Here is a 57,671-nt window from a genome sequence, read left to right on the forward strand (position 1 = left end):
TGTTTGTCCTGTTTGTCTTGTTTGTCTTGCTTTTCTTGTTTATCTTGCTTGTCCTGCTTATCTTCAGTTTCTTGCTGGTCTAGCTCCAATTTGTCAGAGTCTAATTCAGAAGGCTTGTCTTTTTTAAAGCTCGTTATTCTATAAATCTTTATTTTGTTCTGTTTTCTATGTCTTGGCATAGGAATCCCCTTTCGAATTGTGTTATTTTATTTTATTCTATTCTATGTAATTTAGTAGAGTGTGCTTGGACGATAGTTAGACGAGTATCTTGAATAGGTATTTGTTTTTGATTTGAGTCGAAATATTATATTTTTCGTTATTATATTTTCACGCTTTAAAAAAAATTAGTGTTTTTTGTTTTAAACAGAACTAGACAACTAAACACTAACCTATTTTCATACAGTTATGTGTTAAAAGCGTGTTGTTTTATAACACACTGTGTGTTTTTTGAGGGACACACTAATTGAAAGCGTTAACACACAAGATAAATACCCGAAAAAGCGTTGATTTTAGTGGTTTTAAAAAGTTGGCACGCTAATTGCATTAATAAATAGCGTAAAGAAAAATAAATAAACATAAATTTTTATACTACACAAGGGGGATTTATAAATGAATATTTTATTATGTTGTTCAGCAGGGATGTCTACAAGTTTATTAGTTACAAAGATGGAAGCGGCTGCAAAAGCTCGTGGTCTAGAAGGAAAGATTTGGGCTGTATCTGGGGATGCAGTAAAAACGAATATCGATCAAGCGGATGTATTATTACTAGGGCCACAAGTTCGTTACATGCTCTCTTCAATGAAAACGCTTGCTGATGAGAGAAATGTTGGAATTGATGTTATCAATCCAATGCACTACGGCATGATGAATGGAGAAGCAGTTTTAGATCACGCACTAACACTTAAAAAATAATTAGGGGGGAAGCGAAATGCAAAAGTTTATTGCATTTATGGAGAAATATATTGTTCCTGTCGCTGGTAAAATCGGATCGCAACGTCACCTAGCTGCGATCCGTGATGGATTTATTGCAGTTATGCCACTTATTTTAGTTGGTGCACTTGCATCGCTAATTAATGGTTTTCCATCTGAAGCTTTCCAAGATTTCATGAAAGGTTTGTTTGGTGAAACGTGGAAACAAGTTGGCGGTGGAATGTGGACTGGTTCATTTGCAATTCTAGCACTAATCATAGCATTTACAACAAGTTATAACTTAGCAAAATCTTACGGCGTTGATGGTTTGTCAGCAGGTATTATTTCATTTGGTGCGTTAATTATTCTTACGCCAACAACACCGAAAGAAGGCGGATTGAATTTAGCTTGGACAGGTGCACAAGGGTTATTCGTAGCAATTATTGTGGCACTCCTTGTTACTGAGGTATTCCGTTTCTTTGTACAAAGAAATATTACTTTTAAAATGCCTGATGGAGTACCACCAGCAGTTTTAAGATCTTTCGCAGCTATAGTTCCAGCATTTGTTATCTTAACAGTAGTTGCAGGTATTCAATTAGCAGTGAAATTAGCTGGTACAAGTGTCCATGAATTTATCTTTAATACGATTCAATCACCACTGCAAAGTTTAGCGGGGACATTACCAAGTGCAATTGTCATTGTACTCCTTGTTCATCTTCTTTGGTTCTTCGGTTTACATGGTCCAAATATCGTTGGTGGTATTATTGAGCCATTATACTTACCGGCATTAGAGAAAAACATGAAGTTATTCCAAGGTGGTACATCTGCATTTGATGTTCCAAACATTGTTACAAAACCATTCTTCGATACTTTCGTATATCTTGGTGGTTCTGGTGCAACATTAGCGTTCTTAGTAGTGGTATTACTTGTAGCGAAGAGCGCACAATTACGCGGTGTATCTCGTTTATCAATTGGACCTGGTGCATTCAATATTAACGAACCAGTAATATTTGGTACACCAATTATTTTAAATCCAATTTTATTCTTACCGTTTATCCTAACACCAATTGTATTAGTAATTACTTCTTATACAGCTATATCTATTGGTTGGGTACCAAAAACAGTTGTGATGATTCCATGGGCAACACCACCAATTATTAGTGGTTATCTTGTAACAGGTGGACATATTTCTGGTGCAATTCTACAGTTATTCAACTTTGTAATTGCGATGGTAATCTATTATCCATTCGTTGTATTATGCGATCGTTCTGTTGTTCGTACTGAAAAAGCAGCAGCACAAGGCAATAATAATTCTTTACCTATGTAACATAGAAATTGTTCTCACAGACAACATCGTCTGTGAGAACAATACCTTTATATCATGTTCAAAAAGATGAAAATCTATAAGAACACCAAACTATCATCAATAAAATAATAATTTAATAGACATGTTCAAACTGAAGGGTTATTTAAATCGGTTGAACCTTATAGAGAGGGCGGTAATTATGATGACTACAGCAGAACAAATTCCATTCCAATTAATTTTAAATAGTGGTAATGCACGAAGCTTTGCAATGGAGGCACTTCAATTTGCCAAACAGGGGAAATTGGCGGAAGCGGATGAAGCGATGGTAAAGGCGAAGGAAGCGATTAATGAAGCGCATCATTTCCAAACAGAGCTCATACAATCAGAAGCAAGAGGAGAAAAAACAGAGATTAGTGTTCTTTTAATTCATGCACAAGATCATTTAATGAATGCAATTACAGTGAAAGAACTAGCAGCAGAATTTATCAATCTTTATAAAAAGCTTGAAGCGAAAGGGGAATAAAGCATGACTGGAATTAAAATTGCTACAATCGGCGGTGGATCTAGTTATACACCAGAGTTAATTGAAGGATTTATTAAACGTTATGATGAGCTTCCTGTTCGTGAAATTTGGTTAGTAGATATTGAGGCAGGAAAAGAAAAGTTAGAAATCGTTGGTAACTTAGCGAAACGTATGGTGAAAAAATCAGGTTTACCAATCAAGGTGCACTTAACACTTGATCGCCGCGAGGCATTAAAGGGTGCTGATTTCGTAACAACGCAGCTTCGCGTTGGTTTATTAGAAGCGCGTGCAAAAGATGAAGCAATTCCGTTAAAATATGATGTAATCGGTCAGGAAACGAATGGCCCTGGTGGTTTATTTAAAGCACTGAGAACGATTCCTGTTATTTTAGATATTTGTAAGGACATGGAGGAACTTTGTCCAAATGCATGGCTTATTAACTTTGCAAATCCAGCAGGTATGGTAACGGAAGCTGTACTTCGCTATACAAATATTCAAAGAGTAGTTGGTCTATGTAACGTTCCAATCGGAATCCGTATGGGTCTTGCGAGATTACTTGAAGTAGATGCAAGTCGCGTACACGTTGATTTCGCAGGTCTAAACCACATGGTATACGGACTAGATGTATACTTAGATGGCGTAAGTGTAATGGATCGTGTGTTAGAGCTTGTAACAGATCCAGAAAAGCAAATTACGATGGAAAACATTGCTGCGCTTAACTGGGAGCCAGACTTTATTCGCGGACTTCGTGCAATTCCATGTCCATATCATCGCTACTACTACAAAACACGTGAGATGCTAGAAGAAGAGAAAGAAGCTTCGATTGAAAAAGGTACACGTGCAGAAGTAGTAAAACAATTAGAAGATGATTTATTCGAGTTATATAAAAACCCGAATTTAGATATTAAGCCACCACAATTAGAAAAACGTGGCGGAGCTTATTATAGTGACGCGGCATGTAGTTTAATTACTTCTATTTACAATAATAAAGGTGATATCCAGCCTGTTAATACACGAAACAACGGAACAATTGCAAGCTTACCACATGATTCTGCTGTTGAAGTGAACTGTATTATTACGAAAGAAGGTCCAAAACCAATTGCGGTCGGAGATCTTCCAGTACCAGTTCGCGGTTTAGTACAGCAAATTAAATCATTTGAGCGTACAACAATTGAAGCTGCTGTTACAGGGGATTATCATAAGGCGCTGCTTGCTATGACAATTAATCCACTTGTACCATCAGATAAAGTTGCAAAACAAATTTTAGATGAAATGTTAGAGGCTCATAAAGAGTATCTTCCACAATTCTTTAAAAAGATAGAGAAGTAAAAAGCGGCGCTATTTAGCCCGCTTTTTTTATTTCGATAGGAGGTATTAGGATGATTAAGTTAATTGTAAATGCAGATGATTTCGGTCTTACAGAAGGTACAAATTACGGCATTATTGATGGACATAAAAACGGGCTCGTAAATTCAACGACGATGATGATGAATATGCCAGGGACAGAGCATGCGGTAAGCTTAGCGAAAGAATATAAAACGCTAGGAGTAGGAGTGCATCTCGTATTAACGGCAGGAGAACCACTTCTTAAAGACGTTCCAACACTGGTGAGTAGCGATGGGGCATTTCATAAACAAAGCGTTGTATGGGAAGGAAAGATCAGTCCAGAAGAGGTAGAAAGGGAATGGACTGCTCAAATTGAGAAGTTTTTATCTTACGGATTAACACCGACTCATTTAGATAGTCATCATCATGTACATGGATTGAAGATTTTACATGATGTTCTTGAGAGATTAGCAAGTAAATATAATGTACCGGTTCGTCGTTGTGAGGAAGAGCGAGCGGTGCGCCCATTTTCAGATGTGTTTTACAGTGATTTTTACGCTGAAGGTGTGACGGAGGACTACTTTATGAAGTTAAAAGAAAGAGTACAAGTTGAACAAACGGTAGAAATCATGGTACATCCAGCTTATATTGATCCAGAGCTTGTGAAACGTTCTTCTTACGTAATGGATCGCGTGAAAGAATTGCGTATTTTAACGGAGAGTGAGCTGCCTGAAGGAATGGAGCTTGTGAAGTTTTAATAGGAAAACGACGGTTAAATAGGGCCGTCGTTTTTTGAATTACAAAATGGAAAGAAAATATCCACCAAAGGCACCGAGTATAACGATCACCCAAGGCGGCGTTTTCCAAAAAGCGAGTAAGCAAAAAAGAAGAGACGCAAATACGAAATCTACAGAATTCATAATTGTACTTGTCCAAATTGGATCATAAAAAGCTGCAAGTAAAATACCGACAACGGCTGCGTTTACTCCAAGTAGTGCGCCTTGTATGTAAGGTGCTTTCCTTACGCTGTCCCAAAATGGTAAAACACCAATAACGAGCAGGAAGGCAGGAAGAAAGATAGCGACTGTTGCGATTACTGCTCCGGCAGTTCCATTTAGCACTGCTCCTATATAAGAGGCAAATGTAAATAGTGGACCTGGCACTGCTTGGGTTAATCCGTATCCAGCTAGAAATTGTTCTTTTGTCATCATTCCGTTTTGTACAAACTCACTTTCAAGGAGAGGGAGTACGACGTGTCCTCCACCAAATACAAGTGCACCAGAGCGATAGAAGCTGTCAAATAAAGAGATGAAATAAGAGAACGGCCTTAACATAGGTAGCAGTAGTAATAGTCCGAAGAATAAGACGAGACAAGAAACTGCTATCGTTTTTGAAATCGGTACTTTTATAGTTTGAGATTGGCTAATTGGTTGGTTGCGATATAAAAACCAGCCGATACAGCCAGATATTATAATGAGAATGACTTGTGTCCAGCTATTTGGCCATAATAGGGCGATTGCAGCAGTGACAATAGCAATCGTTGCACGATTTCGGTCTGGTGTTAACTTTTGAGCCATTCCCCATATTGCATGTGCGACAATTGCGACTGCAACAAGTTTCAGTCCGTGAATCCAGCCGGAACTTCCAAGTTCGAACTGATTAAGGAATGAAGCGAAGAAAACTAAAACGAGCACAGACGGTAGAGTGAATCCAATCCATGAAATAATGGCTCCTAATAATCCGCCGCGTAATAACCCAACCCCCATACCGACCTGACTACTAGCAGGTCCGGGAAGAAATTGACATAGTGCTACTAAATCTCCGTAACTTCGTTCATCCAGCCATTTTCTTTTTTGCACGTATTCGTGATGGAAGTAGCCGAGATGGGCGACAGGGCCTCCAAATGAAGTAAGTCCTAATTTAAATGATACGAGAAAAATCTCTAATAATGTGTGAAAAGTGTATTTGTTGTTTTTCAAAACTACCTCCTAGAATGTTGTTCTAAGTGCATTATACAAGAGGCTGTAAAACAAAAGAAACGATTCTAATGTAAAGATTGTGTGAATCTTTTTGTAGGAATTAAAAATTGAAAAAGTCATAAATGATTATGTCTAAACCATAAAGTAGTAGAAGTAGTGCTGGGAAATTTATATAAGGAGAATGCCTTATGACAACACACTTTTTTGCTAGGCTAATGGGAAAGAGGGAAGTACCTCCTGTAAATACAGAAGCTTTTGGGGTAGCAGAGTTTATTTTCAGTGATGATTTAACGAAGTTGCATTACAGAGTAATACTAAAAAATATAGAAAAGGTCACATCGTGTCAAATTCATTTAGGAAAGTCTGCTCAAATTGGCCCTATTGTTTGCTATTTATACGGTCCGCTAGAACAGGGGATTAGTTTGAACGAGGGGAGTATTACTGGTGTTATGAATGCGGAGGATTTCGAGGGGCCTTTACAAGGGAAATCATTTGTTCATTTTCTCCAAGAAATTATTCAAGCGAATGTATATGTTAATGTTCATACGAAATCACATAAAAGGGGAGAAATAAGAGGGCGGATTAGAAAAATAAAGAAGTAAATGAAAAGGCTGTTCATTTTGGAACAGCCTTTTCTTCTTATATAAGGTGCTATTTTTAGCGATTATTGTCAGTAAATCGATATATTTTGAAAATCGCTCGTATAATTTCACTTACTACGTATTACACTATCGCTTAGTTTAATTTTTAACAGGTTGATTTTTGATGAAGAAGTCCATGACATAAAATACTTCATCATCCGGTATTTGTATTTCAAATGTATTTTCAATCGGTTGTAATGCTTTTTTCACTTTCATATACATCCAGTACTCATCTTGTCTTCTTTTCTCTTTATCTGGATGAGGGAGGAGACTTTCGCCTTTTTGAAGACGGTCAACCATACAGCTCATATGAAGAATTACCCCCATTAAACTATCAGGAGTTAGCTGTAAGGAAATTAATTCTTGAATTGTATTTAGTGCGTAACGAATTGTTTTGATAAGTAATGCGCCATCGTTACGCTGCATTTGTTGTTCAAGAATATCAGCCATTTTTACATATGTTTCCTCATACGTAATTAATTCTTGAATTGGCTGAATCGCTGTGTAGTTCACAATATCTTGGAAATGATATGTTAAGCATGGTACTTGCACATTGAAATTCGTGACGATACAAATGATATTACGCTCTTTTTTTATGTTCTCAATCATTTTTGTTAAATCTTTTTCATGGATGATACTAATCGGAATAATTTCAATTAATTCTTTATCAAATCGCAAATAGTTCTCTAACATTTTTTGAATTGCTAAAGCACTTCCTTCACCAGTTAAACAAGCTGTTAAAATAACAGATTTCATTGGAGAGAGTGGCTTTTTCTTTTCTTCTTGTACGTTTAAGTAAAACGGTGTTAAATTTTTCACTGTCTCATATAGTGCGTCTAATGAATAACCGAGCTGAGCTTTTCGTGCTGCTTCCAGTGCGTGTGGTGTACTTGTCATAGAAAGAACACGTACAGGAATTTTGAACTCGGTTTCTAATATATCACCGATATAAGCGAGCGATCCCATATCAACAAGTAAGAGAAGTCCATTTACATTTTGAAGTGTTTTCATATACATTTTCACGCGCTCTAAGAAATCTTTTGGTGATTCATGTAACGGCATATCAATACCGGTTACTTCTTCAATACCGAGAAGTTCGTTTGCGACGTTTGCCATTTCTGTTGCGATGCCATTACCGTGTGCTAATATTAATACTTTTACTTCTGTTTGTGAGGCAGGGATTGGATCAACAACGAAGAACATTGTTAAAAAGCCCGCTTCATCAATAGGCATTGTTATTTGTAATTCTTCCTCGAGTAGTTGAATGCATTGCATAGCTACGGAAAAAGCTTCTTTATATTTCGTACGAATTTGATTCAATTGCGGGTGGTGAATTTGTTTCCCGCTTTGTAATCGTTGTAGAGTTGTCTGTACATGTAAACTTAAAGCGAGAAATACTTTTTCATCAAACGTCTTAGATAAATGTTTTTCAGCGAGCTCCGCGATTTTTTCACATACAGAAACGATATTGCGATCCACAATTTTAAAAACATTTTCATGACTTGTCTTTTTAGACATTTGGTTAAAATATTGTACGAAAAAGCTTTGAATATCATTTTCTATTAGTAGTTCTAATTCTTCCTCTTCAATACCGCGTGCTTGAAGTTCTTCGTATTTATAATCAATGTAATCGTAAATAGAAGAACGTTTTTCATCTTCTGTTTTATGGTTACTCCAGCCTTCATCAACTGTAAATACAAATGCTTCATTTGGTATTTGGTACAGGTGACGGCTCTTTCTTTCAATAAACAGTCCTTCCTTCATATACCAAGGTAAATCTGTACTTGAAACATAGACAGAATCACGTTTCTTTGTCACAAAATCCGAATAAGCTTTCGCACAGGCGATTTGTACATCCGTTTTTAATTGACCGATGTTATTGGGACAATTATAAAAGACGAAAGCACGCATTGCATTCGGGCTAACATGAATTTCTTTCCTTAGACGAATTGCTTCATTTGTGAAAAATAGTTGCAGTAAAGCAAAGCGTTCTTTATGTGTACGCTCACGAAGTGGTGGAAGCGTGACAGTCATCGGTATACGTCTTGTAAATGTTTTTAATAAAAATGAATTTGGTTCTTCTGTTGTTGCAGTAATGATTAATACTTGTGCCCTTCGCTCGTTTTCTGTTTCTCCAAGGCGGCGGTATACCCCGCGGTCAATAAAGGTGAAAAGCATTTCTTGTCCCTCTGGAGGAAGACGATGTACTTCATCCAAGAAAAGAATCCCTTCATGTGCTTTTTCAATTAACCCTTTTTGATCACTTGCACCTGTGTAAGCTCCTTTTTTAATCCCAAATAACTGTCCAAGTAGTAACTGTGGATTGTTTGCATAATCAGCGCAGTTAAAGACGATAAATGGTGCATTTTTTGGAAGTTGTTCAACTTCAATTGCATATTCGTGCATTAAAGAAGCGAACATAGATTTTCCGACCCCTGTTTCTCCTAGCAGTAAAGTATGCATACCATTTGGAGGATAGAGAATAGAAGCTTTCGCTTTTTCAATTGCGATTTTAAGGCTTGTATTTTCAATTGCAAATGTATCTAATGAAGTGACATCCCTTGAATGCGTTTCCAACGAAGTGTTCGTTTCTATATAAAAACGAACAGGGCGCGTATTTGTTTTTAATAAACGCGTATCTTTTACAAGTTTGTTTAAATCGCTACTTACATTGGCACGATCCAGTTGCAACAGGGTAGCGAGTTCTGATGCGGTTACACCTTCTGTATAATTTCCTTCTTGTATTGCGTTAAAAATGAGATCTATTCGTTTCATTTCTATTCACCTCGAAACTTCATCACTATTTAAAATTTTACACAAAAATGGGAAGGGTGGGAAGAGAAAAATAAAACAGCCTTAGTACATAAGCACCAAAGCTGTTACAATCTTGTGTCTTTCCAAAAGTTCACTTCGAGATGAGAAGATGGATTATAGGGAAGAAGTTTGTATCCTTGTGACTGTAAATAATCAATTACTTTTGGAAGTATTTGTACAGTAACACTTGAATCGTGCATTAAAATAACTTCAACTTGTTCATCGCTCTGATTACGTACTCTTTCTAGTATGGCAGAAGGATTGTCATAGCTTTTCCAGTCATATGTATCAATGGTCCAATCCCACATTTTATACTCTGCTGATACAAGTGCGTCACGGTAATTCTGTTTTAAGTAAGGCATACTACCATATGGGACACGAACGAGATGTGTATTTAACTTTGTAATTTGCTGGACAATGTTTTGCGCTTGCTCCATTTCTGTAATTAAAGTAGAAGGGTCGCCAGTATAAAGGCGTTTTACATCGTGTGACATGCTATGAAGTCCGATATAATGTCCGTCTTTAACTAAGCGCTGCATTGTTTTTTTGTAGTGCGGCACCTTTCCTCCAATAACAAAGAAAGTCGCTTTTCCGTTCTTTTCTTTTAAAATGTTTAAAATTTGCGTAGTATATTTGTTTGGTCCGTCATCAAATGTTAAGTACGCGATTTTTCGTGTAGAAGAGGTAGTTTCAAAATTTGGATGAAGTTCAGCAGGATTAACTGTAGTTGCTTTTGCATTAGATGATGCGTACATAATAATCGTTAGAAATAAAATAAGGTATTGAAATACTCGCTTGATCATAACATTCACCCTCAGTTTGACAATCAAGATGTAAAAAAGAAAATGTGACTCTTTTCTTATTATGTATATCTTTCTCCAATAGAGGAACTCTCAAACAATCTATATTTTGGAAATATAAAATAAGGATAAAAAATAGCATCCTCTTCAAAGAAAGAGGATGCTATTTGAATATTTCATAATTGTAAAGGCTATACTATAATTAGTCTTCACGTTTCTTCACTTTTTTATAGAAGGAAATAATTGGTTTGTAACGTTCGTGTACAAGACCGATTACTTCAGCAATAATTTCTGTAAAGAAGATTAAAACGAAAAGAAGAATAATGGATAACCATAATGTCGCACTACTGAAAATAATAGCATTTACGCTAAAGAAAATACCAAATGCGTAAATAATTAGTACTGTTTTACGATGAGAGAATCCCATTGCAAGTAAGCGGTGATGTAAATGCGATTTATCTGGTGCTGAAATAGGTTTTTTATTGACGATACGGCGAATGATTGCGAATGTCGTATCAAATACAGGTACACCTAAAATGATAACTGGAACGATAAAACTGAATAACGTTACGCTTTTGTATAATCCAAGTAACGATATAACAGAAATACAGTATCCTAAAAATAGTGCCCCTGTATCTCCCATGAAAATCTTCGCTGGATGGAAGTTATAGAATAAAAATCCAAGTGTACTTGCAAGTGCAATTAGTGCTAGAGGTAAAATGATAGCTGTTCCAGTACCCCATGGGCTAGTGAAGGCCATATATGCTAGCGTTGCCAGTACGATAGATGAAATACCAGCAGATAATCCATCTAAGCCGTCAATTAAGTTAATTGCATTTGTAATACCTACAATCCAAAATACTGTAATTGGATAAGCAAGCCATCCGAGTTCAGTTTCCCCAAAGATTGGAATATATAATACTTGCACTAATAATCCACTTTTTACAATCATGAGGGCAACTAATAGTTGTCCACCGAATTTTACCTTCGCAGATAGTTCGTACATATCATCTAAAATCCCGATGATAACAATGATGATAGCACCTAAAGTTATCGATAGCATTCTTTGTTCGTATAATCCACCGACAACAAATCCTACAGCTACACCGATAAAAATTGCTAATCCTCCAAGACGAGGCATAATTTTTTGGTGTACTTTACGTGCGTTTGGTTTATCTGTTGCTCCTATTTTGAAAGCTAATTTAATAACTAAAGGAGTAACGACGAGTACAGTGATGAATGATGCCAAAATGGCATAAATCACTTGTGAGTCCATTAATACCCCACCTTTTATAGTTTAACGTAATTTTTCTAATTGTATTTATCTGAAAATTATGATGTTTGTTTACAGGCTCATAACATATGGTATCACAAAAAGATTAGAATTCAATCTTTTTTTCTTTTTACGGTAAATGGAAGCAGATAGAATATATGACAATTGTATACAGAATGTTGGGTCATTTAAGAGTGTTACTCGTATTAGGCTTTGAAATATGACATTTCATGTTTCTCTTCGATAGTAAATACTTTTATTTCAGTATTATAAGTGTTACACGTAGAAATGAGTAAGTTCCGTGTTAAAATGTGGGAATTTATAATGCCTCATTTAATTTTACAAAAACTTAAAAAAGAATGAGAAAAGTAATTCATATAATAAAGAAGTAAAAGAGTTTTCTCATTTTTAATGTGAGAGGGGGAAGCACAGGGAGAATGCTGTGTATTCGTATATTTTCTACTGTATATTCCTGTGCAAAAGGGAAATGAAAATTACGATAATAGGTACCGGATACGTTGGATTGATTACAGGAGTAGGGTTGGCGATATTGGGGCATTCAGTTACGTGTTTTGATATAAATGATGAAAAAATTGAACAGATAAAACTAGGGAATTTGCCTATTTATGAAGCTGGTTTACATGAATTAATAAAAGTTGCATGTGAGAATAATCGTTTAACTTTTACAACAAGTAGAGTACATGCATTTAACAATGCAGAGTTTATATTTATTGCAGTTGGAACACCCTCTTTATTAGATGGGACAGCGGATTTAACATATATTCAAAGTGCCTGTGATGATATTGGAACATATGCGACTAACGACGTTGTTGTTGTTACGAAAAGTACGGTTCCTGTAGGGACGAATGTTGCGATGAGAGGATGGATTGAGGAGAAGTTACAAAATAGACATGCATTACATATCGTATCGAATCCAGAATTTTTACGGGAAGGTTCAGGTGTTTACGATTTTTTTCAGGGAGACCGTATTGTAATTGGTGCGGATAATGAGGAAGTAGCGCGAAGAGTGGAGAGTTTGTATAGTGAATTACGCCTGAAAACGTATGTGACAGATATTCAAAGTGCAGAGATGATTAAATATGCGTCGAACGCTTTCTTGGCTACAAAGATTAGTTTTATTAATGAAATTTCAAATATATGTGAGAAGGTAGGCGCAAATGTATTAGATGTTGCAAAAGGGATGGGAATGGATAAGAGAATTGGTGCATCTTTTTTTAATGCCGGTATCGGATACGGGGGATCATGTTTTCCGAAAGATACGAAAGCGCTTGTGCAAATTGCAGGGAATGTGGCACATGATTTTCGCTTGTTAAAAGCAGTTATTGAAGTGAATAATAAACAACAGTTGGTATTGATTGAAAAGGCGAAGAACGTAATGAATATGAACAAGAAGCGGATTGCGGTTCTTGGAGCGGCATTTAAGCCGAACACTGATGATATTAGAGAAGCACCATCTCTTATTATAATAGAGGAATTACTTAATATAGGTGCGGAGGTAGTTCTGTATGACCCGAAGGCGACTCGAAATGTAAAAAATATATTTGGAGAAACTATACAATATAGTGAATGTATAGATGAATCAATTAGAGGAGCGAGTGCGGCATTTATCGTAACGGAATGGGAGGCTATTCGGGCTTATCCGTTAGAAAAGTACGTACAACTTATGAAAGAGCCTATTTTATTTGATGGAAGAAATTGTTATACTGATGAGGATGCCAAGAGGCAAGAGATAGATTATTATTCGATTGGCAGAAAAAGTATTTGTAATCGAACTGTTTCTGTTATTCGTTAAAAAGGCATGTATCCATGCATTTTCTTATATGTCATAATAGAAGTTGTAACTAGCGAAAGAAAAGAGGCAATAAAATGACTGAACGTTTAAAAGTAATGACAATTTTCGGGACACGTCCAGAAGCAATTAAAATGGCACCTCTTGTGTTAGAGTTGCAAAAGCATCCAGAAAAAATTGAATCGATTGTGACTGTAACAGCACAACATCGTCAAATGTTAGATCAAGTATTAAATATCTTTGGGATTACGCCAGATTTCGATTTGAATATTATGAAAGACCGTCAAACTTTAATTGATATTACAACACGTGGTTTAGAAGGTTTGGATAAAGTAATGAAAGAAGCGAAGCCGGATATTGTACTTGTACATGGTGATACAACGACAACATTTATTGCGAGCTTAGCTGCCTTCTATAATCAAATTCCAGTAGGGCATGTTGAAGCCGGACTTCGTACATGGGATAAATATTCTCCATATCCAGAAGAGATGAATCGTCAATTAACAGGTGTAATGGCGGATCTTCATTTCTCACCGACAGCAAAATCAGCAACGAACTTACAGAAAGAAAACAAAGATGAGTCACGCATTTTCATAACAGGAAATACAGCGATTGACGCATTAAAAACGACTGTAAAAGAAACATACAATCATTCTGTACTAGAGAAACTTGGAAATGATCGTCTTATACTTATGACAGCTCACCGTCGTGAAAACTTAGGTGAACCGATGCGTAATATGTTCCGTGCAATTAAGCGTCTTGTTGATAAGCATGAGGATGTACAAGTTGTGTATCCTGTTCATATGAACCCTGTTGTTCGTGAAACAGCGAATGATATTTTAGGTGAACATAACCGCATTCACTTAATCGAGCCGTTAGACGTAATTGATTTCCATAACGTTGCAGCTCGTTCATACTTAATGTTAACTGATTCTGGCGGGGTACAAGAGGAAGCACCATCACTCGGTGTACCAGTTCTTGTTCTTCGTGATACAACAGAGCGCCCAGAAGGTATCGAAGCAGGTACACTGAAATTAGCAGGAACAGACGAAGAGACAATCTTTAATCTTGCTGATGAGTTGTTATCAGATAAAGAAGCTCATGATGAGATGGCGAAAGCATCTAACCCTTACGGTGACGGCCATGCATCAGAGCGTATTGTAGAAGCGATTTTACAACACTTCAATAAGTAAATAAAAAAGAGCCGAATCGCATAGGATTTGGCTCTTTTAGTTATTGCTGGTTTCTCATAATCCACTCTGCATGAGCATTTGTAGAAGGAGGCGGCTCAGGTGGTGTTTTGTTCTCACTCGTATCTTTCTTTTCTTTTTCTTTTTCGTTAGTATTCGAATTAGGATTTGAGTCGGTTTTTGTAGTTGGAGTTTTTTCTTTTTCTCCTAGTTCTTTTTCAATTTCGTTACGCACCGTTTCTACACTGATTGGATCTGGAAGGAAGTAATAAATACCGTCTATTTTTTTGTCTTCTCCTTCAAGTTTTAACGTTTGCATTGTAGAAGGATCAAATCCAGAGAGTTTATTGTAAAGAGCAAGTCCGTCTGAAATAGGAATGTCGGTTTTTATATATTTTCCAACAACACTCGTTAAGTCTTTAATTTTAAATACAGTAGAGGCCGAATTTAGTTTTTGAGCAACAGCAGCTAGTAACTGCCTTTGTCTAGTTGCCCGACCATAATCGCCATTTGGATCTTGCTTTCGCATACGGACGTAAGCGAGTGCTTCTTCACCGTTTAAGTTTTGTTGCCCTTGCTTAAATTGGATTTTTTTGTAGTAATCCACGTCAGAACGTTCCCAAAAATCGAAGGGGACATCAACGGTAACACCGCCAACAGCATCAACGACACCTTTAAAGCCTTGGAAATCAATTTTAATATAATGGTCTACAGGAACTTTTAGAAAGTTTTCGACAGTTTTGATTGCCATTTTTTCTCCGCCGTAAGCATGTGCAGCGTTAATTTTGTCTTCTTTGTCCTTGCCAACAATTGGAACACGAGTATCGCGAGGAATACTCATAAGCGAAACCTTTTGAGTTTTCGGATTGACTGTCGCAAACATTAATGAGTCTGTACGACCATTTTGCCCGTCTGTTGCATAGTCCTCTATCCCCATAATGAGGACTGTAAAAGGTTCCTTTGTAATTTCGACATCTTCGGTTCTTAAATCAGATTTTTCACGAGTAAAACCACTATACATCCCCATGAGAGAAGAGTAGGAATTTAATACATAAAGTCCTACACTGCCAAATAAAAATGCGAAAATAAGGAAGAAGAAAAACTTCCTTCTACGTTTCTTTTTTATTCTGCTATTTTGGAGATGATAATAACGTTCTTCCATATATAATCTCCTTAGTTCATTTGTAGGGAAGTAATTCACTACATTAATCTTTAAAGGTGATAAGTTAGCTAGGCTTAGATAACATCTTGTTCTAAGTACAACATATCTCCTTCTTTAATTGTACATTTCCCATTTGTTAATTCAATCATCCAATCTGTGAATGTTTGTTTTCCGTCTTCTTCTACATACGTATCAAATGTGACATTTTCTAGATAATGTATATCTTTAATGGCATATTTCGAATTACGTAATTCATTTTCTAGCTTGCCAAGTAATGTGTAGTCAATTTCGGTCTGCATAACACGCATTAGCTTTCGCTGGACAACACCGACATGATTAATACCTTCACTTGTACATTTTCCATATGCACGAATTAATCCGCCTGCACCAAGTTTAATGCCGCCAAAATAGCGTGTAACGACAACGACGGTATCTTTTAGACCGCGTTTTTTGAGCACCTCTAACATAGGTACGCCAGCTGTACCGCTAGGCTCGCCATCGTCATTTGCTTTTTGGATTTGATCTTGTTCACCAATTAAATACGCGGAACAATTATGTGTTGCATTCCAATTTTGTTTTTTTATTTTTTGTATAAATTCTTGAGCTTCTTCTTCGGTTGTAGCTCGGCTAATATAGCAAATAAATCTTGATTTTTGAATGACAATCTCGTTTTCGCCGTAGTCTTTTATTGTTAAATATTGTAATAGCACTCGTATACGCCCCTATCTATCAAAATGACTAGTACTTTACATTTTAAAAGCGGGCGTTTTTATATTCAAACATTTTTTGCAAATACGTTGAAATTTTTGATGAGTACTTCACCTTTTTGTTGTAATTTGTCGGGATTGTGAGTATAATTTTTGACTGGCATTTTTATGTATAGATGCACCATTTTTATTTTTCGTGTAAACTTAGGGAATAAAAACTTTTTTATAAGGCAGGTACGCAAATGAAAACAGCTATTGTTACTGATAGTACAGCATATATACCGAAGCATATTCGTGAAGAACTCAATATATATATGATTCCATTAAACGTTGTGTTTGGAACGGAATCTTATCAAGAAGAAGCTGAAATTTCAGTAGATGATTTCTATGTGAAAGTACGTGAGCAAGAAGAGCTTCCGAAAACTTCTCAGCCAGCAATCGGAAAGTTTGTTGAGTTATATGAAGAATTATCTAAGGATTATGATGCGGTTATTAGCATTCATCTTTCAAGTGGAATCAGTGGTACATATCAAACTGCAACGACAGCTGGGCAGATGGTAGAGGGTATTGATGTATATACGTATGACTCTGAAATTAGTTGTGAAGTACAAGGATTCTATGTACGTGAAGGAGCAAAACTAGCAAGTGAAGGAAAGGATCCAAAAGAGATCATCGCCCGTTTTGATGAAATGAAGCAAACGATGGACGCTTATTTTGTGGTCGATGATTTACATCATTTACAACGCGGTGGACGATTAAATAGTGCGCAAGCTTTCATTGGTAGTTTGTTACAAGTGAAGCCAGTTTTATATTTCAGAGATAAAATTATTATTCCATTTGAAAAGATTCGTACACGTAAAAAAGCGTTAAAACGAATCGTTGAAATTTTTGATGAGCAAGCAAGTAAAGGTGTACCTATGGAAGCAGTTATCATTCATGCGCAACGTGAAGAGGAAGCGAATGAATGGAAGGAAGAATTAGAAGCAAAATATCCTCATGTCACAATCCGTACAGGTTATTTTGGTGCGGTAATTGGTACGCATTTAGGTGAAGGTGCACTAGGTCTTGGATGGTATACGAAGTAATAAAGATATAAAAAGCTCTCTTACTTGAAGAGGGTTTTTTTACGGATATTTTACGTTTAGTTGACAAGTTAATATTTGGAAATGGTAAAATGTACGTAAAATAAAATAATGAGGAAAGTTTTATAACTTACTTTTTACAAGAAACTATATTATAATGGAAGAGAGGTGAAACATATGGAGCATAATTCTTGTTTATGTCCAAAGTTTGAGTCAGCTTTTACGTTGCTTAGTAAAAAATGGACTGGCTTAATTATTAAATCGTTGCTTGAAGAATCGAAACGTTTTAGAGAAATCGCAGATATTATACCGAATATGAGCGATCGTATGTTGTCAGAGCGTTTAAAGGAATTGGAAAGCGAAGGCATTGTAGTTCGTAATGTTTATCCAGAAGTACCAGTTCGAATCGAGTACGGCTTAACTGAAAAAGGGAAAGCGTTAGAAAGTGTTATGGATGAAGTCCAAAATTGGGCTGAGAAATGGATGAAATAGCGTTTCGATTTCATTTGTATATTTAACAAAACGTAAGGGACAGGATACCTTGCGTTTTTTCTTTGCCTATAAAAAGTGTGTGAATATTTCGAAATTCTACATATACATACAAAATTATACGTATTCTGCGATAGAGAGGTATATAATATTACATTTGTTTTACAAAAGCGTAACATTGGTAAAAAAAATCCCGAATTATGGTATAAATTTTATAGGTTATATACGGAAAAAGAAAAAAGAAAGCGGTGTAAAAAATAAAATGAAAAAGCTAAAAATGGCATCTTGCGCATTAGTTGCAGGGTTAATGTTTTCAGGATTAACACCAAATGTATTTGCAGAAGATAAAATTTCTGACGTGAAATCACAAATTAATACACAAAATGACACTTTACATAAACAACAACAAGAACGTGATGAATTACAAAAGCAAATGAATGACTTAAACAAAACAATTCAAGGTTTAGATAAGTCTGTTCAAGAGAATGCTTCAAAACTTGATGAAACAACGAAAAAAGTTGCTGATACAGAGCAATTAATTGAAGAGAAAAATAAAGACATTGCAGAACTACAGACGAAAATTGCAAAGCGTGAAGAGTTATTAAGAAAACGTTTAGTTGCACTTCAAGAACAACCGAACACGAACGTTGTAACAGAAGTTCTTGTAAACTCTAAAAACATTGCAGATTTAGTTGATCGTTTAAATTCTGTTTCTAAAATTCTTGAGTCTGATGAAGACATCATGAAAACACAACAAGAAGATCAAGCGAACGTGAAAAAAGATGTTGCGACGGTAAAAGAAAAACAAAAAGAATTAAAAGAAGCACAAGCTCAAATTGAAACTGCTAAGAAAGAACTTGACGCTGAAAAAGCGAAAAAAGAAACGGCAGTAAATGATTTAAACGGCAAAATGGATACGGTTGTAACTTCAATGACAAGTACGGAAGATCAATTGAAAGAGCTTGAAAAGCAAGCATTACAATTACAACGTATGGCTGAACAAGAAGCGCAAGAAAAAGCTGCACAAGAAGCTGCTGCTCAAAAACAAGCAGAACAAGCTGCTAAAGAAGCGCAAGCTCAACCAGCACAAGCACCTGCAGAGCAAACTCAAGCTGCACCAGCAAACAGTGGTGGACAAGCTAAAAAAGAAGAGCCTAAAAAAGAAGTGCCTAAAAAAGAGGCACCTAAACAAGAAAAGAAACAAGCAGAGCCAGCACCAGCTTCAAATGCGGGTGGCGTAATTGGTAAAGCGCAACAATACTTAGGTATGCCATATGTTTGGGGAAGTGCATCTCCATCAAACGGTGGTTTTGACTGTAGTGGATTCATTTCTTACATCTATGGTGTAGGTCGTCAAGACGTTGCAGGTTACTGGAACTCAGTTTCTAAAGTAAGTAGCCCACAACCTGGAGATTTAGTATTCTTCCAAGGTACTTATAAACCAGGTCCATCTCACATCGGTATTTACGTTGGTAATGGTCAAATGATTCATGCTGGTGATAAAGGGATTGCTTATTCTAGCTTAAGCAGTAGCTACAACCAAAAACATTTCTTAGGATACGGTAGATTCTAGGATTTATAATTTAATAAAACAGGTGTATAAAGTCGATAGCTTACTATTTTATAAGTAGGTTATCGGCTTTTTTGAGTTTTTACGAGATTATGAGAAAGGTTTATAGTAATGCTGGAGGAGGTGGTTGCTGATGTTAGCTGGGAAACAGTTACTATTAGAGGAACTCTCTTCAGATTTACGGGAGGAATTACATGATTTGCAAAAGAAGAGAGATGTTGTATGTGTGCAAGGTGTAACAAAGAAGGCTTCTAAATATATGTGTCAACGCTGCGGGAATATAGAGCAACGACTATTTGCATCATTTTCATGTAAAAGGTGCAGTAAAGTATGTACATATTGCAGGAAGTGTATAACGATGGGGAGAGTTAGTGAATGTGCTGTACTTGTTCGCGGGATCGCTGAAAGAAAAGGAGAGAAAGGGTTAAATCCTTTACAGTGGAAAGGGACTTTGTCTACTGGTCAGGAGTTGGCGGCAAAAGGTGTTGTGGAAGCTATCAAGCAGAAAGAATCATTTTTTATTTGGGCTGTGTGCGGGGCTGGAAAAACAGAGATGTTGTTTTATGGTATTGCAGAGGCACTTCAAAAGGGAGAAAGAGTTTGTGTCGCAACGCCGAGAACAGATGTTGTACTGGAATTAGCACCGAGATTACAAGAAGTATTTCCGCATATCAATGTAGTTGCTTTATACGGAGGGAGTACAGAACGAGAGAATGAAGCAGCGTTAGTGGTTGCAACTACTCATCAACTGTTGCGTTACTATAGAGCGTTTCATGTCATGATTATAGATGAGATAGATGCTTTCCCGTATCATGCTGATCAAATGTTACAGTACGCGGTAAAACAAGCGATGAAAGAGAAAGCGGGTCGCATTTATTTAACTGCAACTCCAGATGAAAAGTGGAAGCGTAATTTCAGAAAGGGGAAACAAAAAGGTATCATTGTCTCTGGACGATATCACCGTCATCCGTTGCCAGTTCCTCTATTTTGTTGGTGCGGAAATTGGAAGAAAAGCCTCGATCATAAAAGAATTCCTCAAGTTTTACTACAATGGTTAAAAATGTACTTAAACAAAAAGTACCCTATCTTTTTATTTGTTCCTCATGTGCGATATATAGAAGAAATGAGCCTGTTATTGAAGTCATTAGACAATAGAGTTGAAGGTGTACATGCAGAAGATCCGGTGAGAAAAGAAAAAGTAGCGGCTTTCAGAAAGGGAGAAATTCCGTTATTAGTTACAACAACAATTTTAGAGAGAGGGGTAACTGTGAAGAATTTACAAGTAGCGGTTTTAGGAGCGGAAGAAGAAATATTTTCAGAAAGTGCGCTCGTACAAATTGCAGGCCGGGTAGGTCGTAGTTTTGCGGAACCATATGGCGAAGTCGTGTATTTTCATTATGGTAAGACAGAGGCGATGGTACGCGCGAAAAAACATATTCAAAGTATGAACAAAAATGCTAAAGAACAAGGATTGATCGATTAATGCATTGTCTACTTTGTGATGAGTATATTTTGGGAACAGTTAGTTGGAACACCTTTTTTGTAAAGTTCCATAAGAAATATATGTGTGATAGATGTGAGCGGAAACTTTCCTATATTATAGGAGAAGTTTGTAGAGAATGTGGGCGACCTTTAGCCAACTTGCCTGCCGAGTATAAAGAAAATGACATTTGCCTGGATTGCGTAAGGTGGATGAATGAAGAGGGATATCGGTCCTTTAAAAATCGTTCGTTGTACATGTACGATGATGAGATGAAAGAAATATTAGCGCAGTTTAAGTTTCGAGGCGATGCAGAGTTAGTTCATATTTTTCATTGGCCTTTTCGAGGTCTTTTTCAAAAGCATTTCCAGAATGTTTCAACCGTTATCGCTGTTCCACTTAGTAGAGAACGGGAATACGAACGTGGCTTTAATCAAGCGGAGTTATTAGCAACTTGTTTACCTGTCAGTATTTCATATCCATCATTAAATAGAAGAGAAACAGAAAAGCAAAGTAAGAAGACGCGGAAAGAAAGGCTGTCAGGGAGTAATCCTTTTTATTTTCAGGGAGAAGAGAGGTTTCATGGGCAACATATTTTACTCGTTGATGATGTTTATACGACAGGAATTACAGTTAGGCAAATTGGAAGCCTTTTATACGATAGAGGAGCAAGGGAGGTTTCGAGTTTGACGCTCTGTAGAAGTTAATCTGTAACTGTCGAAAGGGATAATAAAAAGACGATAAGTCTTCTTTGACTTCATATCTTGTCATTCGTTATAGTCAAAATATGGGGCGAGTGCCCTGATTTTTAGAGTGAAGGGAATGGAATGAGCATGCAAGGAAGAGTGAAATGGTTCAATGCGGAAAAGGGATTTGGGTTTATTGAGCGTGAAGATGGTGATGATGTATTTGTCCATTTTTCTGCTATTCAGCAAGATGGGTATAAGTCATTAGAAGAGGGACAACAAGTAGAGTTTGATATTGTAGATGGAGCACGTGGACCACAAGCAGCTAATGTTGTAAAACTGTAGGGATATTGTTTTTGGGAGAGAAAGCTACGTTTGTGGCAACGTTATATATATGTAGTAGAACCTCTTGGTTTTTGCAAGGGGTTTTTGTTATGAGTAGAGTTGTCAAAAAGTTGTTTCTTTTCTGTAACGAATTGTCCACAGTTATATTCGTTACTCACGATGTTAATAGGATAAAATAAAGATAGAAACGATGCATCTTTTCATTTCAACAAAAAACGATAAAAAAATCGCAATTCCACTAATTTTTTTAAAAAAGTTAGAAGGAGTTTTTAAGCCAATGTCGAAATTATAGTACATAGGCTTGAAAGGAGGAATTCATCTATGAAATTCAACATTCGTGGTGAAAATATTGAAGTAACTCCAGCATTAAAGGAATATGTAGAGAAAAAACTAAGTAAGTTAGAGCGTTATTTTGATACATTCCCAGAGATTAAAGTTAATTTAAAAGTATACTCTGACAAGCAACGTGTCGAGGTAACAATTCCATTTACTGATTTATTACTTCGTGCAGAAGAATCTAATAGCGATATGTACGCTGCTATCGATTTAGTAGTTGATAAAATTGAGCGACAAATTCGTAAACATAAAACAAAAGTAAATCGTAAATTACGTGAAAAAGGTTCTGTGAAAACTAACTTTATCCTTCCAGAAGCAGTAGCTGTTCTGGATGAGGTAGAAGAGGATGAATTAGAACTTGTACGTACAAAACGATTCGATTTAAAACCGATGGACGTTGAAGAAGCGATCCTACAAATGGATATGCTAGGACATAATTTCTTCGTCTTCACAAATGCTGATACAAATGAAACTAATGTTGTATATGGCCGTAAAGATGGGAAATATGGTTTAATCGAAACTAAATAATAATTCGAAAGCGTAGCCGAAATGGCTGCGCTTTTTTATATATTTTTGTATTTTATGATGAGATTTAGAAGTCATGTCTCGTTACTGTCAATTGTATTACAATTCCAAAAGGATCTCGAAAAATGGTATAACCAGGGCTGAAGGAGTTTTTTTCAAAAGGTGTTAAAATATGAACTTCTTCATGTTTAATTAGATTATGATAGAGTGCTTCAACGGCTTGGAAATCTTTAGATTGAATACATAAAGATGAGCTATTCACTTTAGATGCTCGATTACTGAGATATTTAAACAGCAACAATATCCTTCGATGAAGTTATGGGGAGAATCCGGAGATACATATTTAATAGGAACTTATGAGCCTGCGGAAATTAACTTTATTATTTTGTATTTGGCCAGTTTTGGTAAAACTATAAAAATAATTGAGCCGCCCTCTTTAAAAGAGAACTTGAAAGAATACTACTTAGATTTAATACAAAATTTGTAACATGAATTTGAAATGAAAAGATATAGAAAAGAAATGTTAGTTTGTTGGAACAAATGAAATAAAAACTTTTTCTGAATATAAGGCTAGACATTTGGACGATTGTTGTCATAGTTATAAGACAAGTGTTACAATTATCCTTAGGTATATACATTTTAGTTTTTTTAATTAGGAGAAAAATTGGCATAACATATATTTGATTTTATAACGACTGATTGTAATAGAGAAAAAGAAAAACAATCGGAAGTTTTATTTTAATAAAAAGAGGAGCGTATTTCCTATGATCGGTATTTTAAAAAAGGTGTTTGATGTAAATCAACGTCAAATTAAACGTATGCAGAAGACAGTTGAACAGATTGATGCATTAGAATCATCTATTAAGCCACTAACTGATGAACAATTAAAAGGAAAGACGCTTGAATTTAAAGAACGTCTAACAAAAGGTGAGACAGTAGATGATCTACTTCCTGAAGCTTTTGCGGTTGTTCGTGAAGCTGCGACTCGTGTTCTTGGAATGCGTCCGTATGGAGTACAGTTAATGGGTGGTATCGCCTTACATGAAGGTAATATTTCTGAGATGAAAACGGGTGAAGGTAAAACGTTAACATCGACATTACCTGTATACTTAAATGCTTTAACAGGAAAAGGTGTTCACGTTGTTACAGTCAATGAATACTTAGCACAACGTGATGCGAGCGAAATGGGACAACTTCATGAGTTCCTAGGCTTAACGGTAGGAATTAACTTAAACCATATGTCGCGCGAAGAGAAACAAGCTGCTTATGGTGCTGATATTACGTATAGCACTAATAATGAGCTTGGATTCGATTACTTACGTGACAACATGGTTTTATATAAAGAGCAGCGCGTTCAACGTCCACTTCATTTTGCTATTATCGATGAAGTCGATTCTATTTTAGTCGATGAAGCACGTACGCCGCTTATTATTTCTGGACAAGCTCAAAAATCAGCAGAGCTATACATGTTTGCGAATGCATTTGTTCGTACGTTAGAAAATGAAAAAGAGTATTCATTTGATGTGAAGACGAAAAATGTAATGTTAACAGAAGATGGTATTACGAAAGCGGAGAAAGCTTTCCATATTGAAAATTTATTCGATTTAAAACATGTAGCACTTCTTCACCATATTAATCAGGCACTTCGTGCGCATGTTGTTATGCACCTTGATACAGATTATGTTGTACAAGAAGGCGAAATCGTAATTGTAGACCAATTCACTGGTCGTCTTATGAAAGGTCGTCGTTATAGCGAAGGTTTACACCAAGCTATTGAAGCGAAAGAAGGCGTAGAAATTCAAAATGAAAGTATGACGCTTGCAACAATTACGTTCCAGAACTACTTCCGTATGTACGAAAAGTTATCTGGTATGACTGGTACAGCGAAAACGGAAGAAGAAGAATTCCGTAGTATTTACAATATGAATGTTATCGTAATTCCAACGAATAAAGATATTATTCGTGATGACCGTGCGGATTTAATCTTCAAATCAATGGAAGGTAAATTTAATGCAGTTGTTGAGGATATTGTAAATCGTCATAAACAAGGGCAACCAATTCTTGTTGGTACAGTTGCAATTGAAACGTCAGAGCTTATTTCAAAAATGTTAACACGTAAAGGTGTACGTCATAACATCTTAAACGCAAAAAACCATGCGCGTGAAGCAGATATCATTGCAGAAGCTGGTATGAAAGGCGCTGTAACAATTGCGACGAATATGGCTGGTCGTGGTACGGATATTAAGCTTGGGGACGATATTAAAAACATTGGTCTAGCAGTTATCGGTACAGAGCGTCACGAAAGTCGTCGTATTGATAATCAGTTACGTGGTCGTGCTGGTCGTCAAGGGGATCCTGGTGTGACTCAATTCTACTTGTCAATGGAAGATGAATTAATGCGCCGCTTCGGTTCAGATAATATGAAATCGATGATGGATCGTCTTGGTATGGATGATTCACAGCCAATCGAAAGTAAAATGGTTTCTCGTGCGGTAGAATCTGCGCAAAAACGTGTAGAAGGAAATAACTATGATGCGCGTAAGCAGTTACTACAGTACGATGATGTACTTCGTCAGCAACGTGAAGTTATTTATAAACAGCGTCAAGAAGTAATGGAGTCTGAGAACTTACGCAGCATTATTGAAGGTATGATGAAATCTACGATAGAACGTGCTGTTGCACTTCATACGCAAGAAGAAATCGAAGAAGATTGGAACATTAAAGGTCTTGTCGATTACTTAAATACAAACCTTCTGCAAGAAGGAGATGTAAAAGAAGAAGAGTTACGTCGCCTTGCTCCAGAAGAAATGAGCGAATCAATCATCGCGAAATTATTAGAGCGTTATAACGAAAGAGAAAAACTTCTACCTGAAGAGCAGACGCGTGAATTCGAAAAGGTTGTTGTATTCCGTGTTGTAGATACGAAATGGACAGAGCATATTGATGCGATGGATCACCTTCGTGAAGGTATCCATTTACGCGCTTACGGTCAAATCGATCCACTTCGTGAGTATCAGATGGAAGGGTTCGCAATGTTCGAGTCAATGATTGCTTCTATTGAAGAGGAAATCTCTCGTTACATTATGAAAGCTGAAATTGAACAAAACTTAGAGCGTCAAGAAGTTGTTCAAGGTGAAGCTGTTCACCCATCTAGTGATGGCGAAGAGGCAAAGAAAAAACCGGTTGTAAAAGGTGACCAAATGGGCCGCAACGATTTATGTAAATGCGGTAGCGGTAAAAAATATAAAAACTGTTGTGGTATTGGGAAGTAATACGAAAAGATAGTTTGTTTAGACCGCTTTGCAAATTTTTACATCAAAAATGTATAATTAAGAAGGATTAAACTCTCTCCGGAATAAGTGGAGAGAGTTTCCCTTGTTTTCATACGAAAGTAACAGCAATTACATAGAGGTGAAGGAAATGGAATTAGTAGAAATTAGACAAGAATTAGAGAAAATGGCTAAGAGATTAGCGGCTTTTAGGGGGTCTCTTTGACCTTCCTGCTAAAGAAAAACAAATCGCAGAATTAGAAGAAACGATGATGGGTGCAGGATTTTGGGATGACCAACAAGGCGCTCAATCTGTAATTAACGAAGCAAATGCGTTAAAAGATATGGTTGGAAAGTTCCGTCAGTTAGACGAGACGTTCGAAAACTTAGAAATAACGCACGAACTTTTAAAAGAAGAGTATGATGAAGATTTACATGTAGAATTAGAATCAGAAGTAAAAGGCCTAATTCAAGAAATGAATGAATATGAGCTTCAGTTACTATTAAGTGATCCTTATGATAAAAATAATGCGATTTTAGAATTACATCCAGGTGCAGGTGGAACAGAGTCACAAGACTGGGGTTCTATGTTATTACGTATGTACACACGTTGGGCTGAAAAGCGCGGCTTTAAAGTAGAAACGGTTGACTATTTACCAGGTGACGAAGCAGGTATTAAGAGTGTTACTTTATTAATTAAAGGTCATAACGCTTACGGTTACTTAAAAGCAGAGAAGGGTGTACACCGTCTTGTACGTATTTCACCATTCGATTCTTCAGGCCGTCGTCATACATCGTTCGTTTCTTGTGAAGTTGTACCTGAGTTCAATGATGAAGTTGAAATTGAAGTGCGTACAGAAGACTTGAAAATTGATACGTACCGTGCAAGTGGAGCTGGTGGGCAGCACGTTAATACGACGGATTCAGCAGTTCGTATTACGCATACACCGACAAATACGGTTGTTACGTGTCAGTCAGAACGTTCTCAAATTAAAAACCGTGAGCATGCGATGAAAATGTTAAAAGCGAAACTGTACCAAAAGAAATTAGAAGAACAACAAGCACAATTAGATGAGATTCGTGGAGAGCAAAAAGAAATTGGATGGGGTAGCCAAATCCGTTCTTACGTATTCCACCCATATTCTCTTGTAAAAGACCACCGTACAAATACAGAGGTTGGTAACGTACAAGCGGTAATGGATGGAGAAATTGATCCATTTATTGATGCTTACTTACGTTCTCGCATTTAATAATAGAAAAAGCCAACAAAGTTGTTGGCTCATGCTGAGGAAATAGAGGGTATACAGCGTTTTATTTTGTTTATATAGATGAAGTGAAGAGGAAGAGAAGTTGGAAACGACAACTTCTCTTTTTGGTGGGATTATATGTAGAATATAATGTTGTATATTGTTTTGTAAAAAGTAGAGAATAGTAAAATAGGGCAGGAATAGAGTAGGAATTTATGCTGAATTTTTCTAGTTTGATTTCTGGGAAAAGGTACTTTGTTGAAGTTTCTATGATGTTCACAGAATTGAAACAATTTATGGAAGCTTTGTTTTATCAGGGTTCTCACTACATTTTTGACGAATATGACATATACCTTAGTTTTTCTATATAAAGATAATGCTTATAATGAAAAATGAGTGTGTTAGGAATGAAAATAATATCCACAATGGGGAGCGATAGAAGTGAAAAAGAAATTGTTGGCTATTGCGTTAGGGACATCAGTCGTTTTTGCTTTAGGAGCATGCGGAAATAAGGAAGAGAGTAAGCCTTCTAAACAATCTGCAAGTACAGATAGCGCAGAACAAATTTTCCAAAGAAGTTGTGCTGGATGTCACGCGAAAGATTTATCGGGGGCAACTGGACCTGATTTAAGAAAAGTAGGCGGTAAGTACGATGCTGCAGATATCGAAGAAATTATTAAAAAAGGCCGCGGTTCAATGTCACCAGGACTTATTCAAGGTGAGGACGCGAAAAAAGTAGCTGAATGGTTAGCTGAACATAAATAAGAAAATGTTTAATAAACGAGCTGAATGTATAATTTGCCTGAAAAGCATTTCGGGTTAATAAATTACAGCAGCTCGTTTCCCTTTTTAGAGGATGTAACATAACTGTAACAAAACTGTATCCGAATTGGAAACCGATTGATGTTACAATGGGGTTTGTAGAATTTTGATGAAATATATTACATAGAGCAGCGGTGCTAATAAAAGGCATGTAAGGAAGCTGCCTTCAACAAGAATGGTACACAGAGAATAAAAGTTTTTGTTTTATTTTCAAATGCACAGAAAAGTATTTCGAAAAAAAATCATTAAGTATTGGGTGATAAATAATGATAAAAATGACGAATGTTTATAAGGAGTACCCAAATGGTATGAAAGCCATTGCTGGTCTCACAGTTAACATTAAGCAAGGTGAATTCGTATATGTAGTTGGACCGAGTGGAGCCGGAAAATCTACATTTATTAAAATGATGTATCGTGAAGAGAAGCCATCTACAGGATCAATTAATGTAAATGGACTTGTAATTGAAACATTGGCAGAAAGAGATGTTCCATATTTCCGTCGTCAATTAGGTGTAATCTTCCAAGATTTTAAATTACTACCTAAATTAACGGTATATGAGAATGTTGCGTTTGCCTTAGAAGTAATTGAAGAAGAGAAAGAAGCAATTCGTGAACGTGTGACAGAAGTGTTAGGTCTTGTAGGTCTTGAAGATCGTGCAGATGCACTTCCAGGTGAACTTTCAGGCGGAGAGCAACAACGTGTGGCTATTGCGAGAGCGATTGTAAATAGACCAAAGGTTGTAATTGCCGATGAGCCAACGGGTAACTTAGATATTGAAACGGCTCTTGATATTATGAAGATTTTTACGCGCATTAATGAGCGTGGTACAACGATTGTTATGGCGACGCATAACTCAGATATCGTAAACACAATTCGTCATCGTGTAATCGCGATTGAAGGCGGAAAAATTGTTCGAGACGAGATTGAGGGAGGATACGGATATGAAGACTAAGACCCTTAGTCGACATTTGCGAGAAGGTGTAAAGAATCTATCCCGTAACGGATGGATGACGTTTGCTTCTGTTAGTGCAGTAACGGTTACATTATTACTTGTAGGTGTCTTTTTAACAGCTATTATGAATATGAATCATTTTGCGACGAAAGTAGAGCAAGATGTGGAAATTCGTGTGCATATTGATCCAGCAGCAAAAGAAGCTGATCAAAAGAAATTAGAAGAAGATATGAGTAAGATTGCGAAAGTAGATTCTATTAAATATTCTTCTAAAGAAGAAGAATTGAAACGTTTAATTAAAAGCTTAGGCGATAGTGGAAAAACGTTCGAGTTATTCGAGCAAGATAACCCACTGAAAGATGTATTTGTTGTAAAGGCGAAAGAACCAACAGATACAGCGACAATCGCGAAGAAGATTGAGAAGATGCAGTTTGTAAGTAATGTTCAATACGGCAAAGGTCAAGTTGAAAAATTATTTGATACTGTAAAAACTGGTCGTAACATCGGGATTCTGTTAATTGCTGGTCTTCTATTCACAGCGATGTTCTTAATCTCTAACACAATTAAAATTACAATTTATGCTCGTAGTACTGAGATTGAAATTATGAAACTTGTTGGTGCAACAAACTGGTTTATTCGTTGGCCATTCTTGTTAGAAGGATTATTCCTAGGAGTATTAGGATCAATTATTCCAATTGGCATAATCTTAGTTATGTATAATTCATTGCAAGGTGTGTTTAATGAAAAACTTGGCGGAACAATTTTCGAGCTTCTACCATACAACCCATTCGTATTCCAATTAGCTGGTTTATTAGTGTTAATCGGTGCATTAATCGGTATGTGGGGAAGTGTAATGTCAATTCGTCGCTTCTTAAAAGTATAAAAAGTTGCAAACATAATTCGTACAAGCTTATCATATAGTAGAAATAGGTAAAGGCATCACACGCTGTGTGATGCCTTTTGCTACACCACCTGTGTGTTTTGGAAAGGGGAATTCCGCATTGAAACGTAGAGTTGCAATTATTGGAATGGTTGTTGCATTTTTAATTGGTGCTGGCGGAATGTTTGCAGGAATGTCTGCATTTGGGGTTAACCCAGCGGAAGTAACGCAAACAATTTCGAGTGGGAACGCTAGCACAACGCAAGGGAATTTGGCAAAAATTAATGAGGCGTATGCACTAATTGATTCACGTTATGTGGAAGACGTGAAAGATGAAAAGTTAGTAGAAGGTGCAATACAAGGTATGTTGTCTACGCTGAAGGACCCTTATTCCACGTATATGGATAAAGAAACAGCCAAACAGTTTAGTGAATCGCTTGATCCTGAGTTAGAGGGGATTGGGGCTGAGGTGAATAAGACGGACGGTAAGCTTATTATCGTATCGCCAATTAAAGGTTCACCAGCAGAAAAGATAGGAATTAAACCGAATGACCAAATTTTATCTGTAGATGGAAACAGTGTGAAAGACTTATCACGTGAAGAGGCAGTATTAAAAATTCGTGGTAAAAAGGGAACGACTGTCGCGATTGAAATTAAGCGTGCAGGAGTAACTGATCCGATTGTATTTAAAATTAAGCGTGAAAAAATTCCAATCTTCACGGTGTTTAGTTCTGTGAAGCAAGAAAGCGGAAAAGATATCGGTTATATGCAAATTACTTCTTTTGCTGAAAATACAGCGAAAGAATTTAAGGATCAGTTAAAAGAATTAGAGAAGAAAAACATACAAGGCTTAGTTATTGATGTGCGTGGTAATCCTGGTGGCTATTTAAATAGTGTAGAAGAAATACTAGGAGAAATTATGACGGATAAAAAGCCGATGTTACAAGTAGAGCAGCGTAATGGCGAGAAAAAGAAAATCTCTACAGAACTGAAAGAGAGAAAGCCATATCCAATTTCAGTGTTAATTGATAAAGGAAGTGCCTCTGCTTCGGAAATTTTAGCTGGCGCGCTGAAAGAAGGAGAAGGTTACGATTTAATTGGTGAAACAACGTTTGGGAAAGGGACTGTCCAGCAGGCCGTTCCATTTAAAGATGGTAGTAACATTAAATTAACGATGTTTAAATGGTTAACTCCAGATGGAAATTGGATTCATAAAAAAGGAATCAAGCCAACTGTAGAAGTGAAACAACCAGATTACTATCATGCGACGCCAATTCAAATTGAAAAAACACTTTCATACAATTCAAATGATGTGCAAGTAAAACATGCACAAGAAATGCTAAAAAGCTTAGGGTATGTACCGGGTCGTGAAGATGGATACTTTAGTAAAGAGACAGAATCAGCACTAAAGGCATTCCAAAATGCGAATGAGATGGAAGCAACGGGACAACTCGATAAAAAGACCGCTGAAGCGATTCAAAATAAAATCATTGAAAAGATTCGTTCTGGAGAAAATGATTTACAATTACAAACGGCATTAAAATTAATGGCAAAATAAGAAAGGATACAGGCATTTTGATGCCTGTATTTTTTTATGTGTTAAACAAACGTTTCTTTAGTTATGATAAGATAAAAAGAAAGAATGATATAAATGGTGGTGAATGAATTCGTGGAGGCATGGCTTTTTGAAATACTACGGGCAGTTGGACGTTTTTTCTTACACCCTGCTGTCTATGTATTTTTAATTAGTAGTATCTTTGTTGGATACTTACGTATATTAAGAGAACGAAAAGATTTTTCTTTTAAAGTATATGATATTTGGTTTGAACTGCGAACAACGCTATTTGCAGGTGTTAAGTATGGATTAATCGTATCTATTATTACAATTGGTCTTGGACTTACTGTTTCCAAAGCGAGCTTATGGATAATTTTACTTTGGACGCTATTATTTGGATTAACTGCTATGTATCGATATTTATCTGTAGCGTATACTTTCGGAATCGCTATTGCATTCGTGTTATTATCGTCTAAGGTGCCAGTTTCCTTCTTACAGCTTGGAGAAGGGGAAGAGAGTACGATTGTATCCCTTGCTATTTTACTAGGCGTTATGCTCGTTGTAGAGGGCTTATTAATCTCTAAAAATGCAGTGCGATATTCTACGCCAAAAATTAAAAAAGGTAAGCGTGGGCTACGAATTGGACTACATGAATCGAATCGTCTATGGCTTGTGCCAGTATTTATTCTTATACCGGGAGACGCGGTGACAGGATTTATTTCTTGGTGGCCTGTCGTTTCAATAGGTTCAACTACATACTCTTTATTCCTCGTTCCATTTTTAATTGGATTTATGAGGAAGATTAGAAGTTATGAGCCGACGGAAGCTCTATTATTTACAGGAAGACGTGTCTATGGATTAGCAGGACTTGTGCTCGTTTTAGGAATTGCAAGTTACTGGTGGCACGTACTGGCAATTATCGCGATGGGAGTCGCAATGCTTGGCCGTTTCACAATCTCGATGCAAGAAAAAATTGTGGATGAGACAAGACCGGCCTATTTTGCCGCACGTAGTGATGGACTTGTCGTATTAGATACAATTCCAAATACAATTGGAGCAGAGCTGAAGTTATTGCCTGGAGAAGTTATTACGAAAGTAAATGGAGTTATTCCACGAAGTGCAGAGGAATTTTATGATGCGCTTCAAACGAAGACGACAGGAGCATTTTGTAAACTGGAAGTATTAGATACAAATGGCGAGCTTCGCCTTGCTCAAACAGCATTATATGCCGGGGGACATCACGAATTAGGTGTTGTGTTTGTTCAGCAGGATCATGAGTGGGATTCGGAAGCGATGTAAATAGAAGTGAGGGTGTCACCACTAGGTGACACCCTTTTTGGTTTTGGCGGATTGGTAGTAAATGAAATCTATATCGATTTTCTAGTAAAAAAGACAACTATCGAAAAACTCATTTTTAGTTTCATAGACGAATAACTTGAATAATCACTTGATAATGGTTATCATTTAGAGAGTCTTTTAAATTTTGGAAAATGGAGGGGAAATATGCTTCGGAAATTTTTTTCTTACTATAAACCGTACAAAGGTTTATTTATACTCGACTTTTCTTGCGCAGTTATCGCAGGATTGCTAGAACTTGGCTTCCCGCTTATCGTAAACCAATTTATCGATAAGTTATTGCCAGGGCAAAACTGGACGCTTATTTTATGGGCTTGTTTTGGTTTACTCGCAGTTTATATGTTAAATGCAGGTTTGCAATATGTCGTTACATACTGGGGACATATGCTTGGCGTTAACATTGAAACAGATATGAGGCAGAAATTATTTGATCACATTCAAAAGCTATCATTCAGATTTTTTGACAATAATAAAACAGGTCATTTAATTTCACGTCTTACAAACGATTTAATGGAAATTGGAGAAATTGCTCACCACGGACCAGAAGATTTATTCATCGCTGTAATGACTTTAGTTGGGGCATTTTCATTTATGATGATGATCAACTGGAAGTTAGCGCTTCTAACATTCTTCGTAATTCCGTTTTTATTATGGTTGGCACTTTACTTCAATAAAAAAATGACGGGCACGTTTAGACGATTATTCTCAGACGTTGCTGATTTCAATGCATGTATTGAAAATAACGTCGGTGGTATTCGCGTTGTACAAGCATTCGGAAATGAAAAGTTTGAGAAAGAACAGTTTGCTGTAAACAACGCTCGTTTCCGTACAACGAAATTAATGGCGTATAAAATTATGGCACTCAACTCATCTATTAGTTACATGCTCATGCGTCTCGTAACGCTCTTCGTATTAATATGCGGCACATGGTTTGTTCTGCAAGGTGAATTAACGTACGGTGGATTTATCGGATTCGTTTTATTAACGAATATTTTCTTCCGCCCAATTGAAAAAATTAATGCGGTTATTGAAAGTTATCCGAAAGGAATCGCAGGTTTTAAAAGGTATGTAGAACTTCTTGAAACAGAGCCTGATATTGTAGATTCTAAAGATGCGATAGAAGTAAAACATGTACACGGTGATATTCAATATAACAACATTACATTCGGATATGAAAACAAAGAACCAATTTTAAATGATATTAGTTTGAAAATCCATGCAGGTGAAACAGTTGCGTTCGTTGGACCATCAGGAGCAGGGAAAACAACGTTATGTAGTTTATTACCACGATTTTATGAGCAATCGTCTGGTTCAATCCAAATTGATGGTATTGATACGAAAGAGATGACTTTATCGTCACTTCGTAAACAAATTGGAATCGTACAACAGGATGTGTTCTTATTCTCAGGAACGATCCGTGAAAATATTGCTTACGGAAATTTAAAAGCGTCAGAAGCTGACATTTGGCAGGCAGTAAAGAGAGCCCAGTTAGAGGATTTAATTTACTCACAGTCAGACGGTTTAGATACAGTTATCGGTGAGCGCGGCGTGAAACTTTCAGGTGGACAGAAGCAACGTCTCGCAATTGCTCGTATGTTCTTGAAAAATCCGCCAATTTTAATATTAGATGAAGCAACTTCTGCATTAGATACAGAGACGGAACTGGCGATTCAAAAATCACTTGCAGAACTAGCTGTTGGCCGTACAACATTAGTTATTGCTCATAGACTTGCGACGATCAAAAATGCAGATCGCATCGTCGTTGTAAATAAAGACGGTATTGCAGAGCAAGGTTCACATGATGAATTAATTGAGCGTGGCGGAGGGTATAGTCGATTATACGAAGCTCAGTTTAGTTCGTAAATATAATTTCTGTTGAATTAGCACATCATATAAGTAGATGGAAATCTTATATGGGAGGCTACAAAGCATGATTGTAACAACAACTTCTACAATTCAAGGAAAAGAAATTATTGATTATATTGATATCGTGAATGGGGAAGCAATTATGGGTGCGAATATCGTTCGTGACCTTTTCGCTTCTGTCCGTGACGTTGTCGGCGGTCGTTCCGGCGCTTACGAAAGCAAATTGAAAGAAGCACGCGACATCGCAATGGAAGAAATGAAAACCCTCGCAAGACAAAAAAATGCGAACGCTATTGTTGGCATCGACGTGGATTACGAAGTAGTTCGCGAAGGAATGCTAATGGTTGCGGTGAGTGGTACTGCTGTCCGTATATAAAGTGAAAAGCCGTGCTGATGCACGGCTTTTTGTTGTTCTCATGTCTAACATTATAGGTTGGTCAATATTCTATGTCGAAGTCTAGATATTTCTTGGGAAATGCGGAAGATCCCGTCGATATATAGGGAAGACGTTAGAGCGCTTCTTTACATTTTTGAATTTGAACTAATAATTTTTCGTATTCTTGGTTGAGAGATGTGATGTCATCGTGATGATTTCTGTTTGTTAATTTTGAATTCGTTATTATACAGTTGTACCTTTGCCAGCGCCTCAGCATCATTCTTGATTTCATCCAATCCATTCGCATCCCCGATAATATACCCTTCAAATGATGACCCAATAAAGTCAAAGATATATTGGAACTGAGTAATAAGCGGCAATGCTTTCAGTTTCGGATTATCCCCACCAACGATGACAACGTACATCTTTTTCCCTTTCATTTTCTCTTTAAAATGAAGAGATGTATCGCGCAAGCTTTGTGACCAGCGATCAACGAAATTTTTCATATGGCCGCTCATTCCGTACCAGTATAGCGGTGTAGCGAAGATAATCGTGTCGTGCTCTAGCATACGCTCGATTAACTGCTCGTAGTCATCATTTACAGGTTGAAATCCTTCTGCATCGTGACGTTGATCTGTAATAGGATGGACTGTATGGTCTCGCAAGTAAATTTGTTCTGCTTCCATTCCATCAATCATCATATGTGTTAAAGCTTCTGTATTTCCGTTTTGTCTGGAACTGCCGTGTATAACAAACATGTCATCATTCCTTTTCTTTTGCTTGTTTTAGGAGTGAAACGTGTTTTTGCAAATTCGTTTGAATGCTGGAAAGTAATGAGATTTGCCTTGTTACTTCATTGAGTTTGTCTTCGTAAAGCGCAAGGATACTGCTGCAAGGATTTTCGTACAGGTGCGGCTCAATTTCAAGGCAGCGCAGCATCCTCGCAGTCTCTTCTAAATTTAAGCCAAGCTGTAAGTACATTTGGATAAGCTCTACCTTTTCAATGGAACTGTCATCAAAATCACGGTAGCCATTTGCGAGGCGCTTAGAAGGGAGTAATCCCTTTTCTTCATAATGTCTTAGTGATCTTTCGCTAACGCCAGTTTCTTTTGATAACTCTCCGATTCGCAATGTGTTTCACTCCTTTTACATGTATTGTAAACCTTCACACTAATGTGAAGGTCAATGCTGTTTTTTCGCAAAAGAATCTACATGATCTAAGAATACTTGAATGGCTTTAGATGGAATAAAATATTTGCCGCGCACGATGGAGAATGGACGGATTAGTTGTTCATTTGGAACTTCAACGTGGAATAGTTCTTTGGCTAGTAGCTCTTTCCGTACAGTCCAATCAGAAAGGATAGCGATGCCAAGCCCGGCAGCGACGGCTTCCTTTACGCTTTGAATGCTACTAAATGTAAAGAAGCGTTTCATTTTTAAATGATGTTGATGAATAAAACGATCGCTATAAGCACGTGTACCAGAACCGCTTTCTCTTAAGACCCATACTTGGTCTTGAAGAGAAGTTGCGTTTACTTCTTCGGTATGGAGCAATGGATGGTTTGGCGGGACAACGAGCTTCATTTCATCTTGCATAAACGTTTCAACGTCCACGTCAGCATATACGACTTGCCCTTCCACTAAGCCGATATCAATTTGATTGGAGCGGAGGCTTTGCAAAACTTCTTCTGTATTTGAGATAAATGTATGAACTTCGACGTGTGGATTTTCATTCGCATAGTTAGCGAGTATTTTCGGAAGTAAGTATTCACCAATTGTAAAACTAGCACCGATGCGAAGTGTCCCTGTTACAACGTTATGTAGTTCGTTAATTTCCTGCTTAGCATCTTCATAAAGAGAGAGCATTTGCTTGGCATGTATGTATAATATGTTTCCAGCTTCCGTAACTTGGACGTGCTTCGGGGATCGCTGAATAAGTGTAGTTCCAAATTCGTTTTCTAAGTTGCGTATATGCATACTTACGCCGGGCTGGGAAAGGTTTAATAATTCTGCTGCACGTGAGAAATGTTTCTGTTCAACGACAGTAACGAAAATCTTTAAAATATCTACGTTCATTTGCTAGGCTCCTTTCGCTTTCTTTCATCTTATCATAAGTATTTCTGATGATAGAGATTCAATATTGGTATTAAACTTATTATTAAAACTCTTTTATAATGTAAGTAGAAAGAACATGCATGTTCCAATACGATTATTGGGGTGGTACAAAGTGGAACAAACACTTGTTATACAAAAGAAGAAGGGCTTCGGATTTTCGCAAGGAATTGGGATTACGTTATTAATCGCCATTGTCGCGAAATATTTAGCAGAGCTTCCATTTTTAAATATTATGGGGCAATTAGTAATTGCTATTCTAATTGGGATGGTTTGGCGGGCATCTATCGGAATTCCGCAAGAAGCGATAGTAGGAACGAACTTTGCAAGTAAGAAGTTGCTTCGCTTTGGGATTATCTTACTTGGAATGCGGTTAAATCTTGTTGATATTGCGAAAGCGGGGCCGAAAGTATTGGTCATCGCAGCAGTTGTGATTACATTTACTATTTTCGTTGTATATGGACTAACGAAAGTATTTAAAGTAGAAAAGAAACTAGGGATTTTAACAGCGTGCGGAACAGCAATTTGCGGCGCGGCCGCGGTTGTGGCAATTGCACCGCAAGTAAAAGCGAAGGATGATGAAACGGCAGTCGGGGCAGCGATTATTGCAATTTTAGGTACGATATTTACACTTATTTATACGTTGCTATACCCAGTGCTTGGCTTATCGCCATACGGATACGGAGTGTTCTCAGGAGCGACGTTGCACGAAATTGCTCACGTTATCGCAGCTGCGGCGCCAGGAGGTAGCACGGCTGTAGATATCGCGGTTATCGTAAAATTAACACGTGTTGCGATGCTCGTGCCAGTAGCGATTTTAATTGGATTATGGTTTGGTAAGAGCGAAGGAAGCGAAGAAAAGGGTTCTTGGCGTGATCTCCCAATTCCATGGTTCATCTTCGGATTTTTAGCGATGAGCGCGGTGCATTCACTTGGTGTGATTCCAGAAGTTGTTGCTGGATATATTGTAGTCATTGCTTATATGCTGATCGCAATGGCGATGGCAGGACTCGGTTTAAATGTAGAGTTTAAAACGTTCCGTAAATTAGGAAGTAAGGCATTCGTGGCAGGGTTGATTGGTTCGGTTTGTCTTTCGGTTCTTGGATATGTTCTTGTATATGCATTAGGATTTATGTAGCGGTGAAGAGGCATCTTATTAGATGTCTCTTTTTTTTACCTTTTTTTGTAAAGATATCTTTACTTGTATTTGGAAAATATTTATAATTTAAGTAAAGATATCTTTACTTTTAAAGGTGGAGCCTATGGGTGTAAAAAATAAAATTAAAGAATTAAGAAAGCAAAATCATATAACACAAGTTGAAATGGCAAAGGCGATGCAGGTGACGCGGCAGACGATTGTGGCGATTGAAAACCATCATTACAACCCAAGCTTAGAGTTATCCCTAAAAATCGCCAAATATTTTGGAATGAAGGTAGAGGAAATATTTACGATGGAGTAAGGGGAGAGAAAATGAACGATGAGTTTGAGAGATTTCAGTCGGATAAAGCGTTTAAATATGTAGGGTTATTTTTCGTGATTAGTTTAGCGATATGGAGTTTATATAATTTAATTGTTTATGGAAATGCTGGTATGCCGTTTGTTTTATTTGTACTAGGGCAGTTTGTTTATTTCGTTGTGAACTATTGGCCGAAGTGGAAATATAGAAATAAAAAAGAGGCTGATCATGTATGAGTAAGTAAGAGATTATGAAATTCGTAGGGTGTTTGCTTTTAGCGGGGATTCTTTTAAATACGAGTGTATTAGCAACAAGGGAAATCAAATAAATATTATAAAGGGGAAACGGGATGGGATTAGCGGTATTATGTGTTGCAACGGCTATATTTGCAATTTTGTGGGGGATGCAAAACTTCTCTCGTAATCCAGTGCCAAGTGTATGTATTATGATTGGTACTGTAAGTTTATCATACTATTTATTAGTTTTAGCGCATTATCATAAAACAGCAACAAGTGTTGTTGTTGGGGCAATTATTTTATCTTGTGGACGTGCCATACAAAAGGGTTTTCTTCCATAAAAGCTGTTTATACAAAAGGTATAAACAGCTTTTTGTATTTTTTTTACAAACTACTTGAAAGTTACGTTACGTCACCTTTTATAATGAAGGAGAAGAGGTGATGGGGTTGATTTCGATTCAAGAACTAACGAGGGAAACAGGGGTTACAGTAAGGGCGTTACGTTATTATGATCAAATCGATTTATTAAAGCCAAGCGGAAAAACTAATGGAGGACATCGGTTATATAGCGAGAGAGATGTTGTTCGTTTGCAACAAATTTTATTTTTAAAAGAAATGGGTTTTTCATTAAAAGAGATTACGAATATGTTAATAACGGATGAGCTCAATTTAAAAGTATCGCTTGAAAAGCAACTTAAGTTTGTACAAGAAGAACAGAAAAAATTTAATCGAATGGAACGTATTTTACAAGCGGTTGTTTATTCAGTAGATGTGGAAGGAGAACTGGATTGGAAAGTTATGTTTGAGCTTATTCAGCTTTCGAAACAGTCTCCTCGAATACGTGAGATGTTCCAAAATGAAGTTTTTTCTAAGGAAGAACAAAAGTTGCTTCATAATTTGCCGAACATGAGTGAAGAAGATCCGAATGTTTTAGAGTGGGTAGATTTATTAAAGCAACTACGTAACTTTATGAAAGACGGTAAAGAAGCATCATGTGATGAGGTACAAGGTGCAACAAAGAAATTAATGCAGAAGTGTTTAGAGATGGCGAATGGTGATGAAGCATTTTTAGATAAATTGTGGGAAGTAAGAAAGTCAAAAGAAGATTCACAGAAAATGAGTATGTATCCAATTGAGGAAGAGCTTCTAGTATATATGGATGAGGCTTTTCGTATATATGATGAGAGGGAGAGGGATAAATGAGTATACTCGCAGAATATCGATGGTATTTTTTAATTGGTGCAGAGATTGTATTTTGGTTATCAGCTATCGGTTTCTTTTTACTCCGTTACGGATTCCGTTTGAAAAAGGCGAGTTTTATTATGGGGATTGTGCTACTCGTAAATGAAGTGTTTATTTTAACTTTAGGGGTAGTGGACTATTATCAAACAGGAAAGTTCTCTAACTTTCAGATCATTACGGTAATCATTTTATTATATGCAGTTTTTTATGGGAAAAAGGATTTGAAGAAATTAGATATATATGTGCAAAAATTAGTTGCAAAGTGGCGGAATGAACCGGCGCCTATTATGGAGGAGCAGATAGAATTAACAGGCATGGCCTATGCGAAGCAGGAAATGAAAAATTGGGTATTACATCTTGTTTTATTCGCTGCTGTTCATATAGTCTTTTTCTTCGCGTACGGATTGATTCCATTTGAACAATGGGGCAATTGGTTAGAGTCAGGAATCGTTTTAAATAAAGCTGCGAGCCGTGTGAGCCAAGTGTGGGCGATTATATTTTTAGTGGATACAGTTATTTCATTTTCATATGTTGTTTTTCCGAAAAAAGGGAAAGGAAAAGAGAAGCTACTTTCATAGAGGAAAGTAGCTTTTTTGTTTCCATTTCGGTATACAAATAGTTTTTATAGGAGAGGATGACAATAGGAAAAAGAACTAGTTTTATATGTCTATTTCCCTTTAGTTTAGTAGCCTGCTCGCAACCTACCAGTACAATTGATAAGAAGAATGATGTCATTGCAAAGAGAACAGGAATTACTAATCTAGATAAATTTGAAAAGTTCGTTTTGAGTGTTGAACAAGGAGAAGTTGATAACATAAGAATTGTACATTACACGCATGAAGGTGATCTGATCTTTCAAACGTTAGAGCATAGTGGGAAAGATATACTTTATGTGTTAGATAGTAGACAAGACCAATTTGCAGGTGACCATAAAGGGCTACATGAAGATAATTGTAAAAGGATAGTGAAAGAACCACGTGAAGTAGAGGTTGCTTATAGGTTAGTAGATTGTACGAATGAAGCTGGACGCAATGGATATGACTTATTATATGTACCTAAAAAATAGAATTAGTAGAGGAAGGAAGTATTTACTCCTTCCTTTTTCTATGTGTATATTGTCGAAAACTTTACCGAATATCTGTTCGTTTTTTTAGGTTTTTTATGGGCATTCGTGGTAAAATAATAATACAGATTTTTATGAGGAGGTCGGATTTTACTTGGAACATCAATTTGAAATTATCTCAGAGTATTCCCCGCAAGGTGATCAGCCGGGAGCGATAGAGAAGCTGGTAGAGGGGCTTAATAGTGGAAAGAAAAAGCAAGTGTTGCTTGGAGCGACAGGAACGGGTAAGACATTTACGATTTCAAATGTCATTAAAGAAGTGCAGAAGCCAACGCTTGTGATGGCTCATAATAAAACATTAGCGGGACAGTTATATAGTGAGTTGAAAGATTTCTTTCCTAACAATTCTGTTGAGTATTTTGTTAGTTATTACGATTATTATCAACCAGAAGCGTATGTACCGCAAACAGATACGTTTATTGAAAAAGATGCGCAGATTAATGATGAAATTGATAAATTACGCCACTCGGCAACGTCTGCTTTATTTGAACGCGATGATGTTATTATCGTTGCGAGTGTTTCATGCATATACGGTCTAGGTTCTCCTGAAGAGTACCGCGAGTTAGTTGTTTCACTTCGAGTTGGTATGGAAAAGGACCGCAATCAATTGCTTCGTGAACTTGTTGATGTACAGTATGGACGTAATGATATTGATTTCAAGCGTGGTACATTCCGTGTGCGCGGAGATGTAGTTGAAATTTTCCCAGCATCACTTGACGAGCATTGTATTCGAATTGAATTTTTCGGTGATGAAATCGATCGTATTCGTGAAGTAAATGCGTTAACAGGTGAAGTATTAGCAGAACGTGATCATGTAGCAATCTTCCCGGCATCTCACTTCGTTACACGTGAAGAAAAAATGAAGGTCGCTATTGAAAATATTGAAAAAGAATTAGAAGAGCGTTTAAAAGAATTAAATGATAATGGTAAATTGTTAGAAGCGCAGCGCATAGAACAACGTACACGCTATGATTTAGAAATGATGCGCGAGATGGGCTTTTGTTCAGGTATTGAAAACTATTCCCGTCATTTAACACTTCGTCCAGCGGGGGCAACGCCGTATACGTTATTAGACTATTTTCCAGAGGATTTCTTAATCGTTATGGATGAGTCGCACGTATCAGTGCCGCAAGTAAGAGCGATGTATAACGGGGACCAAGCACGTAAACAAGTGCTTGTGGATCATGGATTCCGTCTGCCATCAGCTTTAGATAATAGACCACTCATGTTTGATGAGTTTGAAGAGAAAACGAATCAAGTTATTTACGTTTCGGCAACGCCAGGACCTTATGAGTTAGAGCAGTCACCGGAAGTAATAGAACAAATTATTCGTCCAACAGGGCTTTTAGATCCACCAATTGATATACGACCAATTGAAGGGCAAATTGACGATTTATTAGGAGAAATTCAAGATCGTATTGCAAAAAATGAACGTGTATTAATTACGACTTTAACGAAAAAAATGTCAGAGGATTTAACAGATTACTTAAAAGATGTAGGAATTAAAGTGAACTATCTTCACTCTGAAATTAAAACGTTAGAACGTATTGAAATTATTCGTGACCTTCGCCTTGGTAAGTTTGATGTACTTGTCGGTATTAACTTATTACGAGAAGGGTTAGATATTCCAGAAGTATCACTTGTAGCTATTTTAGATGCTGATAAAGAAGGATTCCTGCGTTCAGAGCGTTCATTAATTCAAACAATTGGTCGTGCAGCACGTAATGCAAACGGCCGCGTTATTATGTACGCAGATCGCATAACGAGATCGATGGGAATTGCAATTGAAGAAACGCAGCGTCGTCGTAGTATACAAGAGGCTTACAATGAAGAGCATGGTATTACACCGAAGACGATTCAAAAAGAAGTACGTGATGTCATTCGTGCAACGACAGCTGCTGAAGAGCCAGAAACATATGAAGCAACTCCTGCTAAGAAAATGACGAAAAAAGAGCGTGAAAAGACAATTGCGAAGATAGAAGCAGAGATGAAAGAAGCAGCAAAAGCGTTAGACTTCGAGCGTGCAGCTGAATTAAGAGATTTACTATTAGAATTAAAAGCGGAAGGGTGAAAAGAGTGAGCATGAGCAAGGATTTTATTGTTGTAAAAGGTGCTAGAGCACATAATTTAAAAAATATTGATGTAACCATTCCGAGAAATCAGCTTGTTGTTGTAACGGGATTGTCTGGTTCAGGGAAATCATCATTAGCATTTGATACGATTTATGCAGAAGGGCAGCGCAGATACGTAGAATCGTTATCTGCGTATGCACGCCAATTTTTAGGACAAATGGATAAACCTGATGTAGATACGATTGAAGGGTTGTCACCAGCGATTTCGATTGATCAAAAAACGACGAGTCGTAATCCACGTTCAACTGTCGGAACAGTAACGGAGATTTATGATTATTTACGTTTATTATTTGCGCGAATTGGTACGCCGATTTGTCCGAATCATGGGATTGAAATTACATCGCAAACAGTAGAACAGATGGTAGACCGTGTTCTCGAATATCCTGAACGTACGAAATTACAAGTGTTAGCTCCTATGGTGTCAGGACGTAAAGGTGCACATGTGAAAGTGCTTGAAGATATTAAGAAGCAAGGTTATGTACGTGTACGTGTTGATGGTGAAATGCTGGATGTATCTGAAGAGATTACGTTAGATAAAAATAAGAAGCATTCCATTGAAGTCGTGATTGATCGTATTGTTGTAAAAGAAGGAATTGCGAGCCGTCTTGCTGATTCACTTGAAAGTGCATTAAAGCTTGGCGGGGGACGAGTGTTAATCGATGTTATGGGAGAAGAGGAACTTCTATTTAGTGAACATCATGCTTGTCCGCATTGTGGTTTTTCTATCGGAGAATTAGAACCGCGCATGTTCTCGTTCAACAGTCCATTCGGGGCATGCCCTTCTTGTGATGGACTTGGCTCCAAGTTAGAGGTGGATTTAGAACTTGTTATTCCAAATTGGGATTTATCATTAAATGAACATGCGATTGCTCCTTGGGAACCGACAAGTTCACAATATTACCCACAACTTTTACAATCTGTATGTAATCACTACGGCGTTGATATGGATATGCCTGTGAAAGATATACCGAAAGATTTATTTGATAAAGTATTGTACGGAAGCGGTGAAGAGAAAGTTTATTTCCGCTATGTAAATGAATTTGGTCAAGTAAAGGAAAATGAGATTTTATTTGAAGGTGTTATTCCGAATATAGAGCGTCGTTATCGTGAGACGAGTTCTGATTATGTTCGTGAGCAAATGGAGAAATATATGGCGGAGCAAGCTTGCCCGAAGTGTAAAGGCGGACGCTTAAAACCTGAGAGTTTAGCTGTCTTCGTTGGTGAGAAAACAATTGCTGACGTAACGAAATATTCTGTTCAAGAAGTACAGGAATTCTTCTCAAATGTTGAGTTAACAGAGAAACAACAAAAAATTGCTCATTTAATTTTAAGAGAAATTCAGGAGCGCGTTGGTTTCTTGGTGAATGTTGGTTTAGATTATTTAACGTTAAGTCGTGCTGCAGGAACTTTATCAGGTGGTGAGGCGCAGCGTATTCGTTTAGCGACACAAATTGGTTCTCGTCTTACGGGTGTACTTTATATCCTCGATGAGCCTTCGATCGGTTTACATCAGCGCGATAACGATCGTCTTATTCGTACATTGCAAGAAATGCGTGATTTAGGCAATACGTTAATCGTTGTTGAGCATGATGAAGATACGATGATGGCGGCGGACTATTTACTTGATATCGGACCTGGTGCGGGTATTCACGGCGGGCAAGTTGTATCAGCAGGTACACCAGCTGAAGTGATGCAGGACGAGAATTCATTAACAGGGAAATATTTAAGCGGTAAAGAGTTCATTCCAGTACCACTTGAAAGACGTAAAGGTGACGGACGTAAAGTGGAGATTGTCGGTGCGAAAGAAAACAACTTGAAAAACGCGAAAATGTCATTCCCTCTAGGTACATTTGTAGCAGTAACAGGTGTATCTGGATCAGGAAAAAGTACGATGATTAATGAAGTATTATATAAAGCATTAGCTCAAAAGCTATATAAAGCGAAAGCAAAGCCAGGAGCGCATAAAGAAATTAAAGGTCTTGAGCAGTTGGATAAAGTTATCGATATTGATCAATCACCAATTGGGCGTACACCACGTTCCAACCCAGCGACGTATACAGGTGTATTCGATGATATTCGTGACGTGTTTGCGCAAACGAATGAAGCGAAAGTGCGTGGATATCAAAAAGGCCGTTTTAGTTTTAATGTAAAAGGTGGCCGTTGTGAAGCGTGCCGTGGTGATGGAATTATTAAAATCGAAATGCACTTCTTGCCAGACGTGTATGTTCCGTGTGAAGTTTGTCACGGTAAACGTTACAACCGTGAAACATTAGAAGTGAAATATAAAGATAAGAACATTTCTGAAGTACTAGCAATGACGATTGAAGATGGAGTAGAGTTCTTCGCCAATATCCCGAAAATTAAGCGTAAACTTCAAACGCTTGTAGATGTCGGGCTTGGTTACATGAAATTAGGTCAGCCAGCAACGACGTTATCTGGTGGTGAAGCGCAGCGTGTGAAATTAGCTTCTGAATTACACCGTCGTTCTACAGGACGTACGTTATACATTTTAGACGAACCAACGACTGGCTTACACGCACATGATATTGCACGTCTTCTAGAAGTGTTGCAACGTCTTGTTGAAAGCGGAGAGACGGTACTTGTAATTGAGCATAATTTAGATGTTATTAAAACAGCTGATTATATCATTGATCTTGGACCAGAAGGCGGAGACAAAGGTGGACAAATCGTTGCTTCAGGAACGCCAGAGCAAGTAGTAAAAGAAGAGCGTTCCTATACAGGTAAGTATTTAAAAGAGATTTTAAATCGTGATAAAGCAAGAATGAAAGAGAAAATAAAAGAAGTAGAGTTATCGCAATAAGTTTATTGATGAAAACCGAGCGGGAATGACGCTCGGTTTTTTCAAAGGCGATATCTATATTGTAGATAAAGATTTCATTTGGACCTTTGTAAAAACTCATGAACATAGATGGTGTGGTCCTTATTTCACAAAAAAATGTTAGTAGGTATACAAGCATGAAGGATAGAATAAGTTGATATAAGTATTTATAGTATACTTGCGTTTATTGTCTATTAGCGTATGATGAATTATATATGTTAAAAGGATGTGTAAGAAAATGAGATGGATTGTATCACTTCTTGTAAATAGCGTTGTGTTAATCGCTGTATCCGGACTTTTAAAAGGGGTTGCACCAGACGCATTTTACGTAGCAAATATACAAACGGCAATTATTGCGAGTATTATATTGGCGGTTTTAAATGTGTTTGTAAAGCCATTTTTAATTTTAATTACGCTACCAATTACTGTTATAACGTTCGGTTTCTTCTTAATTGTTATTAATGCGATTACGTTAAAAATGGCAGATTCATTATTAGGGGATGCTTTTAATATATCCGGATTTGGTGTAGCGATTGTTGCGGCAATTTGTATTTCGATTTTTAATATGATAATTGAAAAGGCAATTGTTGAACCGTTATATGAAAAAAAGAGAAAATGACAAAAAGAAAAACATTTCATCATTCGTATGAAATGTTTTTTTCTATTTATTAGAAACCGTATTTCTTGTTTCCAGAAAAAAATGGTACAATATCCGGTAGAATGGAATTTTACATCAAATGAGACTGAACCCGCAGCGGAGTGGAGGTTTATACATATGCCGAAAGTAAGGACAAAAGATCTAATTGAACAATTTCAATTGGAGTTAGTAAGTGGTGAAGAAGGAATTCATCGTCCAATTGATACGAGTGATTTATCACGACCTGGAATTGAAATGGCAGGATTCTTTACATATTATCCAGCAGATCGTGTGCAGCTTCTTGGTAAAACGGAGCTTACGTTCTTTGATACGTTAACGTCAGAGCAAAAACAAGAGAGAATGAAAGCGCTTTGTACTGAGGAGACGCCGTGTATTATTGTAACTCGTAATCAAGATGTGCCGGATGAGCTACTGCAAGCATCACGTGAATCAAGTGTGCCTTTATTACGTTCTTCTCAAACGACGACGAGATTATCAAGTCGTTTAACAAACTATTTAGAAGGTAAGTTAGCGCCAACAACAGCTGTTCATGGTGTGTTAGTGGATATTTATGGCGTTGGTGTTTTAATTACAGGACAAAGTGGTGTCGGGAAAAGTGAGACGGCGCTTGAGCTTGTAAAACGTGGTCATCGTTTAGTCGCGGATGATAGCGTAGAAATTCGTCAAGAAGATGAAGACACATTAATAGGAAGCTCACCTGATTTAATTGAGCACTTATTAGAAATTCGTGGTCTAGGTATCATTAATGTAATGACGTTATTCGGTGCAGGGGCAGTGCGAAACTATAAGCGTATTACACTTGTTATTAATCTTGAAATTTGGGATCAAAAGAAAAATTATGATCGCTTAGGTCTTGATGAAGAGAAGATGAAGATTATTGATACAGAACTTACGAAGATTACACTTCCAGTTCGTCCTGGTCGAAACTTGGCTGTTATTATTGAAGTGGCAGCGATGAACTTCCGTTTAAAACGTATGGGAGTCAATGCAGCACAGCAGTTCTCTGAACGATTAATGAGTGCGATTGAGTTAGGAAATCAGGAGTAAACTTTGGAGAGGGAGGTCATACATATGCTGTTAGGTTCTGTACCACAGCTTGACCGTGTAGCAATCCAGCTCGGACCGTTCCCTGTTTATTGGTATGGGGTTATTATCGGTACAGGTGTGCTATTAGGTCTTTGGCTAGCAACTCGCGAGGGAGAAAGGCTAGGTATTCCAAAAGATACATTTATTGACCTTGTATTAATTGCAGTACCAATCGCTATTCTTTTTGCGAGAATGTACTATGTCGTTTTCGAATGGGAATATTATTCGCAAAACCCAAGTGAAATTCTTAGAATCCGTCAAGGTGGTTTGGCGATTCATGGTGGTTTAATTGGGGCTGTTATTACAGGAATTCTTTTTGCGAAACGACGCGGGCTTTCATTCTGGAAGTTAGCGGATATTGCTGCGCCAAGTATTTTACTAGGACAAGCAATTGGCCGATGGGGAAACTTTATGAACCAAGAGGCACATGGTGGCGAAGTAACGAGACAGTTTTTAGAAGGGCTTCATTTACCACAATTTATTATTAATCAAATGTATATTGATGGTGTGTATTATCACCCAACGTTTTTATATGAATCATTATGGAACTTTGCAGGTGTTATTTTACTACTCGCATTACGAAAAGTGAATTTACGCCGCGGGGAATTATTCTTCACATATTTAATTTGGTATTCAGTTGGGCGCTTCTTCGTAGAAGGTTTGCGTACAGACAGTTTAATGTTAGGACCACTTCGTATTGCACAAGTAATGTCTATTGGAATTGTTGTTATTTCTATTATTTTCATTATTGTGAGACGAAAAATGGGGCAAGCTGATAAAAGATATTTAGAAAATTAGTGAAAAGTAGCATCTTATTATAAGATGCTGCTTCTTTCATATTCAGGAAAGTGAAAGGACGAAAGGCGATGCAAATAAATACAGTGTTATTTGATTTAGATGGGACTTTAATTAATACAAACGAACTTATTATATCTTCTTTTTTACATGTGTTACATACATATTATCCAAATCAATATAAACGTGAAGATGTATTGCCGTTTATCGGTCCATCTTTGCATGATACTTTCAGCAAGATTGATGAAAGTAAGGTTGAAGAGATGATTACATGTTATCGCCAATTTAACCATGATCATCACGATGAATTAGTGGAAGAATATGAAACTGTATATGAAACAGTTCAAGAGTTGAAGAAACAAGGTTATAAAATTGGTATTGTTACAACAAAAGCAAGACAGACGGTTGAAATGGGATTAAAGCTTTCGAAACTTGATCAATTTTTTGATGTGGTCGTGACAATTGATGATGTGGAACATGTGAAACCACATCCAGAACCACTTCAAAAAGCGTTGAAATTATTAGAGGCAAAACCAGAAGAAACATTGATGGTTGGTGATAATCATCATGATATTGTCGGCGGACAAAATGCGGGTACGAAAACAGCTGCGGTTTCATGGACATTGAAAGGAAGAGCATATTTAGAAGCTTATAAACCGGACTTTATGCTAGATAAAATGAGTGATGTAATACCGATTTTGTCCGGCATTAATCGTTCATAAAGGTCCAAGTAAGCAAGTAGGGGATGTGTGTCCCTACTAACTTAAAGTTTCACTTTTTTTAGTAGAGGAGAGAGTTAAGTGCGACGGACAACGCGCTATCCTGTTTCAGGAGAGAATTCATTATGGAATGTGTATAAAACAGTCTCTTTTTGGAAGGTAATGAAGAATTTTATTATCATTCAAATTGCACGTTACACACCATTTTTATCTGTGAAGAATTGGTTGTATCGTACGTTCCTACGAATGAAAGTAGGAAAAAAAACATCATTTGCACTTATGGTTATGCCAGATATTATGTTTCCGGAAAAGATTACTGTAGGTGACAATTCAATTATCGGATACAATACAACGTTTTTAGCACATGAGTATTTAATTCGTGAATATCGACTTGGAGAGATTGTTATAGGAAATGAAGTGATGATCGGAGCGAACACGACAATCTTACCGGGGGTATTGATTGGAGATGGCGCTATTGTTTCAGCTGGAACACTTGTCCATAAAGATGTACCAAGCGGCGCTTTCGTAGGTGGAAATCCAATGCGGATTATTTATACGAAAGCGCAAATGGCTGCTAGAGAAGGTTCATGTTGAAAATGTAACATTTCTCCTCTTTTTTTATGAATAAAAAGGAAATAATTGAGTATAATATACTGTTTTGTTTTTTACGGAATCGTTTATACTTATAGATAGAAGAATGTGTGAGCGAAGAAAACAAAAAACTGGAGGATATATGGGGAAAAATCAAAGAATATATAAGGAGAATGGACAAGTTATCTCTTTTAATCAATTAGCGGACTTCTTTTATAAAAAAGGGATGAGGGCTTACAAAGGGCAAAAATTGCAAGATGCAATTAAATATTTTCGAAGAGCGGCACAAAGTGAGAAGGAGCCGTTTATTTTATGCCAATTAGCAATAACATTGTCTGAAGCTGGTGAATATCAAGAGTCGAATCAAATCTTCTTAAAGCTAATTAAATCTAACCCAGAACTTGAACAGTGCTATTATTTTATTGCAAATAATTATGCATATATGGGGCTATTTCAGCAGGCGAAAAAGTATGCGGAGCGCTATTTAGATGTTGCAGAAGAGAAGGAATTTGTAGAAGATACATTAGAATTGCTTGAGATTATGGAAGAAGAAGCGATGGGTGCGGAAGAGATTGAGGATGAAGATGATTTAATTGTTATGCAGGAAGAGGCGAATCGTTATATTCGTAATGGACAATTAGAAGAAGCAATTGCTACGTTAGAAATTGTTACGAAAGATTATCCGGAATTTTGGTCAGGTCATAATAATTTAGCCATTGCACATTTTCAATCTGGAAATGTAGATAAGGCACTTAAGTTAACGGAAATGATTTTAGAGAAAAACCCTGGAAATATGCATGCGCTTTGTAATACGCTTATTTTTCTATATTCAATTGGAGAACATAAACAAGTGGAAGCATTAGCAGGACAGTTAGTTTCAGTATATCCGATTTCATTTGAACATCGTTTGAAGCTTGGAACGACACTTGCAACAATTGGTCATTTCGAGCATGCATATAAATGGTTCAAAGTATTAAAGCGTCAAGGGTACGAAGGAGACGTTAGTTTTTATTATTGGTTTGCATATTCTGCTTATATGGTGAAGGATCAGCAAGTGGCTGAAAAAATGTGGCAACATGTTATAGAATTGCACCCTGATAAAAAAGGGAAAGAACCGTGGAATGCACTGAATTTAGAAGATGAAGGGCAAAATATATTATTTGAAGAATTACGAAAATCATTTCAGCAAAGTGCGACGCTAGAGGAGCAAATGTTAGCTTTATATTTAATGAATGAATTGTCAACGCCTGAGAAGGTTGGATTCTTCTTTGATGTGACGCAGGCGAAGAACGGTGTTCCAATTGTATCGCAACTTGCAAAATATTTCTTTTTACTGAATAGCCATAAGAGTATTCCAGCTGATTTACAGCAATTTGAACAGTGCGTGCGAATTGCGGATGCGTTATACAATTATACGAAAAAAGATGATGAATTAATCGAAGAGTGTTTACAATTTTGGTTTTGTACGTTCATACGTTTATATACATCTGGAGCGACCTTTACAAATGTGTACGGCTGGTCAGCTGCGGTTGAATACATTGTGCGCGGCGAACAAGGAAATAAGATGACACAGTCGGAGCTTGGAGATGTATATAATGTATCTGTAGCGACTGTTCGAAAGTATGTGCAGGCTGTGAAGCGTACGCACACATAGGGTAGGCAAATCATTGGGAAAAAAATGATGCTAACAGTATAATGAGGGTAACTTAATTGTGTAGGAATGGATAGGAGTGAATAGTGTGTCAGAAGAAAAAATTTATGATGTCATTATTATTGGTGCAGGACCAGCTGGTATGACAGCTGCAGTATATACATCTCGTGCGAATTTAAGCACATTGATGCTTGAGCGTGGTATTCCAGGCGGACAGATGGCAAATACAGAAGATGTAGAAAACTACCCAGGTTATGAGTCTATTTTAGGACCAGACTTATCAAATAAAATGTTCGAGCATGCGAAGAAATTTGGTGCTGAATATGCATACGGTGATGTGAAAGAAATCATCGATGGTAAAGAATACAAAACAATTATTGCTGGTAAAAAAGAATATAAAGCACGTGCAATTATCGTTGCAAGCGGTGCAGAGTATAAAAAAATCGGTGTGCCAGGAGAAACAGAACTTGGTGGCCGCGGTGTATCGTATTGTGCGGTATGTGATGGGGCATTCTTTAAAGGGAAAGAACTTGTTGTTATTGGCGGCGGAGATTCTGCTGTTGAAGAGGGTGTGTTCTTAACACGCTTCGCATCAAAAGTAACAATCGTTCACCGTCGTGACACGCTTCGTGCACAGAAAATTTTACAAGATCGTGCTTTCCAAAATGAGAAAGTAGATTTCATTTGGAATCACACTATAAAAGAAATTAACGAAGCAAATGGTAAAGTAGGAAGCGTAACACTTGTAGACGTAAACAGTGGAGAAGAGCAAGAAGTCAAAACTGACGGCGTATTCGTATACATCGGTATGCTACCTTTATCAAAACCGTTTGTTGAATTAGGTATTACAAATGAAAATGGTTACGTTGAAACGAATGAGCGTATGGAAACGAAAGTTCCTGGTATTTTCGCAGCTGGTGATGTTCGCGAAAAAATGCTTCGTCAAATTGTAACTGCAACTGGCGATGGCAGTATTGCAGCGCAAAGTGCACAACATTACGTAGAAGAATTAGTAGAACAACTAAAAGCTGTAACAGAAAAATAAGGGATAATAGACCTTTTGAGAAGGAAGCTACTAATAGGAGCTTTCTTCTTTTTTTGTGTGAAAATGTCAAAGTTTTGTCAAAAATAATAAGGATTATAAGCTTTCTTATTGATATACTGGAATTTACGGAAAAAATCACTATAAGAAATGAGGAATTTATTCAGTATGGAATGGCGTAATATATATCGTGGATTTTGTATGGGCGTTAGTGATTTAATTCCTGGTGTGAGCGGCGGTACAATCGCTGTTGTGTTAGGAATTTATGAACAATTGCTTGCGGCAATTAGTGGGTTCTTTAGTCGTGAATGGAAAAAACATTTGGGATTTTTAATTCCTCTTGCTGCTGGCGTGGCGGCAGCGTTTTTAACGCTAAGTCACGTTATTAAATATTTACTTGAAAATCATCATGAACCAACTCAATTTTTCTTCCTCGGTTTAATTATTAGTATATTACCAATGTTAATGAGAGAAGCTGATGCAAAGGCGACGTTTAAAGGTAAGCATATCGCTTTATTAATTGTTGCAGCAATTCTTGTTGCAATAACAGCATTCTTTAAGCCAGATAAGGCAGCAGATCCAATTACGACGTTAACAATTCTAAATGCAATCGGTTTATTTTTCGCAGGATGGATGGCTAGTATGGCTATGCTTCTTCCTGGAATTAGTGGATCGTTTATTTTATTAATTATCGGTGTGTACCCAACAGCGATTAATGCGTTAACTACACTCAATTTACCATTAATCGTAGTTATTGGTGCCGGTGTTATGGTTGGATTTGTTGTAAGTAGTAAAGGAATTAGTTTTTTACTAGATCGTTATAAAAGTATGACATTTGCGGCAATTATTGGGCTTGTTATCGGTTCGATTGTAATTGTGTTCCCTGGTATTCCAACTGGTGGATTTTCAATTGTAAGTTCAATTATTACCTTTATTTTAGGATTTGCGATTGTGGCTTATTTCGGTAAGAAATAAGAGCTCTAATCCCCTTGACGATAAAATTCGTTAAGGGGATTTTTTATATGATTCATTGGAAGTCAAAGCATTTAGATTGTTTGTTATGGAAAGCTTTTCTACAATTGTTGAGTAGATATGCTTAACGAAAGAGGACTGGCTCCTTCGTTGTAGCAAACTGTTTTTGATAGTATAATGAAATGAGTATGCAGTTAAGAATTTTACTGCAAGTAGCTGAGGTGAAGAAACATGCAAAGAGTGACAAACTGTGTGTTAATTAGAGATAATGAAGTACTCTTACTTCAAAAACCTCGCCGAAATTGGTGGGTTGCACCGGGCGGGAAAATGGAGCGCGGTGAGACGGTAAGAGATTCAGTTGTTCGCGAATATCGTGAAGAAACAGGTATTTATTTAAAAAACCCAGCGTTAAAGGGGGTCTTCACCTTTGTCATTCAAGAAGGTGATAAAGTAGTCTCTGAATGGATGATGTTCTCCTTTTTAGCAACGGATTTTGCAGGAGAAAACAAACTAGAGAGCGAAGAAGGCATCATTGGTTGGCATACATTTGATAAGATTGATGATTTAGCAATGGCGCCAGGAGATTATCACATTATTGATTATTTAATTAAAGGAAATGGCATAATCTACGGTACATTTGTATATACCCCAGATTTTGAGTTGCTTTCATATCGATTAGATCCGAGTTAAACCGTCAAGGAGTGGATACGATGACAGAAAAAAATGATATAAAAATGGTAATTATTACAGGGATGTCTGGAGCTGGAAAAACAGTAGCTTTACAAAGTTTTGAAGATTTAGGATATTTTTGTGTAGATAATTTACCGCCGATGTTATTGCCAAAGTTTATTGAGCTTATGGCAGATTCAAAAGGGAAAATGAATAAAGTAGCACTTGGCGTTGATTTACGTGGTCGAGAGTTTTTCGAACATTTATGGGGAGCACTTGATGATTTATCAGAACGTACATGGATTATTCCTCATATTTTATTTTTAGATGCGAAAGATAGCACGCTTGTAACTCGTTATAAAGAAACGAGACGTTCGCATCCACTTGCGCCAACTGGTTTGCCGTTAAAGGGAATCGAAGCGGAGCGTGGTTTATTAACAGATATGAAGGCGCGAGCGAATATTGTGCTTGATACATCGGATTTAAAACCGAAAGAATTACGAGAAAAAATTGTTCACTTGTTCTCAACAGAAACTGAGCAAGCATTTCGTGTAAATGTTATGTCGTTTGGATTTAAGTACGGAATTCCAATTGACGCAGATTTAGTATTTGATGTTCGATTTTTACCGAATCCATATTACATTCCACATATGAAGCCATTAACAGGACTAGATGAAGAAGTTTCATCGTATGTACTGAAATTTAATGAGACACATAAGTTTTTAGAGAAATTGACAGATCTCATTACTTTCATGCTGCCTCATTATAAAAGAGAAGGCAAGAGTCAACTTGTAATTGCAATTGGATGTACAGGTGGACAACATCGTTCTGTTACGCTTACAGAATACCTTGGGAAACATTTGAAACCAGAGTATAGCGTTCATGTATCTCATCGTGATGTGGAGAAGAGAAAGGGCCATTAAGGGATGAAAAAAGAGAGAAAACCTAAAATTGTCATCATGGGAGGAGGAACTGGACTCTCTGTTTTATTACGAGGATTAAAGCAATATCCTGTTGATATTACAGCAGTTGTTACAATCGCTGATGATGGTGGCAGTTCAGGTAGATTACGTGATGAGCTAGAAATTCCACCCCCAGGTGACATTCGTAACGTACTTGTTGCATTATCGGATGTAGAACCATTGGTGGAAGCTTTATTTCAGCATCGTTTCACAACAGGAGATGGACTGAAAGGTCATGCGTTAGGAAATTTACTATTGGCAGGCATGACTTCGATTACAGGAGACTTTTACCATGCGATTACGGAAACGAGTAAAGTATTAAATGTCAGAGGGCGTGTATTGCCAGCAGCGAATCAAAGTGCGGTACTTCATGCGGAACTAGAAGATGGAGAAATTGTAACAGGTGAATCAAAGATTCCTTATTACGGAAAGAAGATTAACCGTGTCTTTTTAACTCCGGAAGATGTAGAGCCATTGCATGAAACGTTGGCTGAGATTAAACGAGCTGATTTACTTGTTTTCGGTCCGGGAAGTTTGTATACGAGTATATTGCCGAATTTAGTTGTTAACAAAATTGGGGACGCTGTTCTTGCTGCAAAAGCGAAGAAGGTATATGTATGTAATGTTATGACGCAAGCGGGTGAAACGATGGGATATACAGCGTTTGACCATGTGCAGGCGTTGCATGATCATTTAGGGCAACCATTTATCGATACAGCAATTGTAAATAACCGTGAGATTCCTTGTGAATTACGTGAGTTATATGAGGAAGAAATGTCGGCACCAGTTGTAGTGGATGAGGACCGTTTTGCTGAAAATAATATTAATGTAATTCAAGATCAATTAGCGAAGTACGATGATCGTGTTGTAAGGCATGATACATTGAAGTTAGCTTCTATTTTATATTCACTATTATAAATGTGCGTTGCCTCGTTTGAGGTAACGCTCCTTCATTCATATAGGACAAGATTTTTGTTCCACAATAATAGTATAAGGAGGTGTTGACTGTGTCATTTGCATCAGAAACAAAGAAAGAGTTGACGAATCTTGAAATGAAGGAATGCTGTGAGAAAGCAGAATTATCAGCGTTGCTTCGAATGAACGGATCACTTTCTTTTTCAAACCGTCGTCTATCTATCGATATTCAAACAGAAAATGCAGCAATTGCAAGAAGGATTTATACGCTTTTGAAAAAAGGATATGACGTGACGGTAGAATTACTTGTTCGTAAAAAAATGCGACTGAAGAAAAATAATGTATATATTGTGCGACTTGTTGAGAAGTCTCGTGAAATATTAGCGGATCTTCATATTGTTCGAGACGACTTTTCATTTATTCGAAATATATCACAAGAATTAATTGAGAAAAAATGTTGCAAACGATCGTATTTACGCGGTGCATTTTTAGCAGGTGGTTCAGTAAATAACCCAGAAACATCATCTTATCATTTAGAGATCTTTTCGTTATATAAGGAACATAATGATGCTATATGTGAACTGATGAACGGATTTGATTTAAATAGTAAGACGTTGGAAAGAAGAAAAGGGTACATTACGTATTTGAAAGAAGCTGAGAAAATTACGGAGTTTTTAAATATTATAGGTGCTCATAATGCACTTTTAAGATTTGAAGACATTCGAATTGTGCGCGATATGCGTAACTCAGTAAATCGTCTAGTGAACTGCGAAACAGCCAATTTAAATAAAACAATTGGTGCAGCACTAAGGCAGATTGAAAATATCCGCTATATTGATGAGACGGTTGGTCTTGATATTTTGCCGGATAAACTACGAGAAATTGCACAACTAAGAAGAGATTATCAAGATGTAACATTGAAAGAATTAGGTGAGATGGTATCCGGGGGGAAAATTAGTAAATCGGGTATTAATCATCGTTTGCGTAAAATCGATGAAATTGCAGAGAAATTACGCGCGGGGGAAACGGTAGCAAAAAAATAAGAGGTTAAAGGGGAAATGGAGCTGTGGTTCAAAAACAAGTTAAGGTTGCATTAAAAAACGGTTTACAAGCACGTCCGGCTGCGTTGTTTGTACAAGAGGCAAATCGCTTTCATGCGGATATTTTCATTGAGAAAGATGGAAAGACAGTGA

At 37.1% G+C, this 57,671-nt stretch carries 55 protein-coding genes and 5 pseudogenes (1 of these 60 running past the window's edge); 48 read left to right on the top strand and 12 right to left on the bottom strand.

Translation table 11 applies throughout. The features are described from left to right. Positions 1-179 (bottom strand): annotated as a pseudogene (locus COC96_RS28245) (polyamine aminopropyltransferase); the annotation flags it as partial. Between the two features lie 430 nt (positions 180-609). Between COC96_RS28245 and COC96_RS23480 the strand changes: the two are divergent. The 5 genes from COC96_RS23480 (at position 610) to chbG (ending at position 4,822) form a co-directional block, all read left to right on the top strand. Beyond that, a complete protein-coding gene (locus tag COC96_RS23480) occupies positions 610-912 on the top strand; it encodes a PTS sugar transporter subunit IIB (protein ID WP_001023569.1) in 303 nt (100 codons plus the stop codon). A gap of 16 nt (positions 913-928) precedes the next feature. Then, positions 929-2,236: a PTS cellobiose transporter subunit IIC gene (gene celB, locus COC96_RS23485; protein ID WP_098269816.1), complete on the top strand. Its 1,308-nt coding sequence runs from the start codon at positions 929-931 to the stop codon at positions 2,234-2,236. A 178-nt stretch (positions 2,237-2,414) separates the two neighbouring features. Then, positions 2,415-2,738, top strand: a complete 324-nt coding sequence (locus COC96_RS23490; protein ID WP_098269817.1) for a PTS lactose/cellobiose transporter subunit IIA — start codon at positions 2,415-2,417, stop codon at positions 2,736-2,738. A gap of 3 nt (positions 2,739-2,741) precedes the next feature. After that, entirely contained in the window at positions 2,742-4,067 is a 1,326-nt protein-coding gene (celF, locus tag COC96_RS23495) for a 6-phospho-beta-glucosidase (protein WP_098269818.1), read from the top strand. A gap of 50 nt (positions 4,068-4,117) precedes the next feature. Continuing rightward, positions 4,118-4,822, top strand: a complete 705-nt coding sequence (gene chbG / locus COC96_RS23500) for a chitin disaccharide deacetylase (protein WP_098269819.1) — start codon at positions 4,118-4,120, stop codon at positions 4,820-4,822. Between the two features lie 39 nt (positions 4,823-4,861). On the opposite strand, the gene COC96_RS23505 is transcribed toward chbG, so the two are convergent. Further along, positions 4,862-6,043: a chromate transporter gene (locus COC96_RS23505; protein ID WP_098269820.1), complete on the bottom strand. Its 1,182-nt coding sequence runs from the start codon at positions 6,041-6,043 to the stop codon at positions 4,862-4,864. 188 nt (positions 6,044-6,231) lie between these two features. Here COC96_RS23505 and exsM point away from each other — a divergent pair, with 188 nt between their 5' ends. Beyond that, positions 6,232-6,645 carry an exosporium regulatory protein ExsM gene (exsM, locus tag COC96_RS23510; RefSeq protein ID WP_097904121.1) on the top strand — a complete coding sequence of 138 codons (414 nt, stop codon included), beginning with the start codon at positions 6,232-6,234 and terminating at the stop codon, positions 6,643-6,645. Positions 6,646-6,783: 138 nt separating this feature from the next. Here exsM and COC96_RS23515 read toward each other — a convergent pair whose 3' ends face one another. The 3 genes from COC96_RS23515 to COC96_RS23525 form a co-directional block, all read right to left on the bottom strand. Then, on the bottom strand, positions 6,784-9,459 hold the full coding sequence (locus tag COC96_RS23515; protein ID WP_098269821.1) for a sigma 54-interacting transcriptional regulator: 2,676 nt from the start codon (positions 9,457-9,459) through the stop codon (positions 6,784-6,786). A gap of 104 nt (positions 9,460-9,563) precedes the next feature. Beyond that, positions 9,564-10,301, bottom strand: a complete 738-nt coding sequence (locus COC96_RS23520) for a polysaccharide deacetylase family protein (RefSeq protein WP_098269822.1) — start codon at positions 10,299-10,301, stop codon at positions 9,564-9,566. Between the two features lie 199 nt (positions 10,302-10,500). Then, the gene (locus tag COC96_RS23525; RefSeq protein ID WP_098269823.1) at positions 10,501-11,574 is read right to left on the bottom strand and encodes a glycosyltransferase family 4 protein; all 1,074 of its coding nucleotides are present in this window, start codon (positions 11,572-11,574) and stop codon (positions 10,501-10,503) included. 484 nt (positions 11,575-12,058) lie between these two features. Between COC96_RS23525 and COC96_RS23530 the strand changes: the two genes are divergently transcribed. Both COC96_RS23530 and wecB read left to right on the top strand, forming a co-directional pair. Further along, complete coding sequence (locus COC96_RS23530) at positions 12,059-13,384, top strand: UDP-glucose dehydrogenase family protein (protein ID WP_098269824.1); 1,326 nt, start codon at positions 12,059-12,061, stop codon at positions 13,382-13,384. Between the two features lie 74 nt (positions 13,385-13,458). Continuing rightward, on the top strand, positions 13,459-14,574 hold the full coding sequence (gene wecB, locus COC96_RS23535; RefSeq protein ID WP_098769501.1) for a non-hydrolyzing UDP-N-acetylglucosamine 2-epimerase: 1,116 nt from the start codon (positions 13,459-13,461) through the stop codon (positions 14,572-14,574). Positions 14,575-14,614: 40 nt separating this feature from the next. Here wecB and COC96_RS23540 read toward each other — a convergent pair whose 3' ends face one another. After that, positions 14,615-15,733 (bottom strand): LCP family protein, encoded by a 1,119-nt coding sequence (locus COC96_RS23540; protein WP_098268248.1) that lies wholly within the window; start codon positions 15,731-15,733, stop codon positions 14,615-14,617. Between the two features lie 74 nt (positions 15,734-15,807). Next, positions 15,808-16,443, bottom strand: a complete 636-nt coding sequence (locus COC96_RS23545) for a YigZ family protein (protein WP_098268249.1) — start codon at positions 16,441-16,443, stop codon at positions 15,808-15,810. Positions 16,444-16,682: 239 nt separating this feature from the next. On the opposite strand from COC96_RS23545, the gene COC96_RS23550 reads away from it, so the two are divergent. The 7 genes from COC96_RS23550 to hpf all read left to right on the top strand — a co-directional run bounded on the left by COC96_RS23550 (position 16,683) and on the right by hpf (position 22,956). Continuing rightward, positions 16,683-17,525, top strand: a complete 843-nt coding sequence (locus tag COC96_RS23550; protein WP_000844779.1) for a DegV family protein — start codon at positions 16,683-16,685, stop codon at positions 17,523-17,525. A 174-nt stretch (positions 17,526-17,699) separates the two neighbouring features. After that, positions 17,700-18,014, top strand: coding sequence for a winged helix-turn-helix transcriptional regulator (locus COC96_RS23560; protein WP_000400858.1), 315 nt, complete (start codon positions 17,700-17,702; stop codon positions 18,012-18,014). 154 nt (positions 18,015-18,168) lie between these two features. Then, positions 18,169-19,584, top strand: coding sequence for a C40 family peptidase (locus tag COC96_RS23565; RefSeq protein WP_098268250.1), 1,416 nt, complete (start codon positions 18,169-18,171; stop codon positions 19,582-19,584). A 130-nt stretch (positions 19,585-19,714) separates the two neighbouring features. Further along, a complete protein-coding gene (comFA, locus tag COC96_RS23570) occupies positions 19,715-21,064 on the top strand; it encodes an ATP-dependent helicase ComFA (protein WP_098268251.1) in 1,350 nt (449 codons plus the stop codon). Further along, positions 21,064-21,768: a ComF family protein gene (locus COC96_RS23575; RefSeq protein ID WP_098769503.1), complete on the top strand. Its 705-nt coding sequence runs from the start codon at positions 21,064-21,066 to the stop codon at positions 21,766-21,768. Before comFA ends, COC96_RS23575 begins: the two co-directional genes overlap by 1 nt. A gap of 126 nt (positions 21,769-21,894) precedes the next feature. After that, positions 21,895-22,092 (top strand): cold shock protein CspC, encoded by a 198-nt coding sequence (gene cspC / locus COC96_RS23580; RefSeq protein ID WP_001990088.1) that lies wholly within the window; start codon positions 21,895-21,897, stop codon positions 22,090-22,092. A gap of 321 nt (positions 22,093-22,413) precedes the next feature. Continuing rightward, on the top strand, positions 22,414-22,956 hold the full coding sequence (hpf, locus tag COC96_RS23585) for a ribosome hibernation-promoting factor, HPF/YfiA family (protein ID WP_097904131.1): 543 nt from the start codon (positions 22,414-22,416) through the stop codon (positions 22,954-22,956). A 64-nt stretch (positions 22,957-23,020) separates the two neighbouring features. Here hpf and COC96_RS23590 read toward each other — a convergent pair. Beyond that, positions 23,021-23,212: pseudogene (locus tag COC96_RS23590) on the bottom strand (VOC family protein); the annotation flags it as partial. On the opposite strand from COC96_RS23590, the pseudogene COC96_RS23595 reads away from it, so the two are divergent. From COC96_RS23595 to COC96_RS23640, 10 genes and pseudogenes are all read left to right on the top strand, one after another. Beyond that, positions 23,207-23,440, top strand: a pseudogene (locus COC96_RS23595) (helix-turn-helix transcriptional regulator); the annotation flags it as partial. The pseudogenes COC96_RS23590 and COC96_RS23595 sit on opposite strands and share 6 nt — an antisense overlap. 277 nt (positions 23,441-23,717) lie before the next feature. Then, positions 23,718-26,225, top strand: a complete 2,508-nt coding sequence (gene secA / locus COC96_RS23600; protein ID WP_098268254.1) for a preprotein translocase subunit SecA — start codon at positions 23,718-23,720, stop codon at positions 26,223-26,225. 148 nt (positions 26,226-26,373) lie between these two features. Then, a protein-coding gene (gene prfB, locus COC96_RS23605) for a peptide chain release factor 2 (protein ID WP_098268255.1) occupies positions 26,374-27,472 on the top strand; the annotation gives its coding sequence in 2 pieces (ribosomal slippage) (positions 26,374-26,445 and positions 26,447-27,472; 1,098 coding nt in all). Between the two features lie 438 nt (positions 27,473-27,910). Then, positions 27,911-28,234 (top strand): cytochrome c551, encoded by a 324-nt coding sequence (gene cccB / locus COC96_RS23610; protein WP_097904135.1) that lies wholly within the window; start codon positions 27,911-27,913, stop codon positions 28,232-28,234. Between the two features lie 323 nt (positions 28,235-28,557). Beyond that, complete coding sequence (ftsE, locus tag COC96_RS23615; protein WP_000594324.1) at positions 28,558-29,244, top strand: cell division ATP-binding protein FtsE; 687 nt, start codon at positions 28,558-28,560, stop codon at positions 29,242-29,244. After that, on the top strand, positions 29,234-30,127 hold the full coding sequence (gene ftsX, locus COC96_RS23620) for a permease-like cell division protein FtsX (RefSeq protein WP_098268256.1): 894 nt from the start codon (positions 29,234-29,236) through the stop codon (positions 30,125-30,127). Before ftsE ends, ftsX begins: the two co-directional genes overlap by 11 nt. A 118-nt stretch (positions 30,128-30,245) precedes the next feature. Then, positions 30,246-31,682 (top strand): S41 family peptidase, encoded by a 1,437-nt coding sequence (locus tag COC96_RS23625; RefSeq protein WP_098268257.1) that lies wholly within the window; start codon positions 30,246-30,248, stop codon positions 31,680-31,682. A 111-nt stretch (positions 31,683-31,793) separates the two neighbouring features. Further along, a complete protein-coding gene (locus COC96_RS23630; RefSeq protein ID WP_176538779.1) occupies positions 31,794-32,978 on the top strand; it encodes a PDZ domain-containing protein in 1,185 nt (394 codons plus the stop codon). A 204-nt stretch (positions 32,979-33,182) separates the two neighbouring features. After that, on the top strand, positions 33,183-34,898 hold the full coding sequence (locus tag COC96_RS23635; RefSeq protein WP_098268259.1) for an ABC transporter ATP-binding protein: 1,716 nt from the start codon (positions 33,183-33,185) through the stop codon (positions 34,896-34,898). 67 nt (positions 34,899-34,965) lie between these two features. Next, a complete protein-coding gene (locus COC96_RS23640) occupies positions 34,966-35,277 on the top strand; it encodes a YbjQ family protein (protein ID WP_000637520.1) in 312 nt (103 codons plus the stop codon). A gap of 133 nt (positions 35,278-35,410) precedes the next feature. Here the strand turns inward: COC96_RS23640 and COC96_RS28605 are convergent. The 4 genes and pseudogenes from COC96_RS28605 to COC96_RS23655 form a co-directional block, all read right to left on the bottom strand. Beyond that, positions 35,411-35,494, bottom strand: a pseudogene (locus tag COC96_RS28605) (macrolide transporter); the annotation flags it as partial. Further along, complete coding sequence (locus tag COC96_RS23645; RefSeq protein WP_098268260.1) at positions 35,481-36,035, bottom strand: flavodoxin family protein; 555 nt, start codon at positions 36,033-36,035, stop codon at positions 35,481-35,483. The gene COC96_RS23645 and the pseudogene COC96_RS28605, both read right to left, overlap by 14 nt. A 4-nt stretch (positions 36,036-36,039) precedes the next feature. Beyond that, positions 36,040-36,408 carry a MerR family transcriptional regulator gene (locus tag COC96_RS23650; protein WP_098268261.1) on the bottom strand — a complete coding sequence of 123 codons (369 nt, stop codon included), beginning with the start codon at positions 36,406-36,408 and terminating at the stop codon, positions 36,040-36,042. A gap of 51 nt (positions 36,409-36,459) precedes the next feature. Beyond that, positions 36,460-37,353 carry a LysR family transcriptional regulator gene (locus COC96_RS23655; RefSeq protein ID WP_097904143.1) on the bottom strand — a complete coding sequence of 298 codons (894 nt, stop codon included), beginning with the start codon at positions 37,351-37,353 and terminating at the stop codon, positions 36,460-36,462. A gap of 151 nt (positions 37,354-37,504) precedes the next feature. Here COC96_RS23655 and COC96_RS23660 point away from each other — a divergent pair, with 151 nt between their 5' ends. The 23 genes and pseudogenes from COC96_RS23660 to COC96_RS23770 form a co-directional block, all read left to right on the top strand. Continuing rightward, on the top strand, positions 37,505-38,527 hold the full coding sequence (locus COC96_RS23660; protein ID WP_141436382.1) for a YeiH family protein: 1,023 nt from the start codon (positions 37,505-37,507) through the stop codon (positions 38,525-38,527). Between the two features lie 124 nt (positions 38,528-38,651). Then, positions 38,652-38,849: a helix-turn-helix transcriptional regulator gene (locus tag COC96_RS23665; RefSeq protein WP_098268262.1), complete on the top strand. Its 198-nt coding sequence runs from the start codon at positions 38,652-38,654 to the stop codon at positions 38,847-38,849. 11 nt (positions 38,850-38,860) lie between these two features. Beyond that, the gene (locus tag COC96_RS23670; protein ID WP_098268263.1) at positions 38,861-39,082 is read left to right on the top strand and encodes a hypothetical protein; all 222 of its coding nucleotides are present in this window, start codon (positions 38,861-38,863) and stop codon (positions 39,080-39,082) included. A 113-nt stretch (positions 39,083-39,195) separates the two neighbouring features. After that, positions 39,196-39,423 (top strand): hypothetical protein, encoded by a 228-nt coding sequence (locus COC96_RS23675; RefSeq protein ID WP_098268264.1) that lies wholly within the window; start codon positions 39,196-39,198, stop codon positions 39,421-39,423. Positions 39,424-39,523: 100 nt separating this feature from the next. Further along, entirely contained in the window at positions 39,524-40,285 is a 762-nt protein-coding gene (locus tag COC96_RS23680) for a MerR family transcriptional regulator (protein ID WP_141535971.1), read from the top strand. Beyond that, a complete protein-coding gene (locus tag COC96_RS23685) occupies positions 40,282-40,902 on the top strand; it encodes a hypothetical protein (protein WP_098268266.1) in 621 nt (206 codons plus the stop codon). Before COC96_RS23680 ends, COC96_RS23685 begins: the two co-directional genes overlap by 4 nt. A 56-nt stretch (positions 40,903-40,958) precedes the next feature. Beyond that, positions 40,959-41,390, top strand: a complete 432-nt coding sequence (locus COC96_RS23690; protein ID WP_098268267.1) for a DUF4362 domain-containing protein — start codon at positions 40,959-40,961, stop codon at positions 41,388-41,390. Positions 41,391-41,541: 151 nt separating this feature from the next. Then, positions 41,542-43,518 (top strand): excinuclease ABC subunit B, encoded by a 1,977-nt coding sequence (uvrB, locus tag COC96_RS23695; protein ID WP_098268268.1) that lies wholly within the window; start codon positions 41,542-41,544, stop codon positions 43,516-43,518. Between the two features lie 11 nt (positions 43,519-43,529). After that, entirely contained in the window at positions 43,530-46,400 is a 2,871-nt protein-coding gene (uvrA, locus tag COC96_RS23700; protein ID WP_141535976.1) for an excinuclease ABC subunit UvrA, read from the top strand. Between the two features lie 40 nt (positions 46,401-46,440). Beyond that, positions 46,441-46,542 (top strand): annotated as a pseudogene (locus COC96_RS23705) (DUF4275 family protein); the annotation flags it as partial. Positions 46,543-46,656: 114 nt separating this feature from the next. Further along, positions 46,657-47,037 carry a phage holin family protein gene (locus COC96_RS23710; protein WP_097904151.1) on the top strand — a complete coding sequence of 127 codons (381 nt, stop codon included), beginning with the start codon at positions 46,657-46,659 and terminating at the stop codon, positions 47,035-47,037. Between the two features lie 156 nt (positions 47,038-47,193). Beyond that, positions 47,194-48,123 carry an HPr(Ser) kinase/phosphatase gene (gene hprK, locus COC96_RS23715; protein ID WP_098268270.1) on the top strand — a complete coding sequence of 310 codons (930 nt, stop codon included), beginning with the start codon at positions 47,194-47,196 and terminating at the stop codon, positions 48,121-48,123. A 24-nt stretch (positions 48,124-48,147) separates the two neighbouring features. Then, complete coding sequence (lgt, locus tag COC96_RS23720; protein ID WP_098268271.1) at positions 48,148-48,960, top strand: prolipoprotein diacylglyceryl transferase; 813 nt, start codon at positions 48,148-48,150, stop codon at positions 48,958-48,960. A 68-nt stretch (positions 48,961-49,028) separates the two neighbouring features. Further along, a complete protein-coding gene (gene ppaX / locus COC96_RS23725; protein WP_098769505.1) occupies positions 49,029-49,679 on the top strand; it encodes a pyrophosphatase PpaX in 651 nt (216 codons plus the stop codon). A gap of 78 nt (positions 49,680-49,757) precedes the next feature. Further along, positions 49,758-50,270: an acyltransferase gene (locus tag COC96_RS23730; RefSeq protein ID WP_098268273.1), complete on the top strand. Its 513-nt coding sequence runs from the start codon at positions 49,758-49,760 to the stop codon at positions 50,268-50,270. A 139-nt stretch (positions 50,271-50,409) separates the two neighbouring features. Continuing rightward, positions 50,410-51,921 (top strand): tetratricopeptide repeat protein, encoded by a 1,512-nt coding sequence (locus COC96_RS23735; protein WP_098268274.1) that lies wholly within the window; start codon positions 50,410-50,412, stop codon positions 51,919-51,921. Between the two features lie 85 nt (positions 51,922-52,006). Beyond that, the gene (gene trxB / locus COC96_RS23740; protein ID WP_141535970.1) at positions 52,007-52,963 is read left to right on the top strand and encodes a thioredoxin-disulfide reductase; all 957 of its coding nucleotides are present in this window, start codon (positions 52,007-52,009) and stop codon (positions 52,961-52,963) included. A 165-nt stretch (positions 52,964-53,128) separates the two neighbouring features. Continuing rightward, the gene (locus COC96_RS23745; protein WP_098268276.1) at positions 53,129-53,935 is read left to right on the top strand and encodes a DUF368 domain-containing protein; all 807 of its coding nucleotides are present in this window, start codon (positions 53,129-53,131) and stop codon (positions 53,933-53,935) included. A gap of 228 nt (positions 53,936-54,163) precedes the next feature. Continuing rightward, the gene (locus tag COC96_RS23750) at positions 54,164-54,622 is read left to right on the top strand and encodes an NUDIX hydrolase (protein ID WP_001190080.1); all 459 of its coding nucleotides are present in this window, start codon (positions 54,164-54,166) and stop codon (positions 54,620-54,622) included. A gap of 20 nt (positions 54,623-54,642) precedes the next feature. Next, positions 54,643-55,524, top strand: coding sequence for an RNase adapter RapZ (rapZ, locus tag COC96_RS23755; protein WP_097904159.1), 882 nt, complete (start codon positions 54,643-54,645; stop codon positions 55,522-55,524). Between the two features lie 3 nt (positions 55,525-55,527). Beyond that, positions 55,528-56,481: a gluconeogenesis factor YvcK family protein gene (locus COC96_RS23760; RefSeq protein ID WP_097904160.1), complete on the top strand. Its 954-nt coding sequence runs from the start codon at positions 55,528-55,530 to the stop codon at positions 56,479-56,481. A gap of 89 nt (positions 56,482-56,570) precedes the next feature. Beyond that, on the top strand, positions 56,571-57,521 hold the full coding sequence (gene whiA, locus COC96_RS23765) for a DNA-binding protein WhiA (protein WP_000006563.1): 951 nt from the start codon (positions 56,571-56,573) through the stop codon (positions 57,519-57,521). A 23-nt stretch (positions 57,522-57,544) separates the two neighbouring features. Beyond that, positions 57,545-57,671: the 5' portion of an HPr family phosphocarrier protein gene (locus COC96_RS23770; protein WP_097904162.1), read on the top strand. 122 nt of this gene lie beyond the right edge of the window; the window shows 127 of its 249 coding nt (coding positions 1-127); the start codon lies at positions 57,545-57,547; the stop codon falls past the right edge of the window.

The sequence above is a fragment of the Bacillus cereus genome (assembly GCF_002577405.1).
Classification (GTDB): Bacteria; Bacillota; Bacilli; order Bacillales; family Bacillaceae_G; genus Bacillus_A; species Bacillus_A cereus_AU.

Bases quoted from the DNA above. Each gene is read 5' to 3' on its own strand.
- COC96_RS23480 (WP_001023569.1), top strand. From the start codon at position 610: ATGAATATTTTATTATGTTGTTCAGCAGGGATGTCTACAAGTTTATTA.
- celB (WP_098269816.1), top strand. From the start codon at position 929: ATGCAAAAGTTTATTGCATTTATGGAGAAATATATTGTTCCTGTCGCT.
- COC96_RS23490 (WP_098269817.1), top strand. From the start codon at position 2,415: ATGATGACTACAGCAGAACAAATTCCATTCCAATTAATTTTAAATAGT.
- celF (WP_098269818.1), top strand. From the start codon at position 2,742: ATGACTGGAATTAAAATTGCTACAATCGGCGGTGGATCTAGTTATACA.
- chbG (WP_098269819.1), top strand. From the start codon at position 4,118: ATGATTAAGTTAATTGTAAATGCAGATGATTTCGGTCTTACAGAAGGT.
- exsM (WP_097904121.1), top strand. From the start codon at position 6,232: ATGACAACACACTTTTTTGCTAGGCTAATGGGAAAGAGGGAAGTACCT.
- COC96_RS23515 (WP_098269821.1), bottom strand. From the start codon at position 9,459: ATGAAACGAATAGATCTCATTTTTAACGCAATACAAGAAGGAAATTAT.
- COC96_RS23520 (WP_098269822.1), bottom strand. From the start codon at position 10,301: ATGATCAAGCGAGTATTTCAATACCTTATTTTATTTCTAACGATTATT.
- COC96_RS23525 (WP_098269823.1), bottom strand. From the start codon at position 11,574: ATGGACTCACAAGTGATTTATGCCATTTTGGCATCATTCATCACTGTA.
- COC96_RS23530 (WP_098269824.1), top strand. From the start codon at position 12,059: ATGAAAATTACGATAATAGGTACCGGATACGTTGGATTGATTACAGGA.
- wecB (WP_098769501.1), top strand. From the start codon at position 13,459: ATGACTGAACGTTTAAAAGTAATGACAATTTTCGGGACACGTCCAGAA.
- COC96_RS23540 (WP_098268248.1), bottom strand. From the start codon at position 15,733: ATGGAAGAACGTTATTATCATCTCCAAAATAGCAGAATAAAAAAGAAA.
- COC96_RS23550 (WP_000844779.1), top strand. From the start codon at position 16,683: ATGAAAACAGCTATTGTTACTGATAGTACAGCATATATACCGAAGCAT.
- COC96_RS23560 (WP_000400858.1), top strand. From the start codon at position 17,700: ATGGAGCATAATTCTTGTTTATGTCCAAAGTTTGAGTCAGCTTTTACG.
- comFA (WP_098268251.1), top strand. From the start codon at position 19,715: ATGTTAGCTGGGAAACAGTTACTATTAGAGGAACTCTCTTCAGATTTA.
- COC96_RS23575 (WP_098769503.1), top strand. From the start codon at position 21,064: ATGCATTGTCTACTTTGTGATGAGTATATTTTGGGAACAGTTAGTTGG.
- cspC (WP_001990088.1), top strand. From the start codon at position 21,895: ATGCAAGGAAGAGTGAAATGGTTCAATGCGGAAAAGGGATTTGGGTTT.
- hpf (WP_097904131.1), top strand. From the start codon at position 22,414: ATGAAATTCAACATTCGTGGTGAAAATATTGAAGTAACTCCAGCATTA.
- secA (WP_098268254.1), top strand. From the start codon at position 23,718: ATGATCGGTATTTTAAAAAAGGTGTTTGATGTAAATCAACGTCAAATT.
- ftsE (WP_000594324.1), top strand. From the start codon at position 28,558: ATGATAAAAATGACGAATGTTTATAAGGAGTACCCAAATGGTATGAAA.
- ftsX (WP_098268256.1), top strand. From the start codon at position 29,234: ATGAAGACTAAGACCCTTAGTCGACATTTGCGAGAAGGTGTAAAGAAT.
- COC96_RS23635 (WP_098268259.1), top strand. From the start codon at position 33,183: ATGCTTCGGAAATTTTTTTCTTACTATAAACCGTACAAAGGTTTATTT.
- COC96_RS23640 (WP_000637520.1), top strand. From the start codon at position 34,966: ATGATTGTAACAACAACTTCTACAATTCAAGGAAAAGAAATTATTGAT.
- COC96_RS23645 (WP_098268260.1), bottom strand. From the start codon at position 36,035: ATGTTTGTTATACACGGCAGTTCCAGACAAAACGGAAATACAGAAGCT.
- COC96_RS23655 (WP_097904143.1), bottom strand. From the start codon at position 37,353: ATGAACGTAGATATTTTAAAGATTTTCGTTACTGTCGTTGAACAGAAA.
- COC96_RS23665 (WP_098268262.1), top strand. From the start codon at position 38,652: ATGGGTGTAAAAAATAAAATTAAAGAATTAAGAAAGCAAAATCATATA.
- COC96_RS23670 (WP_098268263.1), top strand. From the start codon at position 38,861: ATGAACGATGAGTTTGAGAGATTTCAGTCGGATAAAGCGTTTAAATAT.
- COC96_RS23675 (WP_098268264.1), top strand. From the start codon at position 39,196: ATGGGATTAGCGGTATTATGTGTTGCAACGGCTATATTTGCAATTTTG.
- COC96_RS23680 (WP_141535971.1), top strand. From the start codon at position 39,524: ATGGGGTTGATTTCGATTCAAGAACTAACGAGGGAAACAGGGGTTACA.
- COC96_RS23685 (WP_098268266.1), top strand. From the start codon at position 40,282: ATGAGTATACTCGCAGAATATCGATGGTATTTTTTAATTGGTGCAGAG.
- COC96_RS23690 (WP_098268267.1), top strand. From the start codon at position 40,959: ATGACAATAGGAAAAAGAACTAGTTTTATATGTCTATTTCCCTTTAGT.
- uvrA (WP_141535976.1), top strand. From the start codon at position 43,530: ATGAGCAAGGATTTTATTGTTGTAAAAGGTGCTAGAGCACATAATTTA.
- COC96_RS23710 (WP_097904151.1), top strand. From the start codon at position 46,657: ATGAGATGGATTGTATCACTTCTTGTAAATAGCGTTGTGTTAATCGCT.
- hprK (WP_098268270.1), top strand. From the start codon at position 47,194: ATGCCGAAAGTAAGGACAAAAGATCTAATTGAACAATTTCAATTGGAG.
- lgt (WP_098268271.1), top strand. From the start codon at position 48,148: ATGCTGTTAGGTTCTGTACCACAGCTTGACCGTGTAGCAATCCAGCTC.
- ppaX (WP_098769505.1), top strand. From the start codon at position 49,029: ATGCAAATAAATACAGTGTTATTTGATTTAGATGGGACTTTAATTAAT.
- COC96_RS23735 (WP_098268274.1), top strand. From the start codon at position 50,410: ATGGGGAAAAATCAAAGAATATATAAGGAGAATGGACAAGTTATCTCT.
- COC96_RS23745 (WP_098268276.1), top strand. From the start codon at position 53,129: ATGGAATGGCGTAATATATATCGTGGATTTTGTATGGGCGTTAGTGAT.
- COC96_RS23750 (WP_001190080.1), top strand. From the start codon at position 54,164: ATGCAAAGAGTGACAAACTGTGTGTTAATTAGAGATAATGAAGTACTC.
- rapZ (WP_097904159.1), top strand. From the start codon at position 54,643: ATGACAGAAAAAAATGATATAAAAATGGTAATTATTACAGGGATGTCT.
- COC96_RS23760 (WP_097904160.1), top strand. From the start codon at position 55,528: ATGAAAAAAGAGAGAAAACCTAAAATTGTCATCATGGGAGGAGGAACT.